Source organism: Paenibacillus jiangxiensis (assembly GCF_046098255.1).
Taxonomy (GTDB): domain Bacteria; phylum Bacillota; class Bacilli; order Paenibacillales; family Paenibacillaceae; genus Paenibacillus; species Paenibacillus jiagnxiensis.
In genome coordinates, this window is sequence record NZ_JBJURI010000028.1 from 1 (window position 1) to 57,671 (window position 57,671).

43 protein-coding genes and 1 pseudogene (1 of these 44 running past the window's edge) are annotated in these 57,671 nt (G+C 48.7%); 24 read left to right on the forward strand and 20 right to left on the reverse strand.

Translation table 11 applies throughout. The features are described from left to right. Window positions 1-88: 88 nt before the first annotated feature. Entirely contained in the window at window positions 89-4,819 is a 4,731-nt protein-coding gene (gene avs4, locus ACI1P2_RS23445; RefSeq protein WP_355323261.1) for an AVAST type 4 anti-phage nuclease Avs4, read from the forward strand. Window positions 4,820-5,121: 302 nt separating this feature from the next. Here the strand turns inward: avs4 and ACI1P2_RS23450 are convergent, their stop codons facing one another. Genes ACI1P2_RS23450 through ACI1P2_RS23460 form a run of 3 tightly spaced genes read right to left on the reverse strand, consistent with a single transcriptional unit; the run spans window position 5,122 to window position 6,421 of the window. After that, entirely contained in the window at window positions 5,122-5,556 is a 435-nt protein-coding gene (locus ACI1P2_RS23450) for an SRPBCC family protein (protein WP_355323264.1), read from the reverse strand. Then, window positions 5,553-6,095 carry an SRPBCC domain-containing protein gene (locus ACI1P2_RS23455; protein ID WP_355323267.1) on the reverse strand — a complete coding sequence of 181 codons (543 nt, stop codon included), beginning with the start codon at window positions 6,093-6,095 and terminating at the stop codon, window positions 5,553-5,555. Before ACI1P2_RS23455 ends, ACI1P2_RS23450 begins: the two co-directional genes overlap by 4 nt. After that, the gene (locus ACI1P2_RS23460) at window positions 6,092-6,421 is read right to left on the reverse strand and encodes an ArsR/SmtB family transcription factor (protein WP_355323269.1); all 330 of its coding nucleotides are present in this window, start codon (window positions 6,419-6,421) and stop codon (window positions 6,092-6,094) included. Before ACI1P2_RS23460 ends, ACI1P2_RS23455 begins: the two co-directional genes overlap by 4 nt. A gap of 333 nt (window positions 6,422-6,754) precedes the next feature. Between ACI1P2_RS23460 and ACI1P2_RS23465 the strand changes: the two genes are divergently transcribed. From ACI1P2_RS23465 to ACI1P2_RS23475, 3 genes are all read left to right on the forward strand, one after another. Next, window positions 6,755-8,242 (forward strand): sulfatase-like hydrolase/transferase, encoded by a 1,488-nt coding sequence (locus ACI1P2_RS23465; RefSeq protein ID WP_355323272.1) that lies wholly within the window; start codon window positions 6,755-6,757, stop codon window positions 8,240-8,242. Between the two features lie 39 nt (window positions 8,243-8,281). Further along, window positions 8,282-9,595, forward strand: a complete 1,314-nt coding sequence (locus ACI1P2_RS23470; protein ID WP_355323275.1) for an MFS transporter — start codon at window positions 8,282-8,284, stop codon at window positions 9,593-9,595. Window positions 9,596-9,708: 113 nt separating this feature from the next. Further along, window positions 9,709-10,413, forward strand: coding sequence for a FadR/GntR family transcriptional regulator (locus tag ACI1P2_RS23475; protein ID WP_355323278.1), 705 nt, complete (start codon window positions 9,709-9,711; stop codon window positions 10,411-10,413). A gap of 122 nt (window positions 10,414-10,535) precedes the next feature. On the opposite strand, the gene ACI1P2_RS23480 is transcribed toward ACI1P2_RS23475, so the two are convergent. Then, window positions 10,536-11,522 (reverse strand): NADP-dependent oxidoreductase, encoded by a 987-nt coding sequence (locus ACI1P2_RS23480; RefSeq protein ID WP_355323281.1) that lies wholly within the window; start codon window positions 11,520-11,522, stop codon window positions 10,536-10,538. Window positions 11,523-11,691: 169 nt separating this feature from the next. Here ACI1P2_RS23480 and ACI1P2_RS23485 point away from each other — a divergent pair, with 169 nt between their 5' ends. Continuing rightward, a complete protein-coding gene (locus ACI1P2_RS23485) occupies window positions 11,692-12,276 on the forward strand; it encodes a TetR/AcrR family transcriptional regulator (RefSeq protein WP_355323284.1) in 585 nt (194 codons plus the stop codon). Between the two features lie 188 nt (window positions 12,277-12,464). Here ACI1P2_RS23485 and ACI1P2_RS23490 read toward each other — a convergent pair whose 3' ends face one another. Continuing rightward, entirely contained in the window at window positions 12,465-13,760 is a 1,296-nt protein-coding gene (locus tag ACI1P2_RS23490; protein ID WP_355323287.1) for an Nramp family divalent metal transporter, read from the reverse strand. A gap of 285 nt (window positions 13,761-14,045) precedes the next feature. Here ACI1P2_RS23490 and ACI1P2_RS23495 point away from each other — a divergent pair, with 285 nt between their 5' ends. Then, the gene (locus tag ACI1P2_RS23495) at window positions 14,046-15,200 is read left to right on the forward strand and encodes a copper amine oxidase N-terminal domain-containing protein (protein WP_408976321.1); all 1,155 of its coding nucleotides are present in this window, start codon (window positions 14,046-14,048) and stop codon (window positions 15,198-15,200) included. 159 nt (window positions 15,201-15,359) lie between these two features. Here ACI1P2_RS23495 and ACI1P2_RS23500 read toward each other — a convergent pair whose 3' ends face one another. Together ACI1P2_RS23500 and ACI1P2_RS23505 are read right to left on the reverse strand one after the other, a co-directional pair. Next, on the reverse strand, window positions 15,360-16,289 hold the full coding sequence (locus ACI1P2_RS23500; RefSeq protein WP_355323293.1) for a hypothetical protein: 930 nt from the start codon (window positions 16,287-16,289) through the stop codon (window positions 15,360-15,362). Next, window positions 16,286-16,435 carry a hypothetical protein gene (locus ACI1P2_RS23505; RefSeq protein ID WP_355323296.1) on the reverse strand — a complete coding sequence of 50 codons (150 nt, stop codon included), beginning with the start codon at window positions 16,433-16,435 and terminating at the stop codon, window positions 16,286-16,288. The genes ACI1P2_RS23500 and ACI1P2_RS23505 overlap by 4 nt, the downstream gene beginning before the upstream one ends. Window positions 16,436-16,656: 221 nt before the next feature. Between ACI1P2_RS23505 and ACI1P2_RS23510 the strand changes: the two genes are divergently transcribed. The 7 genes from ACI1P2_RS23510 to ACI1P2_RS23540 all read left to right on the forward strand — a co-directional run bounded on the left by ACI1P2_RS23510 (window position 16,657) and on the right by ACI1P2_RS23540 (window position 30,536). After that, on the forward strand, window positions 16,657-18,447 hold the full coding sequence (locus ACI1P2_RS23510; RefSeq protein WP_408976322.1) for a vWA domain-containing protein: 1,791 nt from the start codon (window positions 16,657-16,659) through the stop codon (window positions 18,445-18,447). A 70-nt stretch (window positions 18,448-18,517) separates the two neighbouring features. Further along, entirely contained in the window at window positions 18,518-21,907 is a 3,390-nt protein-coding gene (locus ACI1P2_RS23515; protein ID WP_355323299.1) for a tubulin-like doman-containing protein, read from the forward strand. Between the two features lie 3 nt (window positions 21,908-21,910). Then, window positions 21,911-24,265 (forward strand): transcription initiation factor TFIID, encoded by a 2,355-nt coding sequence (locus tag ACI1P2_RS23520; protein WP_355323302.1) that lies wholly within the window; start codon window positions 21,911-21,913, stop codon window positions 24,263-24,265. Window positions 24,266-24,306: 41 nt separating this feature from the next. Continuing rightward, window positions 24,307-25,596 (forward strand): vWA domain-containing protein, encoded by a 1,290-nt coding sequence (locus ACI1P2_RS23525; protein ID WP_355323305.1) that lies wholly within the window; start codon window positions 24,307-24,309, stop codon window positions 25,594-25,596. 23 nt (window positions 25,597-25,619) lie between these two features. Beyond that, a complete protein-coding gene (locus ACI1P2_RS23530; RefSeq protein ID WP_355323308.1) occupies window positions 25,620-26,258 on the forward strand; it encodes a beta-mannanase in 639 nt (212 codons plus the stop codon). A 13-nt stretch (window positions 26,259-26,271) separates the two neighbouring features. Then, window positions 26,272-27,537: a TRAFAC clade GTPase domain-containing protein gene (locus ACI1P2_RS23535; protein WP_355323311.1), complete on the forward strand. Its 1,266-nt coding sequence runs from the start codon at window positions 26,272-26,274 to the stop codon at window positions 27,535-27,537. Further along, entirely contained in the window at window positions 27,534-30,536 is a 3,003-nt protein-coding gene (locus ACI1P2_RS23540) for a GAP1-N2 domain-containing protein (RefSeq protein WP_355323313.1), read from the forward strand. The genes ACI1P2_RS23535 and ACI1P2_RS23540 overlap by 4 nt, the downstream gene beginning before the upstream one ends. A gap of 76 nt (window positions 30,537-30,612) precedes the next feature. Here the strand turns inward: ACI1P2_RS23540 and ACI1P2_RS23545 are convergent, their stop codons facing one another. After that, window positions 30,613-31,848, reverse strand: coding sequence for an NAD-dependent epimerase/dehydratase family protein (locus ACI1P2_RS23545; protein ID WP_355323316.1), 1,236 nt, complete (start codon window positions 31,846-31,848; stop codon window positions 30,613-30,615). Window positions 31,849-32,056: 208 nt separating this feature from the next. On the opposite strand from ACI1P2_RS23545, the gene ACI1P2_RS23550 reads away from it, so the two are divergent. The 3 genes from ACI1P2_RS23550 (at window position 32,057) to ACI1P2_RS23560 (ending at window position 34,474) form a co-directional block, all read left to right on the forward strand. Continuing rightward, window positions 32,057-33,259, forward strand: coding sequence for an MFS transporter (locus ACI1P2_RS23550; protein ID WP_355323319.1), 1,203 nt, complete (start codon window positions 32,057-32,059; stop codon window positions 33,257-33,259). A gap of 132 nt (window positions 33,260-33,391) precedes the next feature. Then, window positions 33,392-33,799, forward strand: coding sequence for a flagellar basal body rod protein FlgB (gene flgB, locus ACI1P2_RS23555; protein ID WP_355323322.1), 408 nt, complete (start codon window positions 33,392-33,394; stop codon window positions 33,797-33,799). 147 nt (window positions 33,800-33,946) lie between these two features. Continuing rightward, complete coding sequence (locus ACI1P2_RS23560; protein ID WP_355323325.1) at window positions 33,947-34,474, forward strand: hypothetical protein; 528 nt, start codon at window positions 33,947-33,949, stop codon at window positions 34,472-34,474. 79 nt (window positions 34,475-34,553) lie between these two features. Here ACI1P2_RS23560 and ACI1P2_RS23565 read toward each other — a convergent pair whose 3' ends face one another. Continuing rightward, on the reverse strand, window positions 34,554-35,624 hold the full coding sequence (locus ACI1P2_RS23565) for a permease (RefSeq protein ID WP_355323329.1): 1,071 nt from the start codon (window positions 35,622-35,624) through the stop codon (window positions 34,554-34,556). A 378-nt stretch (window positions 35,625-36,002) separates the two neighbouring features. Between ACI1P2_RS23565 and selD the strand changes: the two genes are divergently transcribed. The 4 genes from selD (at window position 36,003) to ACI1P2_RS23585 (ending at window position 43,215) form a co-directional block, all read left to right on the forward strand. Then, window positions 36,003-37,061, forward strand: coding sequence for a selenide, water dikinase SelD (selD, locus tag ACI1P2_RS23570; protein WP_355323332.1), 1,059 nt, complete (start codon window positions 36,003-36,005; stop codon window positions 37,059-37,061). Window positions 37,062-37,087: 26 nt separating this feature from the next. Next, window positions 37,088-38,125, forward strand: coding sequence for a tRNA 2-selenouridine(34) synthase MnmH (gene mnmH, locus ACI1P2_RS23575; protein ID WP_355323335.1), 1,038 nt, complete (start codon window positions 37,088-37,090; stop codon window positions 38,123-38,125). Window positions 38,126-38,381: 256 nt separating this feature from the next. Further along, on the forward strand, window positions 38,382-39,167 hold the full coding sequence (locus tag ACI1P2_RS23580; protein WP_355323338.1) for a DeoR/GlpR family DNA-binding transcription regulator: 786 nt from the start codon (window positions 38,382-38,384) through the stop codon (window positions 39,165-39,167). A 103-nt stretch (window positions 39,168-39,270) separates the two neighbouring features. Then, window positions 39,271-43,215, forward strand: coding sequence for an endonuclease/exonuclease/phosphatase family protein (locus ACI1P2_RS23585; protein ID WP_408976323.1), 3,945 nt, complete (start codon window positions 39,271-39,273; stop codon window positions 43,213-43,215). A gap of 144 nt (window positions 43,216-43,359) precedes the next feature. Here ACI1P2_RS23585 and kduD read toward each other — a convergent pair whose 3' ends face one another. The 5 genes from kduD to ACI1P2_RS23610 form a co-directional block, all read right to left on the reverse strand. Continuing rightward, window positions 43,360-44,112: a 2-dehydro-3-deoxy-D-gluconate 5-dehydrogenase KduD gene (gene kduD, locus ACI1P2_RS23590; protein ID WP_355323344.1), complete on the reverse strand. Its 753-nt coding sequence runs from the start codon at window positions 44,110-44,112 to the stop codon at window positions 43,360-43,362. Between the two features lie 42 nt (window positions 44,113-44,154). Further along, window positions 44,155-44,913 carry a DeoR/GlpR family DNA-binding transcription regulator gene (locus ACI1P2_RS23595; RefSeq protein WP_355323347.1) on the reverse strand — a complete coding sequence of 253 codons (759 nt, stop codon included), beginning with the start codon at window positions 44,911-44,913 and terminating at the stop codon, window positions 44,155-44,157. Between the two features lie 136 nt (window positions 44,914-45,049). Beyond that, window positions 45,050-45,883, reverse strand: a complete 834-nt coding sequence (gene kduI, locus ACI1P2_RS23600; protein WP_355323350.1) for a 5-dehydro-4-deoxy-D-glucuronate isomerase — start codon at window positions 45,881-45,883, stop codon at window positions 45,050-45,052. A gap of 303 nt (window positions 45,884-46,186) precedes the next feature. Next, window positions 46,187-47,140: an aldo/keto reductase gene (locus ACI1P2_RS23605; RefSeq protein WP_355323353.1), complete on the reverse strand. Its 954-nt coding sequence runs from the start codon at window positions 47,138-47,140 to the stop codon at window positions 46,187-46,189. 223 nt (window positions 47,141-47,363) lie between these two features. After that, window positions 47,364-47,852, reverse strand: coding sequence for a C40 family peptidase (locus tag ACI1P2_RS23610; RefSeq protein WP_355323356.1), 489 nt, complete (start codon window positions 47,850-47,852; stop codon window positions 47,364-47,366). A 291-nt stretch (window positions 47,853-48,143) separates the two neighbouring features. On the opposite strand from ACI1P2_RS23610, the gene ACI1P2_RS23615 reads away from it, so the two are divergent. After that, complete coding sequence (locus ACI1P2_RS23615; protein WP_408976324.1) at window positions 48,144-48,368, forward strand: hypothetical protein; 225 nt, start codon at window positions 48,144-48,146, stop codon at window positions 48,366-48,368. A gap of 98 nt (window positions 48,369-48,466) precedes the next feature. On the opposite strand, the gene ACI1P2_RS23620 is transcribed toward ACI1P2_RS23615, so the two are convergent. Further along, window positions 48,467-49,303, reverse strand: a complete 837-nt coding sequence (locus ACI1P2_RS23620; RefSeq protein ID WP_355323362.1) for a carbonic anhydrase — start codon at window positions 49,301-49,303, stop codon at window positions 48,467-48,469. Between the two features lie 188 nt (window positions 49,304-49,491). Next, the gene (gene fabF / locus ACI1P2_RS23625) at window positions 49,492-50,736 is read right to left on the reverse strand and encodes a beta-ketoacyl-ACP synthase II (RefSeq protein WP_355323365.1); all 1,245 of its coding nucleotides are present in this window, start codon (window positions 50,734-50,736) and stop codon (window positions 49,492-49,494) included. A gap of 144 nt (window positions 50,737-50,880) precedes the next feature. Here fabF and ACI1P2_RS23630 point away from each other — a divergent pair, with 144 nt between their 5' ends. Continuing rightward, window positions 50,881-51,723, forward strand: coding sequence for a helix-turn-helix transcriptional regulator (locus tag ACI1P2_RS23630; RefSeq protein ID WP_355323368.1), 843 nt, complete (start codon window positions 50,881-50,883; stop codon window positions 51,721-51,723). Between the two features lie 97 nt (window positions 51,724-51,820). Here the strand turns inward: ACI1P2_RS23630 and ACI1P2_RS23635 are convergent, their stop codons facing one another. Both ACI1P2_RS23635 and ACI1P2_RS23640 read right to left on the reverse strand, forming a co-directional pair. Further along, entirely contained in the window at window positions 51,821-52,186 is a 366-nt protein-coding gene (locus ACI1P2_RS23635; protein WP_355323371.1) for a hypothetical protein, read from the reverse strand. Window positions 52,187-52,257: 71 nt separating this feature from the next. Beyond that, complete coding sequence (locus tag ACI1P2_RS23640) at window positions 52,258-52,695, reverse strand: hypothetical protein (protein WP_355323374.1); 438 nt, start codon at window positions 52,693-52,695, stop codon at window positions 52,258-52,260. A 288-nt stretch (window positions 52,696-52,983) separates the two neighbouring features. Here ACI1P2_RS23640 and ACI1P2_RS23645 point away from each other — a divergent pair. Together ACI1P2_RS23645 and ACI1P2_RS23650 are read left to right on the forward strand one after the other, a co-directional pair. Beyond that, window positions 52,984-53,493 (forward strand): annotated as a pseudogene (locus ACI1P2_RS23645) (MmyB family transcriptional regulator); the annotation flags it as partial. Window positions 53,494-53,705: 212 nt separating this feature from the next. Further along, window positions 53,706-55,079 (forward strand): MFS transporter, encoded by a 1,374-nt coding sequence (locus tag ACI1P2_RS23650; RefSeq protein WP_355323377.1) that lies wholly within the window; start codon window positions 53,706-53,708, stop codon window positions 55,077-55,079. 103 nt (window positions 55,080-55,182) lie between these two features. Here ACI1P2_RS23650 and ACI1P2_RS23655 read toward each other — a convergent pair whose 3' ends face one another. Both ACI1P2_RS23655 and ACI1P2_RS23660 read right to left on the reverse strand, forming a co-directional pair. Then, entirely contained in the window at window positions 55,183-57,144 is a 1,962-nt protein-coding gene (locus ACI1P2_RS23655) for a glycoside hydrolase family 127 protein (RefSeq protein ID WP_355323380.1), read from the reverse strand. 29 nt (window positions 57,145-57,173) lie between these two features. Continuing rightward, window positions 57,174-57,671: the 3' portion of a carbohydrate ABC transporter permease gene (locus ACI1P2_RS23660; protein ID WP_355323383.1), read on the reverse strand. It continues 330 nt past the right edge of the window; the window shows 498 of its 828 coding nt (coding positions 331-828); the start codon falls outside the window, past its right edge — the gene reads right to left on this strand; its stop codon occupies window positions 57,174-57,176.

Sequence of the window (57,671 nt, forward strand, 5' to 3'; positions counted from 1 at the left end):
ATTTCAACTTATTCATTTTTCAAAGAGCAAAAGGAAAAGAGCAACCCCAAATCAGGAGATGCTCTTAACATACAAGGAGGAGAACGTAGTGATAACTAAACCAGATTGGAATATATTCAAAGCAAAGTTTAGTGAGAACCCGCAGAAAAACTTTGAATGGATGTGTTATTTACTTTTTTGTGTTGAATTTAATTTATCTACAGGTATCTTTCGTTACAAAAATCAATCAGGAATAGAAACTAACCCGATAACAAAAGAAAACGAAGTAATAGGATGGCAGGCAAAGTTCTACGAGACCACATTATCGGAACATAAGAGCGATTTTATTGAAATGTTGAAAAAAAGTAACCGAGACTATCCTAATTTAACAAAAATAATTTTTTTTACTAATCAGGAATGGGGACAAGGGAAAAATCAAAACGATCCTCAAGTTAAGATTGATGTTGAAAATGAAGCTAACAAATTCAATCTTCAAATAGAGTGGAGAACCGCTAGTTTTTTCGAAACACCTTTTGTAACATTAGATAATTCACTTATAGCTCAATACTTTTTCAGCCTAGAAAAGACTGTTATTGATTCAATAAAGTATATGAAAAAGCATACTGAGTCTTTATTATCAGAAATTCAAACCTCTATTGTTTTCAATGAACACCAACTAGAGTTGGAAAGAAGTAAACTTCTTCAAAATTTGAATACTGAGATTGGAAAAAAATCAATAGTGGTACTAAGTGGTGAAGGAGGAGTAGGTAAAACAGCAGTCATAAAAAAATTATACAATGAATTAAATGATACCGTTCCTTTTTACATACTGAAGGCCAATGAATTTGAAATCACCAACGTTAATCGTTTATTTGGGAATTCTAACTTGAGTGATTTTATTACAATTCACAAAGGCGAAAGCAAAAAGATATTTGTAATTGATTCTACGGAAAAGCTTATTGATATAAATAATACAGATCCATTTAAAGAATTTCTCTCAGCATTACTAAAAAATGATTGGAAAGTTGTGTTTACTGCGAGGAGTCAATATTTATTAGATCTTGAAATTCACTTTATTGATAATTATCGGTTAAAACCATTGAATTTTCATATTAGCAAATTAACTTTAGAAGAGATTAGGAGTATAGCAGAGAGTTACAATTTTGATCTTCCAAATGATTTTAAGTTGTTGGATCTTATTACAAATCCATTTTATTTAAATGAGTACCTGAAGTTCTATACGGAAGAAGAGCATGTAGGATATGTAAAATTTAAAGATTTATTGTGGAATAAAATAATTAAAAAAGCAAAACCCTCCAGGGAACAATCTTTTTTGCATATTGCTTTTAAAAGAGCGAATGAAAACCATTTTTATGTGACAGTAGATCCTAATGATCCAAATTTAGACTCTCTTGTTGAGGATGGTATTCTTGGTTATGAAACAGCAGGTTACTTTATCTCTCATGATATTTACGAAGAATGGGCATTAGAAAAGATTATCGAATCCGAATTTATTAGGGGAGATAACAATTTTGAATTTTTCAAAAGAATTGGAGATACACTTCCAATTCGAAGAAGCTTTAGAAATTGGATATCTGAGAAACTTTTGCTTGAAGTTGAGTCTATTAAAGAATTCATTGAAGAACTAATTGAAGATGAGCAGGTGTCAAGTTTCTGGAAGGACGAAGTAATGATTTCGGTATTGCTTTGCGATTACTCCGAATATTTTTTCGATGCATTTAAAAGTGTATTTTTGAATAAAGACCAAAAGCTATTACAAAGGATATCTTTCTTGTTAAGAATTTCTTGTAAAGAAGTGGACGATGATATTTTTCAGCAATTAGGAATGAAGAATATCGATCTCTTATCTATTAAATATATTTTTACGAGACCAAAGGGGAGTGGATGGAAAAGCTTAATAGAATTTGTTTTTAAACACTTGGATGAAATTGGGCTGAATAATATAAGTTTTATTTTGCCAGTAGTCCATGATTGGAATATGAAATTCAAGAAAGGTGAAACTACAAAATTATCGGGCTTGATTGCTCTGAAATACTATCAGTGGATTATACAAGAAAATGGTCATTTATCCCGTTATGATGACAATAAAGATAAAATTCTTGAGACTATTCTATACGGTGGTTTCGAATTAAAGACGGAATTAGCTGAAATATTTGATGGGATATTAACAAATAAATCAAAAGATCATGGGTCACCTTACTATCATTTAGTAGAATTGATTTTAAGTAAGAATTTTGAGGTTATTAGGGTATTACCGGAATATGTTTTAAAACTAGGAGATTTATTTTGGTTTCAATCAAATGAAAGAAGAAATTTTTTTCACTCGAGATTAGGTGTTGAAGACTACTTTTGCATTGATGAAAGAATAAATAAATATTATCCTGCGAGCGCTTATCAGACCCCAATTTATTGGTTATTAAAAGTTTCATTTGCTCAGACAATTAAATTCATTTTGGATTTTACGAATAAGACGGTCGAAAGCTTTGCAAAATCTGATTTCGCACGAGACGAAGTTACAACAATCGAACTTCAAATTGAAAATAAAAGTTATAAACAATATATTTGCAATAGGATATGGAACATTTACAGGGGAACACAAGTTGCACCAAATGTTTTAGAATCAATGCATATGGCTTTGGAGAAAGTACTTTTTGAGGAAGCAAAAAATACAGATGCTGAAATACTAGAGGGGTGTCTACTGTATTTACTAAAAAACTCAAAATCAGCATCGGTAACTGCAATTGTAGTTAGTATTGTACTGGCATACCCGGAAAAAACATTTAATGTTGCAATCGTTTTATTTAAGTCAAAAGAGCTGTTCTTCTATGATACTCATAGAATGGTACTTGATCAATCTGCAAAATTAAATTACTCCATTGGATATGGGCTAAATTATAGTTCTAAACTTTATCAAGATGAACGAATCAAAACCTGTAGTGATAAGCATAGAACTAAGAGCCTTGAGCACATTGCGCTTGAATATCAATTTTTTAGCAATAAAGAAGTCAGTGAAGAGGACGCAGTGCAAAGACAAAAAGCCGTCTGGAGTGTTCTTGACACATTTCACAATGAATTGTCAGAATTATACATTGAAAATGAGAGTACAAAAACGTGGAAGCTTTACTTAGCGAGAATGGACAGACGAAAAATGAGCCCGATTATAGAAGAAAAAGATGGAGAAATTCTTATAAGTTTTAATCCCGAGTTGGAACCAGAGGTTCGTGAATATAGCGAAAGTTCATTGAGACAAAGTTCTGCAAAGATGAAGTACACTTCGTTAAAATTATGGGCAATTTATAGAATGAAAAAAGAAGAACAATATAAGCAGTACTCCAATTATGAGGATAATTCAAAACTTGCACTTAAAGAAACACAGGATATTATCGCAGAATTTGAAAGACTTGCTGAAATGGATACGGTTAATAATCAGCAACAATATGATTATGAAGATTTTTTCCTATTTAATCATTCAATTCCTGCTGAGGTGTGCTCTGTTTTGATCAGGGATTTTTATAACTTACTTAATGAAGAGGACAAGGTTTTTTGTAAAGATATTATATTGGATGCAGCAGCTTCCTCATTTACTCCGAACTATCAGTACCAAATATCGGATGGGGTAGAGTCTGCAATTTCTGTATTGCCAATATTAATAAGAGAATTCCCTGACGAGAGGGATGTGATAAAATTTATTTTATTGATGATACTTTTTGATCCTCATAGTATTGGTCATTATGCTGATTTTGCAGACTTCTCTATCAATGCAATAATTAAGGATTTATGGAAATTGAATTTTGAAGATGCCCATTCTATTTTGATTGGCTATCTAACTTTAATTCCAAAATATGAATCAGTTCGTAAAAAGCTTTGGAAAGAAAAGTATCGACATAGTATTTATGAATTAAATGAAAATGAAGTGTTGGAGGCATTTTTTCAGGAAAATGAGAATGATATACAAAAAATAATAGATAATGAAATTAGTATCCGCGATGTGGAGAAAATAGACAAATTAAGTTTGGAATCCTTGATAACTGCCTTCCAATTGATACCTTTGGGAACTGAAAGTCTCGAACATATACAATTAGCGCAAGAAATTATATTTAAATTTGCAAATGACCTAACATCAGATGAAAGGGAAGATGAAGTTAATTATTCTTTAAAACACGATTTTTTAGTTAAATTATCAAACTTGGTTTTAAGTTCTGCTGAAAGTTATGCACTTTTATATTTGAAGCCGTTTGTAGATAATTTTAATAGCTCAAAGTTTTTTGCAGAATTTTTTGAGCAATTTATTCTTGCTGAAGATAGTCTTAAAACTAAAGATAAATTTTGGAAAGTGTGGGATACCTTTTTTGAAAAAATTGTTGAACTCACTAAAGAGGGAGAAAGGGATTGGTATGTAGCTGACATAATAAAAAGTTACCTATTTGCAAGTATTCCGTGGAAAGAAGCAGCAACTGAATGGCAAACTTTCCGAGAGAAAGACAAAAGTTTTTTTAAAGAAGTTTCAAGGAAAATAGGTCACTGCCCATCTACATTATATTCGCTTTCTAAGCTATTAAATAGTATTGGCAGCAACTACTTATATGCTGGAATAGTTTGGATTTCAGAAATGTTAAATAAGAATGAGGTGTTGTGGGACTCAAAATTAGATTCAAACACTGTATATTATATGGAAAATATTGTTAAAAAACATATTTACCAAAAGCGAGAAGATATAAGAAAATGGAAAAAACAAAAGCTGGACGTTTTAGTGATATTAGATTATTTAGTTGAAAAGGGTTCCGTCGTTGGCTATATGTTGAGAGAGAATATTTTATAGATATTTTTTTATTTTTTTACTTCTAGTGTTGGGGTTCACTCAAACTCAGAGCAACAAGTTAAAAATGCCCTTCAATGAATGACTAAGACGACTGATACAATACGTACATTAACCGTTAACTAAGAGTAAGCGGATTAACAGTTCAGCATTGTTTGTAAATCAAGACATTGAAGGCTGTCCTATAAAATACAAGCAAATTTAAAAAAGGGCATTCCCAATCTATTTTCAATGACTATGGGAATGCCCCTTCCACTGAAAAGGAGCATGGAACGAGCCGATCCAAATGTCGCTATGGGGAGGCCCTATTTCACTAAAGCTGCTCTCAATGTCGTGATACCGAATTCCATATAAGCCTTCAGGCAAGTAAGCATGTACACCCAGCCTTCTTTGTTGCCGATCAGCAGCTCGATCCATCCTTCGCCGCTGTCCTTGAAACCTTCCTCGACGATCTCCACGACGGTGCTTCCGGCCTCCGGCTCGGTCAGCGTGATCGTGACCGTATGCACGTCTTCGCCATAGTTCCACTCGAACACGATCTTTTCATTATTGACGATTTCGGTGACGGTAATTTCGCCCTCTGCATCGTATTCCTCGTAACGCAGTTTAATCGTCTTGCCAGGCTCCCATCTGGCGGAGCTCGACGAGAACCAAAAGTTGCCGATCTTGGCTGGATCTACGAAAGCCTCAAACACTTCATGAGCGGGTTTGTGGATTTTCATTTTCGAAACGTTGTTCATGAATTATTTCCTCCTTGGGAGTCCAGCTCAATTCCAAGCTGTTTTGCGTACTGTGCATACAACTCATTGTACCCATAATTGTAAGCGTTATGGCCCGCCATGGATGGCATTTTCTTGCCGCCCAATAGCCCGATAAGCCCATCCAGGCATAGATGCCAGCCCGCCGCATAAGATGGAGCCTGTTTGTGGTCCGCAAAACGATGATACAAGACGAGAACAGTATGCTCTCCATCGTCACTCAACTCCCAGCGCAGGATGTCGTCACCCCAGCGGAAAACGAGCAATTGCGGCGCGTTCACCTCCAATACGGCTCCTTGCATAATGTTTTCTTCCGGCATGTCGATATGCTCCAGCCGTACTGTACCGACTGTAGTTAAATCCCTGTCTGTTTTAAACGGACCCCAAGCCGGAAGCTGCTCAGCTGCGGTTAGGGCCGTCCAGACTTCGTTGATTGAATGCTTCAATGTGCGCGTGAGCACTAGAACCCAATCGTTGCCGTCCTTGTCTAGCCGCGGATTTCCCGAATCGCTAATATTCATGTAACATCGTCCTCCCGTTTTTGTTTCTTTTGTTTAAGATACCTATCCAGTGCGTCCACATGCCTGTTCCACTCAGCCCGATAAGCGCTGAGCCAGCTGTCGACCTCCGCGAGCGGGCCGGCGTCGAGCGAATAGATGCGGCGCTGGGCAACGACCCTTACTCTTACCAGGCCGCTGTCCCGAAGTGTCCGCAGATGCTTGGAGACAAGCGGTTGCGACATGCCAAGGGCGTCGACAAGTTCTGTAACACTGGAATCGCCTTGCAGCAGTTGGTCCATGATGCGCCGACGTGAGGGTTCGGCGATCACGGCATACGTGTCGAGCATAGCAACTTCACCTCTATTTTCTTCAACCCATTATAAATAATCGGTTATATAACTGCAAGTTCATATAATGAATCCAACTCTCATTCGTTATCCGCTTATCATCGTAATGATTTTTCAACGACTCCGGCATCACGGCAAATTTTTTGCTTTCAGGAATTGCAGAAATTTTTAAATAATGATTGAAGTCTCTTAAAGGATATTTTATAATCATATTCATCATATGTATTTATTAATTTGTCATACCAATTTAAAAGGAGGTTGTTCATGGTTGATTAAATTTTGGAAATTGTTCGTGGATGGAGAGATACTACCATAGAGCCAGGAGGAAATCATGTGAGTGACAGTAACAGAAATAAAAAGAAAAATGTTTTATTTATTACAGCGGATCAGTGGCCAGCCAGTTTATTGGGGAGAAAGGGCAGGGAGGATTTTTTTTCACCCACACTTGATGAGCTGGCAAAAGTAGGTGTCAGTTTTGACAACGCTTACAGCCCAACGCCGGTTTGCATTCCGGCTAGAAGAGAGATCATGACGGGAACAAGCTCAAGAACGCATGGTGACAGGACGTTTAATGAATTTCTTGAAATGCCGGATGTTCCTACACTTCCCGAAGTATTTAAAACCAATGGTTATCAAACTTATGCAGTTGGCAAACTGCATGTGTATCCGCAGCGAGCACGGATTGGATTCGATGATGTCATTTTAAATGAAGAAGGGCGGAAGGTTAACTTTCCCCATGAGATGAGGGAGGATGATTATACCCGATTTATCAACAGGGCGGGTTATGCAGGATTAGACTTTGCACATGGCATGTCAAACAATAATTATATTACGAGACCATGGCACTTGCCGGATGAGCTTCATCAGACGAGCTGGACAACAAGGCAAATGTGTGAACAAATTATTCGCAGAGATCCGACTAAACCAGCTTTTTGGTACTGCGGTTTCACCGCGCCACATCCGCCTGTTGTTCCTCCGCAAGTTTTCCTGGATATGTACGATGATGTGGATATTGAAAGCCCTTACGTCGCGGATTGGGCCGAGGATGCTGGTTCAACACCATATTCCGCTAAATACTACAGCAGTCTGTATGACATTAAAACGGAGAATTTGCTTCGAAAGGCCAGAAAAGGTTTTTATGCAGCCTGTACTCATATTGATTATTCCATAAGGTCGATCATAGGGACGCTTCGGGATGAAAAAGTCCTCGATAACACGATTATTGTCATTACATCTGATCATGGCGAGATGTTGGGAAATCATAATTTATGGGGGAAAAATCTCTTTTATGAAGATGCAGCTAAAATCCCTTTAATCATTGTGCCTGCGAAAGATCATGCAGACTGGGGATTCAATGTAACTGATGACCGTCTGGCGGAACTGAAGGATATCATGCCTACACTGCTGGATATGTGCAATCTCCCGATCCCGGAAACCGTGGAAGGAATATCTTTGTTTAATAAAAATAACAAGAGAGATTACATTTACGGAGAACTATGGGAAGATGACAGAGCTACCAGGATGATCCGGACCGAGCGGTTTAAACTCATTTACTACGCGGTTGGAAATCAATTTCAATTATTTGATCTGGTTCATGATCCGAAGGAAATGGTGGACCTGTCCGACAACGTTGAGTATAAAAGCGTAAAGGAAAAGCTGACTGATACATTAACATCCCGTTTATATGGCAGTGATCTTGAATGGTTAGAGGATGGGAAGCTTATAGGGAAACCATCCAAATCATTTGAATATAAGCCTATTCAAGAAAACTGCGGTATTTTAAGCAACAGGGATTTACTGCTGCAGCGCGGGATTCGTTAATAAGTGACAGCAAAGAGCATGAACAAGGAGGCTTAAATGATGAATCTTTCACAAGTCAAAAAAAGTAATGTTCGATGGACTATAATAATGATGCTGTTCGTCATTTCATCCCTGAATTACGCTGATCGGGCGGCCATCTCCATCGGTGCTCCATCGATGCAAAATGAGCTTGGAATAGATGCGGTCTCGCTGGGTTATATATTTTCAGCATTTTCATGGGCATATGTCGGTGCACAAATTCCGGGTGGTTGGCTGCTTGACCGTTTTGGATCTAAGAAAATTTATTTCCTCAGTATTTTCTTTTGGTCCCTTTTTACACTTTTTCAAGGCTTCGTTGGTTTTCTTGCAGGCGCTGCACTTATCGCGGCATTGTTTATTTTAAGATTTTTTACAGGCTTGGCGGAAGCGCCAGCCTATCCTGCGAATAGCCGCATTACGGCTTCCTGGTTCCCTGCTAAAGAAAGGGGAACGGCAGCAGCCATCTTCTCTTCAGCTCAATATGGAGCAACGGTTATCTTTTCGCCAATTATGGCCTATGTTACACAAACCTATGGCTGGAAAAGCAATTTTATCTTTATGGGTGGACTTGGGGTTATCTTAAGTATTGTTTGGCTGAAAACGATCTATAGTCCGAAAGAGCATCCTCGCATCAATGCGGCAGAACTGGAGTATATCGAGCAAGGGGGAGCCATGGTTGATTTGGATGCCAAAGCGACCCTGGAAAATAAAGAATCGAAATGGCCATATATTAAAAAGCTGCTGAAAAATCGTATGTTAATGGGCATTTTTATCGGACAATATTGCATTAATGTGATGACTTACTTTTTTCTGACCTGGTTTCCGGTATACTTGGTCAAAGAGCGTGGCATGTCCATTCTGCAGGCGGGTTTTGTCGCTTCTTTACCGGCGCTTTGTGGGTTTACAGCGAGTATATTAAGTGGAATTTTCTCGGATTACTTGATTAAAAGAGGTTTTTCTTTAACCGCAGCGAGGAAAATTCCTATAGTAGCAGGCATGCTGATGTCCATAACGATGATTGGCTGCAATTACGTCAGCTCGGAAGGACTTGTTATTTTCCTAATGTCTTTATCGTTTTTTGGAAAAGGATTTGGCGCTCTTGGCTGGTGTGTCGTTTCTGATGTTGCACCAAAAGAGGCTCTCGGTATTAGCGGTGGCCTGTTAAATACTTTCGGAAATATAGCTGGCATTATCACGCCAATTGTAATCGGTTACATTATACAAGGGACAGGATCATTTAATTTGGCGCTTGTCTATGTTGGTATTCATGCTCTGGCTGCAATTTTATGTTATTTGTTAATTGTAGGAAAAATTGAGCGCTTTAAATTGCAGTGAAGTCACTCCTATTTCCTCATTAATATTAAGATGTTATACTTAATTAATTAAGTGTACATTATTTCATAGTAGTGAGCATTCACTTATGAAAATATGATTAATGGGAGAAAAAAATGGTCGACAGTTCTTCTAATTCAGAAAAAGTTCCGTTTTCAAAAACTTTATACAATTTTATTTTACAAAAAGGTTATAAAAGCGGGGATAAGCTTCCTACAGAACGGGAATTGTCAGAACTCTTTGGAGTGGGGAGAAGTTCAGTTCGTGAGGCGTTAAGCGGATTGAAAGCACTGGGTATCATAGAGGTTCGACAAGGATCAGGTTGTTATGTGAAGGAGGTTAATCTGGCATCTCTGCTTCTTCCTATACAGGGACAAATTCACAATAAAAGAATCCTTGTCGAAGAAATCATGGAAACCAGAGTGGCTATAGAGTTAGAGATTATCCGGCTTGCTATACAAAGGGCGACTCCAATCATGCTGGATAAAATTGAATCTTACTTAACTTCGGTTGAGGAAGATGCAGCAGATGAAAAAAAATCAACAAAGTACAATCAACATTTTGCCTTTGAACAATTGCTGGCCGAAATGGCGGGAAATCGCATTTTAATTATGATGCAAAATTTAATCCATGACCTTTGGGACGATATAACAAGCAAGGGCTGGCGTCGTAGAAGCTTGGAAATTAGTCATCAGGAGCACATGGATATTTTCCAAAGTATAAAAAATAAAGACTTACCCTCTGCACTCACTAAGATGGAGAATCATCTGTTGTGGGGCGTAAAAAACTATGATGAGATGAGTGAGAACACACAAGGCTGATTTTTTGGTTCAACCTCGAGCCTGTTCTCTGCTCAAAGCCTATTGTACCAAGAACATCCGGGCCGGATAAGGTTAAGACCCTTGTCCGGCCCGGATTTAATTTTTGAATTCACTGACGATGCTTACCGCATGTTTTTCGATATTATGACTTTCCCCCGTTTTTGTTGCGCTTCGCTTTTACGGTACGCCTGAAGCAGGCCTTGAGCAGTGAAGGGGAAGGTATCCTCGATGTGTATTTTCAGCTTGCCCTCTTGCATGCTGCGCACAATGGCTTCAAAATCGGCCCGGTTGGGTACTGCCTGGAAGAAACGTGCATCAATGCCGCGGACCTGCGGATGTTGATTAATCGCAAATGCCACCACTGAAACATAGGTGCCGCCATCCTTGATGACCGAGTAGTTCTTCTCTCCGATTTCTCCCGGCAGCCCGGTACCGAAAGTGGATGTATCCTTGGCGGAATCCAGCACGATATCGACAGGCTCGGTTATGTGGGTGGCAAAGTCGATTTTCGTGTAGTCGATCACCTCGTCCGCACCGAGTCCTTTGACGAAATCATGATTATAGTCCCTCGCGGTTGCGATAACATACGCTCCATGCTGCTTGGCCAATTGGACCGCCGCATGACCCACGCCTCCGGCACCGGCTTGCACAAGGATGCGTTGTCCCGATTGAAGGCGGCCATGCTCGAACAACGCTTGCCATGCTGTCAGGGCAACCGTCGGCGTGGCTCCGGCCTCTTCGAAGGAAAGACTTTCCGGGATGACGGCCAGATGATCTTCCTCCACCGCAACATAGTCCATGTAGGACCCCATCGCCATCGGAACCATACCCATAACACGATCCCCCGGCTTGAAATGACTCACCTTAGCGCCAACTTCTTTTACGACACCGGCCACATCAACACCAAGAACGAGCGGCAATTGTGCCGAAAATTTATCAGCCATCGAACTCTTGAGAATCGCGCCGCTGCGCAATTGAATATCTGCCGGGTTGATGGAAGAGGCGCGCATTTCGACGAGAACCTGTGTATCGGTGAGTGCGGGAATCGGCATTTCCAGTTCCTCCAGCGTTCCGGGGATTCCAAAGCTTGTCAAGGCTATAGCTTTCATGATGATGCCTCCTATTAAATTGATCATATGTTGTTTTTTCAACATATGTTTTATATAGTGACTGTATCAGGGAAATTGATGGTGCTCAATGGTTAAAACAGGCGCGGATGTTGATTTTTCAACAGCGGGCTTCGAAATGTTCATTTTTTGGATAAAAGGGGAGAATGATATGGACAGGCGTATTCAAAAATCGAGGCAAGCGATTATGGACGCTTTTATGAAGCTGATGTCGGAAAAGGATTTTGAAAGTATTACGATCAATCAAATTGCGGAAGAAGCAAATGTAAATCGTGGGACGGTTTACTTGCATTTCACGGACAAATACGATCTGCGCGATCAATGCATGGAAGTTCAATTGAATCAGCTGATGCAAAGCTGTATGCCGGAAGAGAGGAAGGTTTTTACTTCTAAAGCCGCGCTGCTGCGTACATTTGAATATTTGGAGCAGCATGCTTCTTTTTATAATGTGATGCTGACGAGCAAGGGAAACATGGTGTTCCGCAACCGAATGGAGACGGTGCTTCAACAAAGCTTGAACGAGCATCTGGATTCGATCGGTTTTGATCGGGAATTGAACAGGGAAATTACGGTACAATTTTTAGTTTCAGCGGGGTCGGGGCTATTGGAATGGTGGATTACCCGTTCGATTCCTTATCCGGCGTCGGTCATGGTGGAACAATTTTGGAAGTTGCTGGAACGACTTCAACTGCAGTCTGCGGATTCACATGAGCTGCCCGAATCGGCAGATCAATAAGGAACGAGCTTCCAATCCGCGAAAAATCCCCATGGTACCCGCAGATATGAAGGACAAAAAGGTTGAGAACAGGGGGAAATTGAATCCCGTTCTCAACCTTATCAAAATTAATGATCAGAAATTTGAGGTCAGCAGCGTTTCGAGAAATGGTTCGTTCGTGGAGTGTCTCATTCTCACGAAATGCGAAATTAACCGAAAAACGTCTGATACAGCAGAAACAAGTTCAACGCGATGATCAATACGGCCACGCACCAGCCAATAATGGTTGTGATGCGCCGGTTCACCAGACTGCCCATCAATTGACGATTGCTTGTAAACATAATCAAAGGAATTAGTGCGAATGCAATCCCGAATGACAGTACAACCTGGCTCATAACCAGTGCATAGGTTGGGTTGATGCCAAACGCAATGATGACCAGCGGCGGGATCATCGTAATGAAGCGTCTCAGGTACAGAGGAATACGTCTTTTAATAAACCCCTGCATAATAATATCACCTGACATGGTACCTACCGATGAACTGGATAAACCGGAAATCAGCAAACTTACCCCGAAAAGTATTGCTGATACAGGTCCCACCAAATGATTGAACCCTTGGAATGCAACATCAAGATCCTCGACGTTTAACCCATTTTTGAAGAACAATGCGGCAGACACAATGAGCATGCTGGCATTAATGGCTCCCGCAATAAACATGGCGATCAGGATATCAATAAATTCAAAACGGAAAATTTTACGCCGGTCCGCTTCCGTTTTGCCCACGATTCTGCGCTGAGTCAGCGCGGAGTGCAGATAGATCGCGTGTGGCATTACAGTTGCACCAAGAATACCTGCTGCAAGCAGGATGCTGTCCACCCCCTGAAATTGAGGAACGAACAAACCATGCAGGACTGGAGCAATTTCCGGTTTGGCAAAAAAGATTTGGGCAACGAAGCCCAGCACAACAATGAACAGCATGCCGGTGATGCCTGCTTCAAGCGAACGGAATCCCCGCCGCTGCAGCTCAAGGATGGCAAAGGAGCCAACAGCAGCAATTAATGCTGCAGGAAGCATGGGAATGCCGAACAGTAAGTATAAGCCCAGAGACGCACCGATAAACTCTGCAAGGTCTGTAGCCATAACGACCAGCTCAGCCTGGATCCAGAGTCCAAATGAAACTGGCTTCGAAAACCGTTCACTAGCGACCTCAGGCAGATTTTTTCCGGTTGCAATCCCTAATTTGGCCGACATGGATTGAATTAAAATCGCCATCAAATTGGAAAGCAGCACGACCCACAAGAGCAAATAACCGTATTTTGAACCGCCGGCGATATTGGTTGCGAAGTTTCCCGGATCAATGTATGCAATGGCCGCAATAAAGGCAGGTCCGAGGAACGGCAGTAATCTTTTAAATCCCTGAGTTTTGCCGCTTAAAGCAGCATGTGCAGATTGAACAGTTGCATGATTGGCAGAAGACTGCTGTTGTACAGCGGCATTCTCACTCATAGTTTATCCCACCTTTGAAGATCAGAATCTGATTTTAATTATTTTTACCTTAAGCATAGATGTTTCCTTAGGGCAAATTTCACTTTAAAAAAATGCGCCGCTCAAATAATTTTTCCTCTGTGCAAATTATATTCCTTAATCCACCTTTAGGCAATACCTATTTTATTTTTAAAACATTTCTCCTGATCAGTCATTCGTTTTAAGTAACTTTTTCCATATCACATCGTCTAAAGCTTTGTGAAGAGCAGTCTTATTGGCATGTTAAATGAAAGGAAGAGGGGAATTATGATAAAAAGGCAAATTTTGATGGCTGCAATATTGTTAACTGGTTTGATTTCTCCATTATTGTCCGTGGATGAAGCTTATGCACAGGCGGCTGCCGCGGATACGAGCATATTCCAAACCGTCAATCTGCTGAGAACGAGTGCAAGCCATGCGGATCTCACGTACCAGCCATTGTTTGCGGCAAGACCGGAGGACCGTGAAAAATTGGCTAAAGTTAGCCGGATCATGAGTACCGTGTGGAGCAAAGGCAAGACAGAAGTAAAAGAGGAATTGGATCCCTTTGAATCCTTTTTCGAAACAGATATGCTGGTGGAATTGACGAACGGTCAATCGGTGGGACTTTATCCGGAGGGTGAAAAGAGTGTCGGCATGGTTTACGGGGGAGTGTACAAAACCCTTGAAAATCAGGAGATTCACGACCTGCTGCAAAGTCTTCTTGTCACCGGAGAGAGCATGTTCATTGGTCCGGAAAACATAAAAATTGGTGAGAAGGTTCATGTAAGAGGAGCGGATGGATGGGCTGAATACGGACAGGTGTATGTTTTCTGGTCGCCAGCTGGAGGTGGATTTTCATCCCTGGAATCTACAGATGGCTTATACTATCCAAGCCGGACGTCCTTATTAATCCATCAGGATGAGTTGCGCTTCGGGCGCTATAACTTTGAATTTATGCTTCCTGCCTACGGTAAGGCGGTGGATGGAACGATCAAGCCTGTCCTATCCGGTGCAGGGGAGTTGACGGTTAATCTAGGAGGCTCGTGGCCTGGCAGCATGATTACTGTTTCTTCCGAGCGTCCTTTATTAATTACCCTTGATGGATCTGTGCTGACGAAGCCTGATGCCCAGCCGCTGATCCGCAATAATACGACCTATCTGCCGGTCAGAGCTGTTGCAGAGCTGGTTGGGCAGGAACTGCAATGGGACGGGGCAACCAGAAGTGTTCTTATTCGCACAAGTTCAGCCGCAGTGGCGAAGAGAGCGGATGGACAAACTACTCTATGGATAGACGGCAACCCATCGGATGCAAAACCTATAAATATAAAAAATACTACCTATGTTCCACTTAGAGCAGCAGCTGAGGCGTTCGGCTTGCAGATCAGCTGGAACGCAGCAACCCGGACTGTTGAAATCCATACCGATGGTGAAGCAGGATAGTGTTTATTCAAGATAAAAACCGTTACTTGCACATAAGGCAGCTCGTAACGGTTTTTTCGTTCTGATTTTTTGAAAAAAATTTAATTTTATTTGCAGGGGAAACCTTTTCCCGCTGCGTCTAGAGTTAGAAGGCCGCAGGCCTTCGATGCGGGTCTTCGTTCAGGAAATTCCGTTCCTGTGCTCATAACGCAGACGGTAAATGTCCTTTACTTCATCGGCAAGATCGCCAAATGGCTCGTACGGGTTGGCCGTAACCATCTTGTGCAGCCGCAGAAAGCGATCTTCAGGCAACTTGCGGGCATATCTGTAAATAAAATTGGCATGTCCCACTACATATTTCTTCAAGCGTACGGCTGCACTGGCGACGGAGATCAGGATCTGCTCACCGCCGGACATGTCCAAAATCCGGTTCTCGTAGAAGGTGACGTAGCGGAGCGTTTTCTCCTTGATCAGCTCGCGCTTGATTTTGGCGATCTCGCCAATATATTCGGCTAGCAGCGGCTCAAAGCTCTTCAGCAGCAGGGCATCCAGGATCAGATCCATATCACGCCGCAACACAAAGGATTGCAGCAGCGCGATCTGCTGCAGCTTCATCCGGTCATCCCTGAGCAATACGCCGACCTCGCGCAGCATTTCGTAGCAGAGCAGCTCATCTGTCTGCCTGCGGGCAACCGCTTCGGCCCGGTTGCGGGTCAAGCATTCTTCAAGATCCTCGAAATGGTATTTGAAGAGCCGCCGCAGCTGCCGTCTCTGCTCGAAAGGCTTGATCCCGCGCTGCACTGCCCAGAGAAGTAACAGCAGCGCCAGAGAGCCTGCTGCTACGAGCAGCGTCTGCTCTGTAGAGGTGCTGAAATAAATGGCCGCTCCTGCGATCACCATGCCGATGAACAGATCTTTGCCGAAATAGCGGGAGGTTTTGCGGTTAGCCATCTCCTGTACGGGGATGAGCGTGCTTCTTTCGCAGGAGGAGCATTGATCCTCCCATAAAGCGGTGAAGCTGCCGCAGTGTTTGCAAATCCGCAGCTTTTGAAAGGCGTAACGTGTTCTGACGAACGGACGGAAGCGGACAGGCTGCTTCTGGGTCTTCATGAGTGCTCACTCCTGCGGTTCAAAGCGGCCAGCAGCTCGGTGTCGATTTGTTCGAGCGAAGGCGCCTTTTTTCTATGAAAATAGTAGTTTAGCAGCTTGATCATGACAAAAAGAAACAAAACGGCAAGACATCCGTAAGAGATCATATGCATTCCTTTCCATGAAATGGTGTCAGTTTTTTCATAATTTGCAGCATTGATTGCGCTATAATTATATCATTGCTGCTGTTTAATGGTAAAATGTCGGCTGTTTACAGAAGGCTGTCCGACAGAGGGAGGGTACTTTTCAGCTAATTTTCATCTTCATTTCATCAAAATTTAAGAGAAGCATAGTACAACTATAGAACTATGGGTAAAGGGGTACAGAGATGAGAAGTCGATTCAGGCATATAACATGCAGAATATTGTCGCTGCTGATGCTCGCAGCGGCTGTGGCAGGAGTGCTGCCTTTGAAGGCTGACGCGGCAAGCTCCGCTTCACAGGTGGATGCGGTGCTCGTGGTTGATGTCAGCAATTCCATGAATACGAGCGATCCCGACAAAATCGGCAATGAAGCCATGAAAATGTTCATAGACATGCTGTCCCAACAGGACAATAAGGTAGGAATTGTAGCCTATACGGACGTCATCCAGCGGGAGAAGGCTTTGCTGACCGTAAAATCCCAGGAAGACAAGGCCGGGCTGAAGGAATTTATTGACGGCTTGAACCGCGGCGCATATACGGATACCTCCGTCGGGATCAAAGAAGCGGTAAATCTGCTGCAGGACGGGGCGGAAGCCGGGCATGCTCCCATGATTGTGATGCTGGCTGACGGTAACAACGATTTGAATGAAAGCACAGGACGCACCGAAGCGGATTCACAGCAGGATATGCAGCAGGCGGTTGCAGAGGCGAAGAAGAGCGGCGTCCCAATCTATACGATCGGCCTGAACGCCGACGGCAAGCTCAACAAGGAGTCGCTGGCGAGCATCGCCAAAGAGACGGGCGGCAAGTCCTTCATCACCAGCAATGCGGACGATTTGCCCGGAATATTGAGCGAGATTTTCGCCAGCAATCTGGATCTGAATGTCGTTCCCCTGCAGTCCATGACCGGGAACGGACAGTACCAGGACGTAACCGTGAACGTGCCGAATGAAAATGTGCTGGAAGCCAATATTTCCATCATGTCCTCGAAGCCTGTCGATGCGCGGCTTGTAGATCCCGAGGGCAAGACAAGACAAATTCCTGCAAATGATATTTTGCTCTCGAAGTCCAAAAGCTACTCGCTCATCAAGATGCTGAAGCCGCAGGCCGGGGATTGGAAGCTGCAGGTTAAGGGTGTCAGCCAGGATAAGATCGATATTAATCTGGTATTCAACTACGATCTGGGCCTTTCCATGAACCAGATTCCCGATCAGGACTACGGGAAGGGCGACAGCATCAACATCAATGCCTACCTGACAAGCGGAGGGCAGCAGTTGCAGGACAGCTCGCTCTATGAAGGCATGAATGCGGTGCTGAACATTACGGATCTGGACACTGGCAAGACGGACAAAATGGAGCTGGACAATCAGAATGGCTCCTTCAGCGGCACCTTCAAAATTCCGGAGGACCACAATTATGAATTAAAGGTAAGGGCAGAGGACGCAAGCTTCTTCCGCGAAACCGATCCGGTGAACATCCGGGCGGGGGCGGCAGCATCAGGCAGCTCGTCTGCATCGGCCGGAGCGGGTAACAGCAGGGCTGGGTTGTGGCTTCCGGCGGTCCTGATGGGGGTTATTGTTCTTATCCTGTTAGCTGCGGCCTTTTTCATCTGGAAGTATTTCAAGAAAGCGACCAGGGGTTTTGTGGGACAAATGGTCGTGGAGGTAAGGGATGAAAATACGGGCGAGAAATCGTATCCGCAGTACAGGAAGCTGAACGGCTTCCGCGGCAAATTCAATCTGCATCAGCTGCTGCAGCTGGCTCCCGAATTCACCGGGACGGAGAAAATTGTGTTTACTCCAGGCAGCGGCGACCGTCTGACGGTACGCAGCACGGGCGATCTGACGGTGGAGAAATCCGGCAGAGCCATTGATGCAGCGCGCGGAGTCGAGCTGAAGAACGGTGACAGACTGACGATTCCCCTCGGCAGCGCAGGCAAAACGATTTTGCTTGAGTATTTGTCAGTCAACAGCTGATAAATCCATCTTTATTAAAAAAAATTTATCCAAGCAATTTATTCCATAAATATGTTCAGGGGGTAGAAGGATGAAACCAGTAGTTAGAGAGCATATCCAGCAGCTGGACGTATCGCTCGGCGGCGGTATCGTCAGCGAGAAGATCAGGGTGGACACGATCGACAATCCGATTTTGATCATCGGTCTGGGCGGCACGGGCATTGATGCCCTGCTGCGCCTGAAATACCAGATCAACCGCCGCTTTAAGCTGCCGGAAGATCCGGTATCCAAGAAAAAGTCCGACAAGCCGGACAATGTCGAATTTCTCGCTTTTGAAACCAATGAGCAGGACCGGAACAAAAAGTACAAGGGCATCGGCCTCGATCCGATTAACGAGTTCGTGCTGCTGTCCAATGCGGAGATCGGCGGTCTGCTGCAAAACCGCAGCATTCTCGAGCCGTACATAACGGAGTGGCTGTCGCCGGAGCTGAGCATTACCGACGGCATGAACGGCGCTGCCGGTGTGCGCCAGGCCGGACGGCTGCTGCTGTTCACCAAGATCAACCAGGTCGTGCAGAGCATTGACAAGAAGATTAAAACACTGTCCGTTGGCACGAACAAAAAGCTGATGGTGTTTCTGCTTTCCGGCCTGTCCGGGGGGACGGGCAGCGGCTCGTTCCTGGATATTTCATACATCGTAAGAGGCATTATCGAACGGGATCACGGCTCCGCGGGCATCGACCGGGTGAATATTCTCGGTTATCTGTTTACACCTGACGTCAATCTGGCGAACAAGAGCCTGAGCGAGCATACCCGCGAGTATATCAAGAAGAACGGGTACGCCGCACTGAAAGAGCTGGACTACTGGATGAACGTGGACAGCCGCAGCGAACGGTTCAGGCAGCAGTACGGAAATATTTTGACAGTAAACTCGCCGTTGCCGCCGTTTAATCTCTGTCACCTGATCTCGGCCACAAATACGGAAGGCAAGCTGTTGGAGAACGCCTATGATTACTGCATGAACGTGACGGCGGAAAATATTACGAACTTTATGGCCAGCGAGGAAAAGCAGTCCGGCGAGGAGTTCGCCATCCATGACTATATCAGCAATATCCGCACCAACATCGCGCAGATGAACCGGGCGTATCCTGCCAACTATGAATACAACATCATCGGCGCTTCGTCCGCTGTCCTGCCGGTGGAGGAAATGACGACATATCTCGCTTACCGTCTGTTCGGCAAGATGGAGAAAATGTTCGAGAAGGCTCCCGGCCAGGAGGAAGTGGAGAAATTTGCGCGCAAGCTGGGCGTGGATCTCGACAGCATGATCAAAAACTTCGAGTCCCGTGTTCCCGAGCCGCTTCCGGGCTATGAGAACAGCGAGCGGCTCAGCTATAGCAATGTGATCAAAATGCAGGTCGTCAACATGGACACCGAGCTGGAGCAAACCTTCCTGACCCGCGCCCGCGAGGAATACATCAAGGCGAAGAAGCAGCTGCCCGGCGAAATTGTCGGCCAGTTCACGGATCAAATCCGGCGTATGTTCCTGCATCCGGAGCAAGGGCCGTTTTATGTGTCGCGGCTTATTTATACCGAGAAAGGCTTCTGCCTGCTGAAAATGCTGCTGTCTTACATCGAGACGTTGCGTGAGAGCCTGCACCGGATTCCGCGTGATATTGAGGCCGCGCGTGAGCAGGCTGAAGACAAAATGGGCGACGCGAAAAGCGCCTTTGTCTCCAAGGACAAGAAGAAAAACGCTTATATTGAAGCCAAAATCAATGAATATTGGCTGCGCGCCGATGTGGAGCGCACGGAGCAACTGATCGAATTTTACGAGGATTTGTACGATCTGCTGAACCAGGAGAACAGCCGCATTTATAATGTTTATTCCGAGATTCTGAATGCTCTGAGCGGGATCTTCTCCAAGAACGGCGACATCCTCATTAATGGAGAGGAGCAGTCCGACCATAAGGGCAATAAAACCTACTACTGGAATTTGGTCAGCGTGCCGGATATCGCGGCGGTAGTATCCAATATGATGGAAAAACGCGACGGGGACGACCTGATCCGCGATTTCACCCAGGAGCTTCTTACACACTCCAATCAGTGGGTCAAGGAGCAGGAAATCGATATTGTCAGCTCCATCTCCGACTTTTTGACCGAAAAATTCGGCGACCTCATCACCCGTTCCATGGAAGACTTCCTGATGATGAAATACGGCCAGGACGAAGCGGTGGAGAAGTTTGTGGAGCGCCATATCGCCAGCCGTCTTGATGAAGATGCCGTTCCGGTCTTCCATCTGAGCAACAGCTCCGGCAATCTGTACTTCCCTTCCTGGGGTTTTGTGTCCGTGCCGGTGCAGGCGCCGGGCATCCTGAAGGGCATCCGCAATTATCAGAATAACGCGGTCGGCAAGTCCCATTTTACGATCAAGGAGAGCGAGGTCAAAAACCGCATCTTCTGGCTGAATACACGCAACGGGGTGCCACTGTTTGTGTACACTCCGCTTAAGGTGTATGAAGAAAGCTACGAAAAAACGATTCTCGACCGCGAGGGCATCGGACGCCATCTCGTGCAGACGGCACAGAACAACTGGACATTCCTGCCGTCGCCGATTCCGGAAAAATCGTGGGGGGACATTTACGTCAACCCGCGTGTTCAGCAGTACAATGCGCGCGTGCGGGAGGAGTTTGCCCGTGCAACCGCGGCAGGTATCATCCGTTTGAAAGGGGATGACAAGAACACAAGCAGCCGCTATGAAGTAGCGAAGACACGCCCGCTGGACCTGAACGCCATGCTTGCCCCTTACGATATGCGCCTTCAGGAAGCGAAGCCGAATCTTGGCGAAGTGAAACGTGCGTTTGATTCTCTAAAAAGGCTGCTGTCCGAGGGGCTGGAGACCGAATACGTGAAGGATATCTTTGGCAGCATCAATGAAGAGCTGGCACAGGAGAATCTGATTCGTTCCCCTGAGCTGTCGCGTGTTGTGCGCGACGAATTGGCGAAGCGCGAAAGCATTCAGGCGAAAGCAGTGGAACTGGGCGCAGTGCTGGACAAATTCCAGGACGAGGAGAAGTGGCTGGACCAGTTCATCGAAGCGCTGTATACGGGCACCATCACCAAAAAAGGAGCGCTGTATGTGTATGACCGCGATCCGGAGGAGGATGCCTGGGAGCCGTTTGCCAATGTGCTGAAAAGCCGCAGCTATGTGGAGTATGAGGTGTTCAGCAATTTCCGCGCACTGGATGAAAAACACCGTGCCGTGCTGCTGCGCAAAGCATCACGCCGTGATGCCGATATGACTTCCTCGGAGGATATAACGCCTCTCTTGGCAAAGCTCGACGAATTGGCTGCTGCATTTACAGAAGGGCGCGACCAGCTGCAGTATGAGCGGGTAGAACTCGCGAACGGCGAGGAGCTGTACGCCTTCTATAAAGAAATGGCGGGCAAGCTGAACGATATCCGCAGAAGGCTGAAGTAGGCCATGAGGGAGAAGCTGAACCAGTTTGCCGAGGCTTATGCCCGTGCGGAAGAGCAGTTTATCGGCAGTGGGGATGGGCGCAGCAGTATCCATTACCCCGCTGTGTTTCTCTTTGTCGGGGACCGCTGCGGCCCGGCCCTGAAAACGGTGATGGAAATTAACAGTCGCAAATGGGATAACAGTGCCGGGGTTGCCTACATCCATGTTGCTGCGCAGACTGATGCGCTGCATTCCACCGACGGGGTACTCGGACATGTGATTCCGCCGCTTGACGGGCTGGATGACAAGTCGGTGAGAAGCGGATTGTACCGTGCCTTTTACAGCAATGAGGAACAGCTTATACGGCTGAATGCCGTGCTGCGGCAGGCCGCCCGTCAGCTGGCGGAATACGGGAAGCTTTATTCTTCCTTTGAACGGGTGCACCTGTCCGTCATCACCTGTGCCGATGATCCGCTGAACACCGTAGTTGCCGAAGTCACGCTGCTGGCGGATTATATTCTGGGCCAATCCTTCAAGTCAGTGCAGACGGATTTATACGCCCTGGTGAAGGAAAGCCCTGAAGAGCAGTTCGGTTACAGCAGCGCCGTCAATGTGGCGTTCCTGCGTGAGCTGGAATGGATGCAGAGTCCCGGGTTTACGTTCTCCGCTCCCCTGCACTTGACGGAGGAGCGGCTCGCGATTCAGGTGCAGCATGCTTCGGCTCCGCTGTTCGATCTGGTCTACCTGCTTGCGGACAAAAACGAACGCGGCATGATCGTTCCCGATGAGCTGCGCCAGAATTGCGAAATGATTTGCCACATCCAGCTGCTCAAGAACCGCAGCAGGACAGCGGAGGAGTACAGACCGCAGGATGGCGGGTATAACAATACATCGTTCAAGAACAATATCATGACCGCCTCAGGCCGGGCCGGATATGTGTCGGCAGGCTTTTCGCGGGTGAAGAGGCCCAATGAATCCATTGCTCTGACGGTTTTGTATCATTTCTACATGCTGCTGCTGGAGCGCATGAAGAGCGGCCGGGACTGGAGCATCCGCGACAAGCTGGCGTATTTCGGCCTTGATGCCCCGGACCGGGAGGAGCTGCTCGACAGCCTGGTGCCGGAGCCGTCGGCGATCAGGGATATGACGGGCCTGATGACTTCCGGCATCGGGTACGGTGCTCTGAAGAGAATGACGCTGCAGGAGGCGGAGGAAGCGCTGTTTGGCGAGGGCTGCCGCATGTTCTTCAGGCAAAATTTTGAGGAGGCCGCAGCCGCACGGCTCCATGCTTCCGATGCGGAGGAGTGGCTGCGCAGCCGTACGTCTCTTTCCGCGGCAGGCGCGGAGGCGGGCATTTACGAGCTGCTGGAATGGACGGATGAGCAGGCTGCGGGCAGTGTGCTCGGCGCGGTGAGGAATCTGGTCCGCGATACGGCGAATGACCTCGCCGTCAGCAGTGCGGAGCTGGAAGCTCTGTATGCGGCCTCCGTCGAGGATCAGCCTTTTCAGCGGTTGCCGCTGATGGATAAGCATAATACGCGGAACCTGATCCGTTATTTAACGGAGACAGTCTACAGCCACAAGCTGCATATGCTGCGGCTTCATACAGAGCTGGAAGCCCTCCGCCGCTGCGAGGCTGCGCTGGAGCGGCTGCACAGGCAGACGAAAGCGCTGGCCGCACAGCTGGAGCAGGTGAAGGTGGAGCTGCGGACGGCTGCTGAGGACAGCATCCGGCTGGCAGATCAATATACCGGCCAGAATCTGTTCGAGTATTATGAACATGTGACTGCAGAGATCATGACAGAGATCGAGAATAAGCGGGGCAAGCAGGTGTTTTTCGAGGAGCGGTTTATGGGTTCGTCCGCGGAGCTGCTGGGCAGAGGACCGGATGGGCTGGTGGACAGACTTATCCTGACCTGTCGCAGCCTGATCCTGAGCGCGGAGCCTTTCAAACAGACGTTCGAGGAAGAGCTGCTGCGGCGCGCCAACGTCGTCTCGGATTACGAGAATCGTCAAATTGTGCCTCAGGATGAGCTGTTTAAACGCTTATACCGTACGCTTGAAGAGAATGCGGTGATCAGTGTGAGGCTGCTTGACTACACGCATGAGCACAGATACGAAGAAAGGTATTTTTTCGGTGATTATGAAGGTGAATTTCTGCCTTACGCCCTGGGTGCGGATGACTCATCCCGCCTCTACAAGACAGGCTTCGTGCATGAAAAGCGCAGCAGCGGAGTGGAGAAGCTGCAGTTGATGGGCGGTTTTCATATGGAGGATTTGATGGTGTACAGGAACGGAAAGACGTATTACGAGACGTACTCCGCGAATGGATACGAGCTGCACGGGATCACCGCGGAGCTGCTGCCTGAATTACGCTGAGCAAATACGAAGCTTGATCTAATTGAAAAGGGGTTAGGGGTATGATGCAGAGAAAAATAAATCTTCTTTTGCTGCTGTTCAGTCTGATCGGGGGAGCGGCAGGGTTTCTGATCGGTGAAATCCTTCTGCTGCGTTTTCTTGACGAGTGGCCGCATTGGCTGGTCATCGGTGTCTATTTCGGAATCATGGCATTTTGTATCGGTTTGTTCTGTCTGATCGCCGAGCTGATCAGTCCTAAGCTGAACGGGATGTCCTGGAAGCAGCGTTATGCGGGGCTGTCGTGGAAATTGCTGGTGCCTGCCACGCTCGTTCTGCTTTTTGCGGCAGGATCACTACTGGAATTAGGGTATCAAATCAATCCTGCGGGAGCCAAAAAGGTGAACGATCTGGTGCTGGTCATCGACAACTCTGGCAGCATGGCACAAAACGATCCAAACAATGATCGGATTGCCGCGGCCAAAAACATGATCGGCCAAATGGACAAGGACAAACGGGTGTCAATCATCCTGTTCGGCGACGAGCCGCAGGTGCTGCAGCCGTTCACACCGGTCGGGACGGATACCGAAAAGCAGGCCGTCTATAACAAGCTGGATCAGATTCCAAACACGGATTCGGGGACTAATATCGATCTGGCCTTGAGTGAAACGCTGCGCCAGATCGAAGCCCAGGGGGAAAACGACAATGGCGCCATGGTCATTCTGCTATCCGATGGCTACAGCGAGCTGAATACGGGCAACGCTCTTGCACCTTATATGGAGCGGAATATCGCAGTCAATACCGTGGGCCTCAGCATGACAGATGCCGGCGGGGTCGGGCTGCTGCGGACGATTGCGCAGATGACCGGCGGCACCTACTATGATGTAACGGATGCAGGCCAGCTTTCGCTCGTATTCGGTGAGATTTACAACAGTCTTGGAGACCGGACATTGCTAACGGAGCGTACCGGCATGTACGCGGACAGCACCTACCTGGCCATCTACCGTACAGTGGCTTTGGTCATGATCGGAGCGCTGATCGGGCTTGCTCTCGGACTCATGTTCGACAACCGTTATTTGGCGAGGAATTTTGCCATTGGCGGCATCCCGGCAGGACTGCTGGCAGGCCTGCTTCTGGAGAATGGGCTTCATGGCTCCATCTGGCTGGACCCTATCGTCAGGTTGCTGGCGGCACTGCTGCTGGCAGGCATTATCGCCCTCTTTTCCTTTGTGCTGCCGATTCGCGATCATGGCAAATCATCCGGCGGCACCGGCCGCGGAGTGTCAACTCGTCCGGGCAGAGGCGGGGAAGGGTTCGACCATGAGCGCCGCAACAGCAGCAGCAAAGGATTTTAAGGACGGAAACGGGGGCATAAACAATGCACTATAGAGAAGCTCAGCCAGGCATGCCCGCCATATCCGAGCTGTCCTGCAGGCTGGTTGACAACCAGGTGGTGCTCCGCTGGCGCTGGCCTGAAGGCGTGCAGGCGGTATACATTGAAAAGCGGGACGCGGAGACGGCGGAAGGCTCTCCTCCTTCGGCGGAAGGGGGGCTGAGGCTGTTTACCCGTGAAGAATATAAAGCGGCGGGCAGCTACCGGGATCGGATTGAAGGCATCGGCCGTCTTCGCTATACGGTATACGCCAGCATGACAGAAGACGGGCAGATGGTGCTTGTTCGGCAGGGCGACGGCCGCAACAGTGCGGAAATCAGTACAGGCAAAGCCAGGATCCGCTACACGGTGGATCACAAGAAAGGCCTGTTCACCCGCCGTAAGACGGTCCGGATCACTGTCACTGCCGAAATTCCGGTTCCCCAGGAGGCGCTCTGCTACGTGAAGAAGGAGGGCGGTTATCCGCTAGACAAGGAGGACGGAACCGTTTATCCATTCACGAGACCGTTTGCGGCCGGCAGAAACGTGCTGCCACCCATTGAGGTGGGGGCCAGCGAATATGTACGTGTTTTTTTCACTGACGGCCGCAAGTATGGGAGCACGTTCGAGCTGATTCCTGAATGAGAGGAGAGGAAGTATGGGCTTTTTTCAGCAATTTTTCAAAAAGAAACCGCAGCCTGAACCGAGGCCGCTGTTCTATGATATCGTCTGTCCGTATTGCTTCAGCAAATTTTCTCCGGAGGATGTAGTCTTCCGGGCTGCGCATTACCGTGAGGATGACGAGGATTTTGCGCTTGGCGAGGATGAGCTGCTAAATAAATACCGGGAGCGGTTTGGGCTCGACCAGGTGTACGAGATGGAGGCAGTTATTCATCCGCATGATGTGCCGGAGGAGCACCACATGTATTCCGATCATGTGCTGATCGGCCTGACGGACCGTTATGGGGAACTGACCCGTCGCCGTTTGTGCCCGCACTGCCATAACGAGCTGCCGGTAACGGCGGGCAAGGTGCCGAGCAACATCATTTCCATAATCGGGGCTTCACAGGCGGGCAAGTCGGTCTACATGACCTCGCTGATTCATACGCTGCAGCATTATACCGCCGATCATTTCGGCGCCGCATGCATGCCGCTGAACGCGGAGATCAGCCGCAAATTCCGCACCCTGTACGAGGAGCCGCTGTTCGAGCGGGGCGATCTGCTCTCCTCCACGCAAAAGGAGAAGATGCAGGAGCCTTTCATTTTCCAGTTTGTGTTCAAGGATGAGGAGAAGGCGCCGCTGACCTTGGTCTTTTTTGACGTGGCCGGTGAAGGCATGGTGGATCAGGACTATCTCGGCCTGCACGGCCAGCATATCAAAAATTCGGCAGGCATTCTGTTCATGGTCGATCCGCTGCAGATCCGTTCCATTCGTGAGCGCATCAAGCTGAATCTGGGCGGTCAGCCGAGGGAATTTGTGGCCCAATATGACGAACCGCGCGATGTTGTGCTGACCCTGTTTGGTGATTTTATCGCCTATCAGGACAAAACGAAAACAGACATTCCAACTGCAGTGGTACTGACCAAGAGCGATATGCTGACGGCGCTTGCCGATGAGGAAGGCACTTACATCAAGAGCAACAGCAATGTTTTTAACCCGATGGAGCACCGCAATTATCTGGATCTGACCGAGGTTGCCAATATTGACGGTGAAATCCGGCGTTTTATCGAGAAGGTGGACAGGCCGTTCAAGGGCACGATGGATGTTTACTTTTCCAACACCGCTTATTTTGCCGTATCTGCGCTTGGCAGCAATCCGGTGAACCAGAAGCTGCAGGGGCTGGTCAGCCCGATCCGGGTGGACGAGCCTTTCATCTGGCTGTTGTACAAGCTGAAGTACATTGAGGGGAGAGAATTGCATTGAGCAGTTTGAAGCCCATCCAGCAGCAGATGTACACCCGTGAAAGGCAGGGCATTTTCCGGGCCGCTGAAGGCTTCGATACGATTGCCAAATCGCAGGGGCTGGAGAACAACTGGATCAAAAAAGTGCTGCATCCCTTATGTGTGTACGATGCGCCTGCCGAACTGGCTTCGCGCGGGGAGAAGGACGAGAAGGCTTATCCGGATGCTGTTCATCTCGTACGGACAGAGAACGGAGATATCGTACTGGGGCGCAGCCTTTATAAGGCTGCCGATTTTACGGGACTAAGAAGCGCATTCTTTACGCATAATTTTGTCATTCCTGCCGGTCACGGGGAGGGGACGGCAGATTACAAGCAGTGGCTGAATACGACCTTTGCGGACTCGTATGACATCGAACAAGGAATGGAGCTGCCCGAGCTGGACACTCTGCCTGCGGAAAAGATATATCCAGCCGTTGCACCGGCATCCGTGCTTACCGAGCTGAATATCGATGAGCAGACCTTCAAAAGATTGCTGTATGCGGTCATGACGTCGCTGTCCGGCCGCAAAAAGGTATATGTCTCGCTGAATGTCCCGGCCGGGGATACGTCAACCGCTGCCAAAAAGCTGCTGTTCGTTTTATACGGCTATATGCCATATGACTTCAGAAAGAAGCTTGGTTTTCTGACCTATGCCGCGGAGCCTGCCAGCAGGAAAGGCATGCATTTGACGTTTGTGCCGCAGGGTAGTTTGCGGCCGGGCGACCGGAATATGGAGAAGGAATTTGTGTTTGACCTTCCTCAGGGACGCATCTTGAATGCAGAGGCCGAGGAAGGCGAAAGGCCGTTTGTGGAGTTTATGTGGGAACATGTAAAAAACGGAGAATCCCCTGAAGCCTTCTTCAAGTTCGCGGATCAGATGCTGAGAGGAATGGAATTTGGGCGGGAGCTCAGCCTGCAGGGCTACGATGAGCTGAGCGTCTTTTACCGGATGGAGCGGGGCGAGAACGAGTGGTATCAACGGAATAAAGCGTCCGTACTGCAGGGGCTGAATGAATACTTGACCAGCCCGGAAGCGATGCGGCGGCGGATGAGGCTGAATGACCTGTTTCTGGCCTCGTTCGACCGTGAATTTGACGCCGTCAGACAAGGCGCGTTGCCTGACCCGGACGTGATCAAGTGCTTCAAGGATTACTACAATGCCGATTCCTCATATCTCGGTAACAAGCTGATCGAGTATCTGATCCGTTCATTGAATAATCTGCATGCCGCCAAAAGAACGGACCTAGCGGCACGGATCTGCCAAATTATTGACAGCAGCCCGGCGCTCTGCGCTGTATTTTTACATAAGGTGCTCAGCACAGGCGCCTTGACGAACGCGCTGTTCCTTCCTTACGCCCAGGAAAAGCTTGCGAGAGCTGCGGACGTACAGGATATGCTTGACCTGTTCCGGGATTGGGGCAGGGTTCAGCCGGAGCTGCTGAATCGTCCGGAGTTCCAGAAGCTGGCGGAAGCGGCGGTCATGGACCGGCTGCGTTCCATGCCGCAGCGGCACGAAGCAACGGTGCATTTTCAGCAGAGCGTATTGAACATGATGCATGAAAGGTTGGGCACGCCTGCAGAAGAAGCGATGCTGGACAAGCTGTACGAAGCGGGGGAATGTTTCCTGCTGACGGAAGTCAAGCTGCAGGAGATCACGCCAGCCCAGTTGAAGCAGTTGGGCTTCTGTACCCGTGCGGATCTTGGACCATGGGTAGCCCAGCTCCCGCCGAGGCTGCAGTCGCTGGCTGTCGAATTTGTGGCGGCCTATGATTGGTTCACAACGGAGAAGCCGGAGCCTTCGTTGCTTTTGGAGCTTTCTGAGCAGGAACGGGAGCATGTGCAGGGCTGGGCCAAGCGCTGGCTACCGGCCGAACTGCAAAACGGAAATTATGCCCGGCTGCTTCCTGCCTACAGCGAGCTGTCGGAGAAAGGAAGCAGGGTATTGAATTACGACGCTCTGCTGAGGGATGTGCGGAGCTGGGCAGGAGACGTTGAACTTGTCTTTCGCTTTATCCGCTGGAGCGAGGAATTGGGCGACCCGCGTAAAGGTTTCCATCCGGATTACCAGAAGAGCCTGATGGCGTTCTTCAAGGAGGAAGGAAAGGAGGGCCTGCACAAGAAAGCGCTGTGGCGGCGTCATTTCGAGCAGGCGCAAGGCCCTTACCTGGCATTCTACAATAAGGCGAAACGGGCAACCGATCCGCCGCTGCTGCAAACGCTGCGTAAGCTGCGCAAGGGCAGAGCACTGCTGGTATTGCTTGCTACGGCCGCTTTGGTTGCAGTGGTGGTCGTGTTCGCCTCCGGTCTGTTAAGCCAGGAACCGGAAGGCACTTCTCTGCAGACGGCCCAGACGAATAATACGTTGTCCCCCGCAACTACGGAAGCAGAGCCGATTTCACCGCAGCAGGAGACTCCAGCAGTACAAGTGACATTGCCAGCGGAAGAGGGAGGCTCAACAGTGAAAGGGTTAAAGCTTTTGTTTGCTTTCACGGACTTCGTGCGGCAGGAGACATTTGAGCCCGAGTCGATCAACATCACGGACTCTGAGGGAGAGCGGCATGAATTTAAAGACTTTACGCTTGAGCCGGTGACGTCGGATGCTTCGACCGGGGACGGAGAAGGCACCCTATCAGTAAGCGGAACCGGGTCTGCAAATGCACAGGGGGATACTCAATCTACCGGGTCTGAGAATGGAGTACAGGGGGGGACCCAGTCTGCTGGGTCTGAGAATGGCACACAGGGGAATAACGAACCTGCCGGAGCTGAAAATGGCAGCGGAAACCCGTCTGGCAGCACAGCAGGATCGTCGACAACGGGCGCTCCGGCTGTAACGAAGCGGCCTTCTTATCCTTACAAGGTATTGGTTACGATTAATGAAGATTACTCCATTCAGGAAGGTAGCACGGTTGAAGTGGACGGGGAAGAGTATCCGATAACTCCAGCGGCTGATTCTGAAGAAGGAACTGCCGGAGAACATTAGGGGGATTCGTTAAGAACGCAAAAAGAAAAGGCGGGGACAGCCCAGGACTTCATAAGTCCATAAGCTGCCCCCGCCTTTATTTACTGAACGCATCATAAACACCGGGCTGCTTCTCTTTGGTCCACGTACTGGTTGCCGGAATTCTCGCGTGATCCACACGGTGCCCATATTTTCTGGCGATCATAGTTACTTCCTGCAAGAGACCGTGATCGAGAGTGATGGGATTGAGCCCTTTGGACAGCAGGTGATCATTGGAAATGTTCAGCTCATTCTCGGCCGGCTCGTTGCGGGGATTAGGCACGTACTGAATGGGAGCACCCGTAAGATTACTGATTAGCTCTGCAAGTTCACGGATTCGATACGTTTCGGTGACCTGATTAAAAATCATCACCCTCTCTTCAGGCAGCGGGGGATTCTCGATAGCAAGCTGAATACAGCGGACAGTATCCTGAACATGAATAAAAGCTCGTGTCTGCCCGCCGGTTCCATGAACGGTAATCGGGTGGCCAACAGCCGCCTGCATTAAAAAACGGTTCAAAACGGTGCCGTAGTCCCCGTCATAGTCAAACCGGTTCACAAGTCTTTCGTCCAGCCTCGTTTCGTTTGTATTCGTCCCCCATACAATTCCTTGATGCAGATCGGTAATTCTGACCTGGTCGTTTTTATTGTAATAAAAGAACAGGAGCTGATCCTGCGACTTTGTCAAATGATAGATGGATTCAGGGTTGGTCGGGTACAGAATTTGCTTTTTCAAACGCTCTCCTGATTCGGTCTGTACTTCAACGTCCAGATAACCCTCGGGGATTTTGATTCCGGCCGTTCCATATCCATATATCCCGACAGAACCCAAATGGACAAGATGAATATCCAAGCCTGATTCTACGATGACGCTTAATAGATTATGTGTGGCGTTCAGATTGTTGTTGATGGTGTAGCGCTTGTGCGCCGGGGATTTCATGGAGTAGGGGGCAGAACGCTGTTCCGCAAAATGAACGATAACATCAGGCTTCTTCTCCTTGACGATCTGCAGCAGCTTTTCATACTCAACTGCAATGTCTACTCTGTGGAAGTCGATAAGCTGTCCGCTTATTTCCTCCCAAGCCTGGAGTCTTGTACCCATGGGATAAATGGGAGTAAGGGAATTGCTCTCAAGTTCATTATCAATGTTGCGCCTGGAGAAATTATCGATAATCGTTACTCCGTGGCCTAATTCGGAAAGATGCAGGCTGGTAGGCCAGCCGCAAAACCCGTCACCGCCTAATACCATAATTTTTTTGCCGGGTTTGAAATAATTTGCACTTTCAAAGTTCAAAATTCCCCACCCTCTATTCATCTATGATGGAAGACTCCATATTACTTTTCGTCAAAAGAAGTTGAACTCCTGCCAGTAGTCATTTTTCCGTTCCATTCAATTAATTATATACTAATTGATCCAGAAGTCATTGACAAGAGAAGAGAGCTAGTTTAGTATTTGTGGAGTGATCGTTCCAGAAATAATTTAACCCAAGGAGGAGCATATTGTGTCAAGATATTCATCATCACCGGAGGGCAAAGTGCAATCCACAAGTATTCCGGAGCGCCTTCCCTGGCTGGCGCTGCTCGCGCTTGCCATGACCGGTTTTACCTGTATTCTTACAGAAACCATTCCCGCCGGTCTGCTGCCACAGATTGAAGAAGGGCTGCAGATTACTAAGGCGATGGCGGGGCAGCTCGTAACGCTGTATGCGCTCGGCTCGCTGGTGGCGGCCATTCCATTCGCCATGTTTACAGGAGGGATCCGTCGGCGTCCGTTATTACTCGCCGTAATCATCGGCTTTTTGGTATTCAACACGATTACCGCTTTATCATCCAGCTACGCTTTGACGTTAACCGCGCGATTTTTTGCCGGTGTGGCCGCCGGGGCTGCGTGGGGAATGATTGCGGGCTACGCACGGCGCATGGTGCCTGATGCTCTAAGAGGGCGTGCCTTGGCTGTTGCTATGGTAGGAACACCAATCGCTCTTACATTCGGGGTGCCTGCCGGGACTCTGCTTGGTGACCTGATCGGCTGGCGCTGGGTATTCGGGCTCATGTCTCTTTTAACACTGATACTGCTTGTGTGGGTGCTGTGGAAGGTGCCGGATTATCCGGGTCAGCCGACAGGTCAAAGGCTGTCGGTCAGTCGGGTGTTCATGCTGCCGGGCATACGTCCCATCTTGTTCGTCGTATTAACCTGGATGCTGGCTCACAATATTTTGTATACGTATATTGCTCCGTTTCTTGAGCGTTCAGGGCTTGCAGGCCGAACGGATCTTGTCCTGCTGGTCTTTGGGGCAGCGGCGCTTATCTCCATCTGGATCGTGGGCATGTATATTGACCGCAGGCTCCGCCTGTTGGCAGTACTCAGTTTGCTAGGCTTCGCACTTGTGTCCGTTGCGCTGTGGGTCGGCGGCACATCCGCTCCGGTAGTTTTTGTCTCAGTGGCGTTATGGGGGCTTACCTTCGGCGGAGCAGCCACTTTGCTGCAGACTGCGCTTGCCGAAGCAAGCGGGGAAGAGGCGGTGGATATCGTGATGCCAATCAATACGACGGTATGGAACCTGGCTATTGCCGGCGGCGGAATTGTGGGTGGTATTTTGGTAGAGCTTGTTGGGGTGCAGGCTTTTCCAGGGGTGCTGCTGCTTCTGCTGGTGTTTGCATTGATTACGGTATGGAGTGCGAGAAGGTACGGTTTTCCACGATAATTTTATAAGACCTGAAAAAATCAAAAAAATCCTCCGGATCACAGATGTTTGCTATTCATTTTTGCGATGAAACTGCCGATAAAGAACTTGTATTTGTCTCTTTGGACCCAGAAAGAAGAGGAGAATGTCACCATGATTCATTCCAATAATAATGAACTGAACGCATCCCTGCTGGTCGCGCTGAATGCCAAAAACCGCGTGATCGCGAACAATATCGCCAATGCCGATACACCGTATTACAAGGCCCAGTCTGTTGAATTTGAGGAAGAGCTGAAGCGCAAGCTGGAAAGCGGCTCAAGTGGCCAGCTTCCCCTGAAGCGTACCGATCCGCGGCATTTGCCAATGCCGAGCGCCTCCAACCAGGTGGAATTTAAGGTTGTTGAAGATCAGAACACATCGATGAACAACAACCAGAACAATGTGGATATCGACAAGGAGATGTCTGGACTGGCGGAAAACCAGCTGCTGTACAACTACACCGTTGACCGGGTAAGCGGCTATTATTCTAAAATGAAAAATCTGCTTTCCGACTTGAAATAGTTAAATCGAATATTTTAAGCTAGAAGATCCGCGCCTCGCGCGGATTTTTTGTTCATCGATAGATGTTTTTGTTACAGTAGAGTTGAAAAAGGACACTATATAGATAGCTGGTTATTTCGCAAGAACTGCTGCAGAGGAGGAGAAGGGATGGCAAGACAAAACATTAGGGTTCCTTACGGATATGAACCGCCTGAAGAGAGCCGAAAAGGAACACTCATTTTTTATGATTCTTTTGAAGAAATAACGGATGCTGAACTGGAGCAGGCTTTCGCTGCGTTTGAGCAGCGTGCTTTTGCCAAGCTGGTGCTGTACCCGCTGCATGAAGAGACGGTCCGGCGAATGTGGAAGGAGCCGGTCAGCGCTTTTCATAAACGGCAAAAACGTCTCGAAGAATGGAAGCTCGATTCCGGTCATGCCACGGTCAGCATTCAGAATTGGGACGGCAAGCGCAAAAAATACACACCGATCGATACCGCTTTGCGTTATCTGACTGAGACGTATCCGTCCCCGTATTTTCTCTACATGACCCCGGATATGGCCAATTTATTCGCTTCCTTTTCCACGTTCGAGGAGTGGATTGTACAGCTGAGGCTGCTTTTATCCGCTGAGCCGGAAAGCGCCCATCCGCGGCTGGAAAAATATCGGCACAGGTGGGATGTATTTTCCGGGGAATAAGAAAAACATCTATCGACATACATTCAAAGAAGACAGGGTCCCCCCACAAAGGTGGACCCTGTTTCTGAACCGCTATACGTTACAGAAATGCCCAGCCGACAAGCCCGGCCAGAATGCCGATAACCACAACCGATGAAGCGGTGAATACCAGCACTTTCGCCGGAAAATGCTTCGCAATCATCAGGAGGGAAGGCAGGCTGATCGCCGGAAGTGTCAGCAGCAGCGCCGCGGCAGGGCCGCCGCCCATGCCCATGGACATAAAGGTTTGAATAATGGGAATTTCAGCCGCCGTCGGAATGACGAACAGCATGCCTGCGATCGCGAAGCCGATAATGGCCAGCAGGCTGTTGGCGCCTGTGTCGCTTAATACCGGGAACATCCAGGCCCGGAAAGCGCCGAGCAGCAGAACTGCGATCACGTAGGCAGGCACGACCGAAATAAACATGCTCCAAATGGCTTTGCCCCAACGTACATAAACCGGCTGCTCCGGTTTGTTATCTTCAGGAAGCGCAGCTTCGACCTCCTGTGGCACTTGTTCATTTGGCGCGAAGCGGTTGGCCAGATAGCTTACCCCGAACGTAAGCAGCAGCCCGAATACAAGCCGCAGCAGGGTGAATTTCCATGAGAGAACAAATGTCATGAAAATCAGCGTCGCCGGGTTAATGGTCGGATTGCCGATCCAGAAAGCCAGGCTCGCTCCGACCGAGGCGTTCTTCTTGCGCAGGCCGACGGCAAGCGGTGCCGCACAGCAGGTGCACATCATGCCTGGCAGCGAGGCCAGACCGCCGATGGCGGTGCTTTTAAAGGTGGCTTTGCCGAGCATGTTCAACAGCCACTTGGAAGGCAGCAGCACCTGCACGAGCGAACCAAGCAGGATGCCGAGCACAGCCGCTTTCCAGACAGCTTTGAAATAGGCTAAAGCATATTCCCAGGCCGTGCTCCACGAAGGGGCCGGGATAGCTTCATTCGCACCATTCAGAATGGAAGAGCCGATGGAATGGGTGGTCGCTGATGTGATGGCTTTGCCATAGTACGGCCACCATTTTACATACAATAAGCCGGCCGCGGCGATCACAATGAAGAGCACTGCCAGCAGCAATGCTCTCCGGTTGAAGTGACCGGACGGCCGGGCGGAACCTGAAGAATTCATTTCTTGCTTTCCCTCCGATAAAAGAAATTAGCCGATACATTATGAAAAATGCGGACGGGAGATATTATATCACATGCAGGAGAAGTTTTTACTAATATTTCTTTGGGGAGTATAATAGAGGTTGTTCAAAAAGTCATCTTTTGATCACGAAGTAAATCAGGAAGCGGACTCGACATCGAATCTTGAATTCAGCCGGGCCTAAGCAGATGCTTTCGAAGCATGTTTCCTCCGGAAACATTTCAGGTGCTCACGTACCCCAAGTACGCTCCGCTCCTCAGTCCCTGGCTTCATTCAACCTTCCCGGTGCTGAAAACCTGACTTTTTGAACTCGCACTAATAGTTATTTGGATTAGTTTCATATGAAAGGAAGTTGTGTTCATGTCACTTCAAGATAAAATAAACGGTATCAAGCTGACATCACTCTCGTCCAAAGGAGGCTGCGGCTGCAAAATCGGCCCGGCCGACCTTGCGCAGGTCATCCGCAGCCTTCCGCCTGCCGAACCGAACCCGAACCTGCTGGTCGGTCTGGATACAAGCGATGATGCAGGCGTCTACAAGCTGACGGACGAGCTGGCGATGGTGCAGACGGTTGACTTTTTTACGCCAATCGTCGATGACCCGTATTCGTTTGGGCAGGTTGCCGCAGCCAATGCCATCAGCGATATTTATGCCATGGGCGGCACTCCGCTGACCGCCTTGAACATCGTTGCTTTCCCGATTCATACCCTGGATAAAAGCATTCTGTCCGAAATTCTGCGGGGCGCCGGCGACAAGCTGAAGGAAGCGGGGGTTACACTTGTGGGCGGCCATTCCATTGATGACAAGGAGCCGAAATTCGGCCTGGCGGTTACCGGGCTTGTGCATCCGGACAAGGTGCGGACCAACGCGGGAGCGCGGCCGGGAGATCAGCTGATCCTGACCAAGCCCATCGGTGTCGGCATTCTGACGACCTCCATCAAGAAGGACCAGCTCAGCGAAGAAGAAGTGAACCGTGTTACCAAAGTCATGTCTACATTAAATAAAACGGCGGCAGAAACGATGGCTTCCTATGATGTGCATGCCTGCACCGATGTAACAGGATTTGGTCTGCTCGGACATGCCTCGGAAATGGCCAAAGGCAGCGGCAACGGAGTCGTGATCGAGAAAGCGCTCGTACCGCTTCTTCCGCGTGTGCGCGAACTGGCGGAAGCCGGATTTGTGCCTGGAGGAACGAAAAACAACTTTGCCCATCTGGAAGGCTCGGTGACCTTCCCGGCGGACATGGATCAGCTTGACCAATACATTTTGTGCGATGCGGTGACCTCCGGCGGTCTGCTGATTTCCGTGGAGGGCAGCCAGACGGAGGCCCTGCTCGCAGATTTGCTCAAGGCGGGTGTTGAAGCGGCGCGCATCGGTGAAATTACAGCAGAGCATCCGGGCCACATCGTTGTCCGCTAGGGACAGAAAGAGGAGCGATAGGGAAATTGATTCAGGACATCACAGTTGAAGAATTGCTAAAGCTGCAGAAAAATAAAAATTTGCTTCCGATCGACGTCAGATCGCCTTCCGAGTTTGCGGCGGCGACCATACCGGGCAGCATCAATATTCCGATTTTTAATGATGAAGAACGGGCCGAGATCGGTACTCTGTACAAGCAGGTAAATGTGCAGGCAGCCAAAGAGAGAGGGCTTGAGATTGTGTCCGCCAAGCTGCCTGCATTTATCCGCGAATTTGCAGCCATTCCGGAGCAGAAGGCCGTGTTCTGCTGGCGGGGAGGCATGCGCAGCAAAACGTCGGCGACCGTCCTTTCCTTAATGGGCATTAAGGCTTACCGCCTGTCAGGCGGAATACGCGCATACCGGAAATGGGTTGTCGAGCAGTTAGAGGACTTTGAGGTCAAGGCTCCTGCCATCGTTATTAACGGGCATACAGGGTCCGGTAAAACGAAGATTTTGCGTTTACTCCAGCAGGAGGCCTATCAGGTGCTGGATCTGGAAGGAATGGCGGGACACCGCGGATCGGTGTTTGGCCATATCGGATATGCCTCCCGCAATCAGAAAACGTTCGACTCCCTGCTGCTGCAGGGACTGCTTCAGCATCAGGAAGCTCCCTATATTCTATTTGAAGCGGAGAGCCAGCGGATCGGTAAGGTGGCCTTGCCTGAATTTCTGCTGAACAAGAAGGAAGAGGGCGTTCACCTTTGGATCGAAATCCCGGTCGCAGAGCGTGTCCGCCAGATCATGGAGGATTACGAGCCGGAAAAGCATGCGGAAGCGTGCTTGGAGGCGTTTCTGCGGATCAAGGAACGGATTCATACGCCTGTGGCGGCGGAGATTGAAGCGAATCTGCGTGCGGGGCAGTATGAGCATGCAATCCGCCTTCTGCTGGAATTTTACTACGATCCGCGCTATGAGCATACTGCGGGCCATTATGACAGTGAGAAGCGCGTAATGGTTCAAGCGGACTCTGTTGAGGAAGCAGCCGAGCGGGTAAAGGAATATCTGGCAAATTTCAAGGGGTAAAGCAGCCGAGCCGGCCGGCGAGGTAAAACCGGAATAGAACGGAGGCCTGTCGGGCGGCAGCCAAAAAGCCAGCGAACACGAATCTTGTGTTGGCTGGCTTTTTTTTACGTAAAGTCAAAATAAACGGAACAATTAACAATTTATTTACTTGTATTTTATATTGATTTGGATATTCGGCTTTAAGCTTAAAATAGCTGTCCAGGAATCGAGGTGGATGTCATTAGCCCATGCTCAATAAAATGATGGAGATGGTTATATGTCGTTAATAGGTGAAGAGCGCAAGAAAATTATACTCGATATTTTGAATTTGGAAGGCAAAGTTCGCTCAGCCGACTTGGCGAAAAAGTTGAAGGTATCAAACGAAATGATTCGACGTTACCTGGAGGATTTGGAATCCGAGAAGAAGTTGCGGAGAATTTATGGAGGAGCCGTCAAGATCGAATTAGAGCGCGAAGAACAAACGTATCTCAAGCGGGAAGTTGTGCAGGTTGAAGAGAAGAAAAGAATCGGACGGGCTGCCGCTGAATTGCTGGAAGACAATGATGTGATATTTATCGACGACGGTTCGACGACCATGCAAATTATTCACTATTTGCAAAACAAGCAAAACATAACGATCATCGTCTTTTCTTTTGATATCTTGAACCTGCTGATGAACTATCAAAAAGAAGGTCTCTTCACCGGTCAAATTTATCTCCTTGGCGGAAAAGTCACGTCCAAGTATTCGCGTGTCAGCGGTGGTTTAGCGGAAAGTATGGCGGAAAACTTCCGAGTTGACAAAGCTTTTATTTCAGTTGACGGTTTCATCGTTGACGGCGGCATTACCGGCTTCGATATCGAGAGGGGATATTTAATCCGCAAAATCGTAAGTCTTGCCCAGTTGACCGTCATCATGACCGATCACACCAAATTTGGCGGGATACACCCGTATAAAGTGATCGGGTTGGAGGACATTGACATCATCATAAGTGATGTTGAAACGCCTTCGCAGTGGGCTCCCGCATTAAGCAGGAGCAATGTAATCTGGATTCATGCCAACTAACAAAAAGCTTCCTAAACATTAAGAGAATATGACAACGACCTGAATGGGAGGGAAATATACTGTGTCTCAAGTAAAATCATTATTTAGTCGTCTACTTTGTGTCTTGCTTGCAGTCGTCCTCAGCATACCAACGTTAGGTTTATTTGCACAAAAAGCTTATGCGGCCGATTATACAATGGCTGCGAACAAGTCGGTTTACTGGCAGGGTGAAAGTGTTAAGGTAACCTATTCAGGGGCGGAGAATGCAAAAGATTGGATCGCTTTATATGAAGCTTCCAATGATAATCTGAAAAACTACCTGGAGTGGCATTACACGGGGACCGGAGAAGGTACCTTAACATTCAATACTTCCTCCTTGAAACCGGGGGACTATACCCTTCATTTTTTGGTTAACGACGGGTATCAAGTTGAGGCAAGCGCCTCGTTTACCATTAAAGCGCTGCCGGCGCCTTCCGGTCTGTCTCTGGACGCAGTGATCGGCAGCGATAAAACCATTACCGGTGATGTCACGATTACTCCGCCTGCAAATAATAAGATCATTCAAAATTATAAATTGTATTGGGGCGGAACGAGCGGTATGCTCTCTGGCGTACCTGAAGTGACCACGGTAACATACGCTGCTTATCAGGAGGATGTCATGTTCACGTTTCAACCGGGCACCGTCGTGCCAGATGGAGCTACTTCACTCCTGGCCTATTCCGAATATGAAGGACTGCAATCGCAATCCTTCGCCAGAGCGCTGCTTCCCGGATATGTGACCCCGGACGAGGTGGATTTGACCGTGATGAGCTTTAATATATGGCAAGGACCGGTCAAATCCAAATACGGCGTTGACGGTGCCGCGCAGCATATCGCAAACGCCATCCGTGAAAGCGGAGCTGATGTGGCGGGCATTCAGGAAACGGACAGAGATATCGTCGTCAAAGCAGCGCAGTTGCTCGGGTTTCATGCGGCTGTCAAAGCGGGCAGCGATCTCAGTCTGATCAGCAAATATCCAATCATTGAGGTTGACGAAGCGAATGACTATTACCTGATCGAAGTCGTGCCGGACAAGGCGGTGGCCATCGGCAATATTCATTTGTCTTCTTCTCCTTATGGTCCATACGATATCCAGGAGGGCAAAACGGTCGAAGCCGTTTTGCAGAACGAGAATATGTATCATATGACAGAAATGAAGAGTATGTTCAACAAGCTTCCGGCTTTGGCCGCGCAAGGAATGCCCGTATTCCTCACTGGCGATTTCAACGTTCCGTCACACTTGGATTGGGTTGAAGGCAATAAAAATCGCCATAATGGACAAGTCGTCGAATGGCCGGTATCCAAGAAGCTGGAGGAGCTTGGTTTCCAGGATTCCTATCGTGTCGTTCATCCCGATTCTGTAGCGGAGCCTACCATTAGTTGGGCTGCCGAAGGAACGGAATGGAAGAACCCGGAAATGTATGACCGGATCGATTATGTATACAGTCACGGCCCCGCTGTTGTAAAGGACAGCCAGATCTATGGCGAGAAGCAGGTGGTCGGAGGAAACTCCAATTCCTTTACCAAATCCGATGTAGAATTGGATACTTGGGTATCGGACCACAGAGCCGTGGTTTCGACTTTCACCGTAACTCCGCGCAGTTACAATGACTTGGAGCTGCCGAAAGATCCGGAAATCGAAAAATCGACGATTCGTCTGGAAAAAACCGTTTTTGCTCATGGCGAACCGATTACAGTCAGCTATAAAGGTGCTCTAAGTCTGACGGATTGGATCGGGATCTATAAGAAGGATGAAAGTCCAGGCGGTCCTGCTTCACAAAAATGGGACTATGTGCCGAGCCTTCCTGACGGAAAGTTGACATTGGATGACAATAGCGAGGGCAAAGTAGCCACCATGGCGGATATTGCGCCAGGCGAATATTTTGTGACCTTGCTGCTCAATGGCGGTTATCAGGAAAATGCCGAGCGGATTTACTTTACGATAACGGACGAGCCTTACACGCAGCCAAGTGATAAAGTTGAACTTAAGGTGATGAGCTTTAATATTTGGCAAGGACCGGTCAAGTCCAAATACGGTGTTGACGGTGCCGCGCAGCATATCGCAAACGCCATCCGTGAAAGCGGAGCTGATGTGACGGGCATTCAAGAAACGGATGCACAAATCGTAACCAAAGCCGCGGAATTGCTCGGTTACCATGCTGTCGTTAAAGGGAACAGCGATCTTAGTCTGATAAGCAAGTATCCCATTATCGAAGTGGATCCGGAAAATGAATACTATCTCATTGAAGTCGCACCGGGCAAAGCGGCGGCCATGGCCAACGTCCACTTATACTATGAACCGTATGGTCCTTACTTAATTCAAGATGGTAAAACAGCGCAGGAAACGATTGATGAAGAGAATGCCATTCATATGAAAGAAATGGAAAGCTTGTTCATCAAGCTGCCCGCGTTGGCAGAACAAGGCATGCCGGTATTTTTAACAGGCGATTTCAACGTCCCGTCGCATTTGGATTGGGTGGAAGCAAACAAAAATATCCACTCTAATACGGTTGTTGAATGGCCAGTATCCAAGAAATTAGATGAACTCGGCTTAAGAGACTCCTATCGGGAAATCTATCCGGATCCCGTTAAGAACCCGGGTATCACTTGGGCTGTCGAAGGAACGGAATGGAGAACGCCCGAAGCGTATGACAGGATTGACTTCGTATACAATACGGGCCCGGCTGCTGTCAAAGACAGTGTTGTCATTGGCGAGAAGTTTGTAGGCGGAGGCAACTCGGCGTCCTATGCTCCGGCGGATAAGGTGTTGGAGCCTTGGGTATCGGACCACAGAGCCGTTATGTCAACCTTTACCGTAACTCCGCGCAGTTATGCCGATTTGGAGCTGCCGGAAGGACCAGTACATGAAAAAGCAGCCATTAGCTTGGAAAAGACCTCTTTTGTTCAAGGCGAATCTATTACGGTCGGCTATAAAGCAGCTCAACGTAAGACAGATTGGATAGGAGTGTACAAGAAAGATGAAGTGCCGGGAGGTCCCGGTGCAACCAAATGGGCGTATGTGCCGAATCTTCCTGACGGTGCAGTGACCTTAAATGACGACAGCCCGGGGGCGGCGGGCAAAATGGCCGATATGGAACCGGGAGAATATTTCGTTGCTTTGATGAGCAATGGCGGTTATGAGGAAATTGCCGAACGAATTTACTTTAAAGTTACCGCCAAGACAACGCCAGAAACACCGGGAACACCGGGAACACCGGAGACTCCAGAAACACCAGGAACACCGGAAACGCCTGGAACACCGGAAACACCAGGAACTCCAGGAACGCCGACAACGCCGAAACCGCATGATTCGGATGATGATGATGATTCGGATCATTCATCCTCGGGCGGCGGTTCGAACAATGGTTCAGTTTCGAAACCGGGACAGGAACAACCAAAGCCTGGCACCGAGCCAGAAACCAAGCCGGAAACTACACCGGCGGATGACGATGAGCAGCCAGCAAAACCAAGCACACCGGTTGAATCGGTCTTTACTGACATCGACTCTTCATTCAAAGCGATCGACGCGCTTCAATCCATGTTTGACAAAGGTGTCATCAAAGGTATAGGTGGAAACAAGTTTAACGGCGGCACCAAATTAAACCGCGCGGATTCCGTCATCATGTTGAACCGGTTGTTTAACATTGCCGGCCAATCCGGGACCAGCTTTGCCGATGTGAAGCCGAACAGCTACTATGCCAACGATATTGCCGCGGCAAATCAGCTTGGTCTGGTCAACGGAACGGACAGCGGCAAGTTTAACCCTGCGGGCAAAATTCGCAAACTGGATTCTTTGGTGATGTTCTATAAATACTTGAATCATCAAGGACGGATATCCAACCCGCAAGAGATGAACCCGGTGAATACCGCTGCATTGAACAATGTACCGGCATATGCTCAGCAAGCCATCCATTACTTCCTGAATGCCGGATTCCTTACACCTGATTCATTGAATCTGTATGATGAGCTTACCCGCACGGATGCGGTTGTATTGCTTAACCAACTGGATGAACAGTTTTTGGCTGAATAAGTCGGCAAAATAAAGAATGCATCGAAGGCGATCCCCACGCTTATGGAGTGCGGGGATCGCCTTTAATGCTGGGAATAGAAAAAAGGTTTCCGCCAGCCAAGGCAAGCGGAAACCTTTTTATTCTAAAGCTGGTGATTCGGAGAATTAGCGTGCCATCCAGCCACCGTCAACGCACAGGACATGCCCGTTCATATAGTCGGAGGCAGCGGAAGCGAGGAATACGGCTGGGCCCTTGAGATCCTCCGGCGTGCCCCAGCGTCCTGCCGGAATGCGCTCGGTAATGGAACGCGTTCGATCAGGGTCTTTCAGAATCGGTGCCGTATTGTTCGTATCGATGTAGCCCGGCGCGATGGCGTTGACCTGGATGCCCTTTTGCGCCCATTCGTTGGCCAGCGCTTTCGTCAAACCGGCAATGCCATGTTTGCTCGCCGTATATCCGGGAACATTGATGCCACCCTGGAAGGAGAGCATGGAGGCGATATTGATGATTTTGCCGCTGCCGCGGCTGATCATATGCCGCCCGGCGAGCTGCGAAAGGATGAAAATGGAGTTTAGGTTCAAATTGATGACATCGTTCCAATCCTGCAGGCTGTGCTCTGCCGCCGGATTTCTGCGGATCGTACCTGCGTTATTGACGAGAATATCAATGTTTCCCGTCAAGCCCAGGGCGTCAGTGAACACCTGCTCAATACCGTCGGTTTTGCCGAGATCGGCCTTGATATCAAGAGCCTGTCTTCCCAGATTACGAATGGCAGAGACTGCTGGATCGCTGCCTGATCTGGATACGGTAACGACGTTGGCCCCCGCCTCAGCAAGGCCAATCGCAATGCTTTCCCCGATTCCGCCGGAGCTGCCTGTGACGAGCGCCGTTTTTCCTTCAAGCTGAAACCATTGCATATACTAATGACACTCCTTTATTGAGATTGTGAGTAGGTAGAATCAGGGATAATTGATTAAACGGACGCCTGTTTCCCTGATACGCTGGCCCTGCTCGCTATCCGGAATCCGGTCCGTAATAATCGCTGTCAAATCCGACAGAGGGGCAAAGGTACGCAGGGCGGTCTGTCCGAATTTGTGATGATCCACAACGGCGTACACCTCTTTGGAGACCGCGATCAGCGCCCGCTTGAAATCAATCAGATCGCTTGTATACACAGATAAACCGTTCTCCGGGTGAATAGCGGTAGAAGAGATGAATGCTTTCCGGATATTCAGGCCGTGTATGAAGGCCACTGCTTCCGGTCCCGCAAGCACATTGCGGACACGGTATCCGCCTGGCACGACAAGGCGGATATGATCCTTTGGAGCCAGCTCGCTGATGATATATACATCATTGGTAATGACCGTGATCGGCTCCGGCCCCAGCTGCTTCGCAATTTCCAGCGTTGTGCTGCCGCCGTCCAGGGCAATAATATCGTTCTCGACGATGAGTGACGAGGCTGCAGCGGCGATTTGCTTTTTTTCGGACAGGTGCTTGATTTGCGATTCCTGCTCGGGCAGAATCCCGTACTGCTCGCGGCTGGCCAGCATGGCTCCGCCATGCACACGCACGACCAAGCCCTGCTCCTCCAGTTTGGTAAGGTCTTCGCGGATTGTTTTGCCGGTCACATTCAGGTGCTCGCTGAGCTCATTGACCGTCACTTCCTTGTCGCGCAGCAGGACCTCCATAATAATTTCATATCGTCTAAGAGGGTTCATAAAGCTGTCATCCGTTCTGTTTTTGCTTAAGATTCTAGAATGTATAAACTTCTTGGTATAAGCTTCCTGGAATCGCAAGAAAAACTTCCGCTAAACGCGGTCTGTCTTCTGTGAATTACGTCGATAGACGTTTTTCTTATCTTAACTCTTCCATGGATATGCCGTCCATATCCTCGAAAATCTGATTTTCCCCGGCCATTCCCCATATGAATGTGTAATTATGAGTGCCTACGCCGCTGTGAATGGACCAGCTGGGGGAGATGACCGCCTGTTCATTGCGCATAACGACATGGCGTGTCTGCTGCGGTTCTCCCATGAGATGAAATACCACGGCATCGTCCGGAAGATTGAAGTACAGGTAGACCTCGGAACGGCGGTTATGAGTATGAGCCGGCATCGTATTCCACATATTCCCTGGCTCCAGTACAGTCATGCCCATCACGAGCTGGCAGCTTTGAATGCCTTTATCATGGATATAGCGGTAAATCGTCCGTTCATTGGAGTGTTCAATGGAACCAAGATGAACGTTAAAGGCATCGGAAGGACCTGTTTTCACTGTCGGGTAGTTTTTGTGTGCAGGTGTCGAATTCAAATAAAATTTGGCGGGATTGGCGGCATCACTGCTCTTGAACAGCACATCCTTGGCTCCCAGCCCCACGTACAGGCACTCCCGCGTGTCCAATTCGAAATCGCTGCCGTCTACCGTTACCGTGCCGGTGCCGCCAATGTTGATAATCCCCACTTCACGGCGTTCCAGAAAGGTGTCAGCGCCAATAGTTTTAGAATCCGCTTTCAATTCAATCGTTTCCTGAACGGGAACGGCCGCCCCGATGATGTAGCGGTCTACATGGGAATAGACGAGCTTAAGTTCACTGGGAACAAATAAAGACTCGATCACAAACTCTTGACGAAGGCGCTCCGTGTCGAAGGCTTTTACTTCATTGGGATGAGAGGCATGGCGATTTTCCATAATAATATCCGTCTCCTTCACTGTTCGTTTTGGTTAAAAATAGGTTTATATAAGTTTAAATTAATCCATATTGGTTCATTTGGCAAGTGGATGAATGAAATTTTATGTATGTAGTGGAAAGAGAAGAAATAAAATAGCCCCCTCGCGAAAGCAGAATCTCAGGAAAAAAACGATTTGGCCTGAGGCTGCGGATGCAGTCATGTTTCTGCTCGGGCGAGGAGGCTTGCGGTCATTTACGGCCGGGGTATCCCGGTCTCTGAGGGAAATCTGTCTTTAAACGTTCTGGTCAATAAGCTATTCCTGTCAGTCCAGGCTGGCGGAGATATTGTCCTGGCGCAGATCGAGCCACTCGAGCTCTTCACGGGACAGCTTAATCCCGGCGCCTTCAGCACAGGAATCCAGCTCCGCGGGGTTGCGGGCGCCAATGACCGCACTGGTTGGGAACGGCTGATTCAACACATACGCAAGGGCGATTTGAATGGTGCTGGCATTCTTCTGCTCTGCAAGCTGTTCCGCGCGCCGGAGGCGCTCCCAGTTATCGTCACTGTAAAATACGCGCACCAGATCCGCGTTATCCCGCCGCTCTGGGGTGAATTGCCCGGTGAAAAAGCCTCTGGCCTGTGAGGACCAGGATAACAGCGGCAGCTGCTGCTGTTCATGCCAGCCGCAGGTAGCTTCGTCCGCAGAGACACAGCCGGGCCAGAAAGGCTCATTGGCTTTGGCCAGGCTGAGATTGGGACTGCTGAAGGAGAAGCCCTGCAATCCGTTAGCCGCTGCGTATTCATTCGCTTCCTGCAGCCGCTGCCATGTCCAGTTGGAGGCGCCGATCGCTTCAATCGTTCCGGCCTCGATATGACGATTCAGCGCCTCGAGAATCTCGCCGACAGGGACGGAGGGGTCATCCCGGTGAAGGGCGTAGAGCTCTACCGAGGATGTCTGCAGCCTCTCCAGACTGCGGGCCAGATCCGAATCAATGGCTGCGCGGTTTACACGCGGTCCGTTTTGGTCATGATGCGCCCCTTTGGTCAGAATCACCCACTGATCGCGGTTTCCCTTTTCCTGCATATATCTGCCGATGACCTCTTCACTTTGGCCTCCGGTATAGATATAAGCCGTATCGATTGTATTGCCGCCGGCCGCCAGAAAAGCATCCAGATTGCGCACGGCCGTATCATAGACTTCATGGGTAAAATAATCGGAGCCTTTAATCAGCCGTGACACCGGTTTACGAGTTCCTTCAATCAAAATATAGTCCATAACGCTGTCGCCTCCCTGATCACTTTAATTGCTTCTTTAGAGCCTGATGGCTGCTGCCGTCAGGGTTATATTAGCACTTGAAAGAAAACGGTTCCATATAAGAAATACGAAGCGGGAGCGCAGAAAATGACTTCTTTTTTGTTATATCAGGAGCCTTACAGCATACGAAAGGGGTGTCCCAGGTCAATGGACCCTTTGGAACACCCCAGACATTCGGATATGATTAAAGGTGCCGACCCATGATAAAGCGGCCGCCCCAGTATCCTTTATTAATACTTTCGATGACAACACCTTTTTTCGGCATGTTGCTGATAAATCTACCGTTTCCGACGTAAATGCCGACATGGTCGATCCGACCGGGCTTGTTCACGCTGAACATAACAAGATCACCGATCGCCAGCTTGCTCTTGCTGTAAACCGCTTTCCCCCGTTTCGCCTGTGCTTTGGAGCCCCAAGGTATATTTTTACCGTTCTTTTTAAACACAAACTGGGTAAAGGAGGAGCAGTCGAAGATCAGCTTGGAAGGATTGCGAGCACCAAACTTGTATGTAACTTTGCCCTGATAGGACTTGGCAGTATTGACGATTTTGCTTCCACTGGTTGCAGAGAATTCCTGTGTAGAATCGGAGGCAGAAGCGGAGCTTGGAATTATGGTGCTTGCAGCAGAGAAAAGCATAGAGAGAGCTAGAGCGGCAGTAGCTAGTTTTTTCATGAGTCATCTCACTTTCTTGATTGGTAGATATACAGTTACAGGAGTACATTAGCATAGTCGCTAACAAAAAATCCTTAGTGGATGTTTGGGCATGGAGGAAATTTCGGCCAAAGCCACATGAAAATCGACACGCATGCCGATAAGAAAAACATCTATCGTTGTACATTCAAAGAAGCCAGACCGCGTTTAGCAGTAGTTTTTCTTGCGATTCCAGGAAGCTTATACCAAGAAGTTTATACTTTCTGGAATCTAAAAAAAAAATAGAGCATCGGGAAGGTCGGGTGAAGGTGAATGAAAGTTAACGGACGCAGAAAAGGCGGCAGATTATGGATAAATATGTCCAGCGGATTTCACAAATTGGGAGATTACAGAGAGGAGTTCGACGTCAGTACTGGGGACAGGCTTATGTCCAGTCTGACACGACGGGTGTATTCCATCGTGCGGATTCAAATCGGGGAGGAGAGCTTTGCCGAGATTGAGCTATTCGCGAAGGGGGAAGCCAGCCCTGGCGCATAAAACCTCAAATAATCGGCTTCGAACTGAGGCCAGTCATTTGAGGTTCATTCTTACGATTCTATCCATCCAGTGCTGCCGGTTTAATCAACGTTCCATCGTTACTTTATACTCACTACTTTACGCTCTCCCAGGGGCTGCACCGGACGATGATTGTCAGGAAAAATGGCTGCAAATTGATCAATTTGCGCTTGCGACATCTCAATCGGGTTGTCCAGCACAGTCCAGCTTACCTCCTCGGTGCACGGTGGGGTCGTGAGCGAGCCGCTGTAACGAATGGAATGCAAGTTTGCCGGAAGCATGGAGACGAGATCAATGCTGCTTTGCAGTTCAACCGCTTCTTCTGTTTCCTCGGCAGGTATGCTGCTCCATACGCTCTTGAACGCCTGGTTTTCAGCTCCATTTTTGATTAGAACGCCGAGCACCGCGGTTTTACCGTCCTCCCTTTTATGGACAAAGTGCAGCTCCATGTCCGCATTTTGCCCGTTAATCTGATGCTCGCTCGGATGATGGAAATGGAACTGGGAAAGCGTAAACTTGCTTCCGTCCAGCATGATATAATTTTTGCTATTCTTCAGATTGACCAGGATCGTATGTCCGTTGTTCTGTATATTGGCTTCCGCATTGCCGTAATGAACCTCTATTGGCTGAATGGTGTCGGAGGCTGTCAGTTGGGAATGTTTAATATCGATGGGGGACTGCTGTGTTCCGTTTTTGCATACAAGGTAATCTTCATCCAACTCGCCCCAGTGCTCCGGTCCGGTATCGCCTTCATAGGTCCAATGCGCTGGAGAGGGTTGGGGAGCACTGGCCATTTGAGCGCCGGAAGAATTGCCGCCCGTATTGGCTTCTAGGGTCTGGTTAGGCTGCTGCTCGCATCCGGCCATAAAAACAAGAACAAGCACTGTCATACAAGCGATTTGTAACCTGTTTTTCATTTCCTGTTCCTTCCTTCTCCTGTTTATATATAACTTGTAACATTGTATTTTTTTTCATATAGACACTCAAGGGCATTTGGACCTTGTTATATGAGAAGATACAGGCCAGAAATTAGGAAAAGAGGATGAAAAAAGGAGGAAGGCCATCCCAGATTTTGACGGAGCGGGACGGCCATGAAGAAGATATATTACGGCATAAACTTTCTGACAATAATAGCGGAATTATGCCCGCCAAAGCCGAAGGAATTGGACATGCCAATCACCAGCTCGTCCTTCCTTGCTTGATTCGGCACATAATCGAGGTCGCATTCCGGATCAGGCGTCTCCAGGTTGATGGTCGGCGGGACGATGCCATCCTGCAGGTATTTCACCAATGCAACCGCTTCGACGGCGCCTGATGCCCCCAGCATATGACCGGTCATGGACTTGTTCGCTGTGACGGGCATCCTGTAAGCATGGTCTCCGAATACTTGCTTGAGCGCGGCGGTCTCCGAGCGGTCCCCGATCATCGTGCTCGTGGCATGGGCGCTGATGACGTCCACCTGTTCCGGAGAGAGTCCGGCTTCGGACAATGCAACAGTCATCGCTCGAGCAGCTCCGTGTCCGTCCGGTGGGGTGGCTACCATATGGTAGGCGTCCGAGCTCGCCCCGTAACCGATCACCTCTGCCAGAATGGTGGCGCCTCTGCGCCGCGCATGGGAGAGGGATTCCAGAACGAGGATGCCGGCCCCCTCCGCCATAACGAATCCGTCCCGCTCCGCATCAAACGGGCGGCTTGCCCGCTCAGGCTCGTCATTGCGGGTGGAGAGGGCGGTTGCATTGGCAAAGCTGGCCAGGGCAATATCCGTCAGGGCCGCTTCCGTGCCGCCCGCAATCATGATGTCCGAGCGTCCTGCCTGAATGCTGAAAAAAGCTTCTCCAATGGCGGTGTTCCCGATGGAGCAGGCCGTCACCGGCGACATGGAAGGGCCAAGCGCACCATACCTGATGCTGATCATGGCGGCTGCCATATTGGAAATCATCATAGGCACCAGTACAGGACTGATCCGTTCCGGTCCGCGCGCGGCGAGCACGGCGCTTTGGTTCAACAGGCTTTGAATACCTCCTGTACCGGAGCCGACATACACCCCGAACCGCTCCCTATTGATCTCTTCAAGCTTGAGCGCGGCGTGCTGTATGGCTTCGTCTGCAGCGGCCAGAGCGAACTGGCAAAAGCGGTCCATTTTACGGGCTTCTTTAGTGCCAAAAAGCGCATTTGCATCGAAATCATGTACAATCCCCGCCATTTTCACCTTTTGCTTTGATGTATCCAGCGAATCTATTTGCGAAATTCCGGATTTCCCGCCTACAAGGCCGGACCAGAACGTCTCCACATTGTTGCCCAGCGGCGTAATGACGCCCATGCCTGTAATTACGACTCTTTCTGTTTCCATAACAGGAACCCTCCCATGAACTGAATAAATTCTGTGGTCAAGTATAGAATGTCATGAAATTTATCCTATTACAAGATATAGTTTATGCTAGTATAATTACTACCATAATAACTTGATGATTCGTTGTGAAAAGAGGAGAGACGAATGAATTCCCAAACAAGGCTGCAGGCTTTATCCGCTTTTTTAAAGGCTCAGCGAGCCAAGCTTTCTCCTGAAGCGGCCGGGTTTCCGGCAGGAGCGAGAAGGAGAACACCAGGGCTGCGCAGGGAGGAGGTGGCGCAGCTGGCAGGGGTGAGCACCACTTGGTATACATGGCTGGAGCAGGGACGCGACATCAAGGTGTCCCCGTCTGTACTGGATTGCGTAGCCACAGCGCTCCAGCTGACAGCCGATGAGCGAAAATACTTGTTTTCGCTGGCTTTGGATACAGGGATGTCAACATCTTATCCGACAAAACAGGAAACGCCGCACATGACTGCCTCTCTGGAAAAAATCATTACCGAGCTGCGCTATTGCCCGGCAATTATTTCAGACCGGACCTGTCATATTGTAGGCTGGAACCTTGCGGCTGCCTATGTATTTCTTGACTTTGGGCTGATTCCTCAGGAAGAACGCAATATGATCGCCTTGCTGTTTTCACGCAGAGAGTTCAAACGGCTGGCGGTGAACTGGGAGCATTTTGCAAGCGGCTATCTGGCGATGTTCCGTTCGTATTATGGCCAGTATGTGGAAGATGAATGGTATGATCATTTTCTGGAGGAGATGAAGAAGCGTTATCCGGATTTTGAGCAGATGTGGGAGCAGAGCCGGGTGAGCTACGCACCGGAGGTGCATTTGGAGTTCAGGCATGCCAAGGCGGGCAAGATGGTATTTGAGCTTACGTCTCTGCAAGTCTATGGCGAGCATGACCTGCGCTGCAGCATCTATACACCGGATGCAGGGACGGAAGAGAAGCTGAAAAAATTGATGAATGAGCAGGGAGCATGAGTGCGGATGAAAACAAAAATAAATAAAAAAAGCGGGAGGATAATATATCCAATAACCGCTATTTATTGCTGATTTAACTGTGAATTAAGTTCGGCTATTAGGTATTCATAAGGTTTAAATATTGGTTTAATCTTTTATATGCTGGCATTTTTATAGCATTCCTAAGTAGTTCTTTTATCAAATTATCGTCTACATCCTTAATGGTGATTGATAAAATAGTGCCTAACTGAGACGTTAAATTAGTAAGTTCAGGTACATTTTTATTATCTTCCGCGTCAATTAAACTCCTAACATGAAACTTCAAAGTGTCTTTTATTTTACTGCATTGTTCGCGGTTCAATTTTTTAGATATCATCCAATCCCATAATGCATATTCTTCGTGGTTCACAGCTATGTCGCGTAAAAACGAAATATATAACTCTAATCGATCAATTCTTTCTTCAATAGTTTCTTTTGTGTTCATTTAATTGAGTCCTTTCTTATATGTGGTAACAGGGCATCTTATCAGATGCCCTTTCCTTATTGTCTAATTAATTAAAGGAATACCAAGACGAGAATATTAGCGATTGTTTTAGCTGTGGATGTCGGTGCACCGGTAACATTCATAATAGTTTGTTGAATAAAATCTCTAATATATTCTTCTCCCTGTTCACCTTTTTTTGCAAGATGATATAAAGCGTCGGAAACTTCATCTACGGCTTCTTCAAATACCTTTTTGTATGTACCATCAGGAAGTTCATTGAGTACTTTTTTAATAAATTTGCCGTTACTTAAGTTGTCAGCCAGTTTTTCGATGGCTTCTCTAGCTACTTTTGTTTTCCACTGAGGCTGAATGTCTTGTCCGTTAATTGTCACAATTTCCGAAGGGTTAGTATAAGTTACGTTCGAAGCTGCCATTGCTGAAAGTGGTGACAAAGCTGCGAGTGCCAAAGAAATGGATAATGCAGAGACCAATAACTTTTTCTTGAACATTAATCATTCTCCTCCTCGAACATTTGTTTGATTGATAATTTCATTTATCAACCTAGTAAATATACTACTTCATTTGGATAAATAATACATGGTTTATTTTTCCTATTTTTTTAAAACAAGAAGTTAGGAAGAAAGGCTCATTTTAATCTCGCAAAATTTTGGTATTATATTTTATTTAATGTAAAACTTATATGATTTGTCGATAAGATTTGAGACTAGCAATATCTTTGAAAGATCATACATTAATTTTAGAGCCATAAATGAGCAAAAGCGGATACAAAAATGGTGTCTCCGACGGAAAAAATCATTACCGAGCTGCGCTACTGTCCGGCGATTATTTCAGACCGGACCTGTCATATTGTGGGCTGGAACCTTGCGGCTGCTTACGAGTTTCTTGATTTTGAGCTGATTCCGCAGGAAGAGCGCAATATGATCGAGCTGCTCTTTTCGCGTAGGGAATTCAAGCGGCTGGCGGTGAACTGGGAGCATTTTGCCAGCGGTTATCTTGCGATGTTCCGTTCGTATTATGGCCAGTATGTGGAAGATGAGTGGTATGATCATTTTCTGGAGGAGATGAAGAAACGTTATCCGGATTTTGAGCAGATGTGGGAGCAGAGCCGGGTGAGCTACGCACCGGAGGTGCATTTGGAGTTCAGGCATGCCAAGGCGGGCAAGATGGTATTCGAGCTTACGTCGCTGCAGGTTTATGGCGAGCATGATCTGCGCTGCAGTATTTATACCCCGGATGCTGCAACGGAAGAGAAGCTGAAAAAGTTGATGAATGAGCAGGGCGCGTAAGCGTGCCGACATGATGCCGAAATGATACCGAGACAAAGTCGAGTGAAATAACCAGCTATTTTGTGATATTATTTTTCTGCAACGGATTATTTCTGTTATGGAGGTATTAACATGCGACAAGGAAAGAAAATGAGGGCACAAAGCAAAGGGGATAACGTATCAACGGCCCTATAAACTGCGTAATCCCCTTACATTAAAAGGGGCATTACTTTATGAATAAGCCACTTGGGGGAAGCATCCGGAAATCTCTGGTCTGGCTAAGCATTCTTGCATTTTTCAGTGTACTGAATGAGACGGTATTTAACGTATCCTTACCGGACATTGCGGAACAATTCGGTATTCAGCCATCTGCAGCGAACTGGGTGAATACAAGCTTTATTCTTTCTTTTGCGGCGGGAACCGCTGTGTACGGGAAAATATCGGATATGTATGGGATAAAAAAACTGCTTCTCGCCGGTCTTCTGCTTTATGGAGGAGGATCGCTGATCGGATTGCTCTTTCATGCCTGGTTCCCGGTTTTGCTTGCAGCACGTTTTATTCAAGGAGCTGGGGCTTCTGCTGTCCCTGGACTTATTGTGGTTCTTGTCGCCAGCTGTATCAAACGGAAGCATCAGGGAAGGGCCTTCGGTTTAATCGGCTCGACGGTCGCATTTGGAGAAGGGATTGGCCCGGTTCTCGGGGGTTTGATTACTGACTATGTTCATTGGTCCTATCTTTTTGTCCTGCCGATGATGACACTTTTGACACTCCCGTTTTTCCTTCGCACACTTCCTGACAAGCCATCTCAAAAAGGCCGGATTGATGTGCCCGGAGGTTTACTGCTTGTTTTTGGAATCATAACGTTTGCCTTGTTTACTACCCATTATGAGTGGTGGTATTTAACCATCAGCGTTGTTCTGTTCTTAGGATTTGCGCTGCGAATCCGGTATGCAAAAGAGCCCTTTATCGAGCCTGCCTTGCTCAGGAGAAAAAGGTTTATTGCAGGTGTGCTCCTTGGAGGAGTATTTCTGGGCAGCGTTGCCGGAATGATCTCTATGGTCCCGTATATGATGAGAGAAGTGCATCAGATGCCTGCAAGTCTTATTGGATACGGCATTTTATTTCCGGGAACGGTCAGTGTCATTCTTTTCGGAATGATCGGCGGTTCTTTGGTGGATAAACGGGGAACGGGTTTTGTGATCATTGCCGGAATATTATTGATAAGCGCCGGGTTCTTGAGTGTTTCGCTCTTTGCGGATGAGAGCCCGTGGATGATATCCGGCGCGCTCATTCTCACTTTTGGCGGGCTTTCCTTTGTCAAAACGGTGATTTCAACCATTGTGGCCGGGACACTTCATTCTGAGGAAGCGGGTTCCGGGATGGGAATTTTGAATTTTGTCTGCTTTCTGGCGGAAGGTATCGGGGTTGCTGTCGTGGGAGGACTGCTTACGCAGCACTGGCTGAATACTCCCGTTCTGCCTGTCATTACTGACTCTGCGGCCTATCTGTACAGCAATCTGGGGCTGCTGCTTGCCTTGGTGATTACAGGGGGAGCCATATTCCTGACCGTATTCAAGGGGACGGAGCGCTCCCAGAGAAAATTATAATATCTTTAAAAAGCGGCGGATTCAGACTTTATTTTAAGTCTGCTCCACCGCCTTTTTCATTTGGTGCCCCCCAGAATGCCTGTTTTGAAAAAATCCGTAACTATCAACGGCACCGGAGCCAAACGGTCATTTCTCCCGGTGTGCGGTTGCTCCAGGCATAATACGGAACGGCCGTGATCTGAACCGGAACCCGTGCCGCCGGGCTGGTGGCATATAGCTCATCCGCATCGGCTGCAGAGCTGTCGGAGCGGGTTGCGGTGCCGTTGATGACAACTACGCCTCCAAGCAGGTTCTCATCGAATGCCGCTTCCAGCTTGGCGTCCGCCGCCAGCTCAATATCCTGCAGGTTGGCCCCGTTGTCGGCTTCTTCCAGGCAGAAGAGGACCGGTCCGCGCTGCAGAGCGGCTTTACCCGCATTTTCCCGCAGCGCCGGATGGGCAAATACCAGCTCGACCGGCATGCTCAATTCCAGCGTGATGCGGTCTCCCGGCTGCCAGGTTCTGTGCAGGGAGGTATATCCGCTGTTCGTTGCAGCATCCGTTACTTCCTCGCCGTTGACGGCGATTTTGGCTTCCTTGCACCAGCCCGGAATACGCAGCGAGACGGCAAATTCTGCCTCTGCGTCCATATCCAGCGCCAGCTCGACAGATCCGTCCCAAGGATACTTGGTCGTCTGCACCAGCCGCACCTGCTGACCGGCAAGCTGCACCTCAGCCTTGCTGCCGATATACAGGTGCACGTACAGCTGCTTGCGCTCATCATTTTGCGAGTAGATGTATTGGCCGAGCGAAGCGATCAGGCGCGCGATGTTCGGTGGGCAGCAGGCGCAGCCGAACCATGGCTGGCGGGTGACCTTGACCGTCGACATATCATGGCGGTGGTTGGCGGTATCCGGCCATACTTCCAGCGGGTTGACGTAGAAATAGCTTTTACCGTCCAGCGAAATGCCGCTTAATAGGCCATTGTACAGCGCCCGTTCCATGACGTCCGCATATTCCCGGTCCGCCTCGATCTGCAGCATTCGGTGCGCCCAGAACATCAGGCCGATGGCCGCGCAGGTTTCCGCATAGGCACGGTCGTTGGGCAGGTCATAAGGCACGGTGAATCTTTCTTGGAATTCGGAGGAGCCGATGCCGCCGGTGAGGTACATTTTACGGCGTGTCGTATCCTTCCACAGCTGTTTGCACGCGTCAAGCAGCTGCTGATCCCCGTTCTCCACGGCCAGATCGGCCATGGCGCTGTACAGATACACTGCTCTCACGGAGTGGCCTTCCGCCGTTTGCTGCTCACGCACTGGAGCATGGGCCTGGAAGTAATCATAATCGCGTTTCCGGGAAGTATTCTCCTGCCGCTTCTCTGCTTCCTGGTCAAAGAAATGCGGCTGCTGTCCGCGCTGGTCAACGAAGAAGCTGCTCAGCTCCAGATATTTGGCCTCTCCGGTGGCCTCAAACATTTTCACAAGAGCCAGCTCAATTTCAGGATGCCCGTCGTAGCCCTGGATTTGATCAGGTCCCGGACCGAAGACTGTACCAATGTAGTCGGCATATCTGGACATGATATCGAGGAATTTTCTTTTGCCTGTTGCCTGGTAATACGATACGGCTGCTTCCATCAGATGACCCGCGCAGTACAGCTCGTGATTGTCGCGCAGGTTGGTCCAGCGCTCTCCCTGTTTTTTGACTGTATAGTACGTATTCAGGTAGCCATCCGGCTGCTGGGCTCTTTCCAGCAGCTCAATGACCTCATCGGCCGTTTTTTCCAGCTCGGGGTCCCGTTCCCTGGACAGAATGAAACCGACGGTTTCCAGCCATTTGCCGAGGTCGCTGTCCTGGAACACCATGCCGTAATACTCGCCTTCGGCCTCACCGGCGGCGAGACGGAAATTTTCAATTGTATGGCTGGGCTCCGCGCCGGGGATATTGTCGTTCAGGGCATCCCATTGGTAGGGGACAACCGTCTCGGTTACATTTTGCTCGCGCGAGCTCCAGAAAGGGTCCTGAATCGTCACTTGCTGCAGAGTTAGCGGATTCATCTTTTTCTGTACCTGATTATTCATCGTGCTCATGGACATGCTCCCTTCGGATATGGATTTTTTTATTCACCCTTCAAACCGGACAGCGTAATGCCTTTGATGAAAAAGTCTTGTGCCAGCAGGAACACAACAATGAGCGGAATGATCGTAATGACGGTGCCGGCCATCAGCACGGGCCAATCCGTCGAGTACATGCCCTGCATGGAGGCGAGGCCAAGCGGCAGTGTCATCATTTCCTGCGAATTGATGTACACGAGCGGAGAGAGGAAATCATTCCACATCCCCATGAAGACGAACACGCCGAGCGTGGCCATGGCCGGTTTGGAAAGAGGTATGAAAATGCGCCAGTACACCCCGAAAGGCGTGCATCCGTCGATCTTGGCCGCATCCTCCAGGGAGGCGGGAATGGTGAGGAAAAACTGGCGCAGCAGGAACGTGCCGAAAGCGGATACAAGGGCGGGCAGAATTAGCGCCCAATGCGTATCCACCAGGTTGTAAGAACGCATGATGATAAAGTTGGGAATCAACGTCACCTGGGCGGGAATCATCATCGTAGCCAG

Coding starts and splice junctions, on each gene's coding strand:
- ACI1P2_RS23635 (WP_355323371.1), bottom strand. CDS start 52,186: ATGAACACAAAAGAAACTATTGAAGAAAGAATTGATCGATTAGAGTTA.
- ACI1P2_RS23495 (WP_408976321.1), top strand. CDS start 14,046: ATGATAAAAAGGCAAATTTTGATGGCTGCAATATTGTTAACTGGTTTG.
- fabF (WP_355323365.1), bottom strand. CDS start 50,736: ATGGAAACAGAAAGAGTCGTAATTACAGGCATGGGCGTCATTACGCCG.
- ACI1P2_RS23460 (WP_355323269.1), bottom strand. CDS start 6,421: ATGCTCGACACGTATGCCGTGATCGCCGAACCCTCACGTCGGCGCATC.
- ACI1P2_RS23620 (WP_355323362.1), bottom strand. CDS start 49,303: ATGAAAAACAGGTTACAAATCGCTTGTATGACAGTGCTTGTTCTTGTT.
- ACI1P2_RS23485 (WP_355323284.1), top strand. CDS start 11,692: ATGGACAGGCGTATTCAAAAATCGAGGCAAGCGATTATGGACGCTTTT.
- ACI1P2_RS23615 (WP_408976324.1), top strand. CDS start 48,144: ATGAAAGTTAACGGACGCAGAAAAGGCGGCAGATTATGGATAAATATG.
- ACI1P2_RS23560 (WP_355323325.1), top strand. CDS start 33,947: ATGGCAAGACAAAACATTAGGGTTCCTTACGGATATGAACCGCCTGAA.
- ACI1P2_RS23450 (WP_355323264.1), bottom strand. CDS start 5,556: ATGAACAACGTTTCGAAAATGAAAATCCACAAACCCGCTCATGAAGTG.
- ACI1P2_RS23505 (WP_355323296.1), bottom strand. CDS start 16,435: ATGATCTCTTACGGATGTCTTGCCGTTTTGTTTCTTTTTGTCATGATC.
- selD (WP_355323332.1), top strand. CDS start 36,003: ATGTCACTTCAAGATAAAATAAACGGTATCAAGCTGACATCACTCTCG.
- ACI1P2_RS23510 (WP_408976322.1), top strand. CDS start 16,657: ATGAGAAGTCGATTCAGGCATATAACATGCAGAATATTGTCGCTGCTG.
- ACI1P2_RS23605 (WP_355323353.1), bottom strand. CDS start 47,140: ATGGACTATATTTTGATTGAAGGAACTCGTAAACCGGTGTCACGGCTG.
- ACI1P2_RS23515 (WP_355323299.1), top strand. CDS start 18,518: ATGAAACCAGTAGTTAGAGAGCATATCCAGCAGCTGGACGTATCGCTC.
- ACI1P2_RS23475 (WP_355323278.1), top strand. CDS start 9,709: ATGGTCGACAGTTCTTCTAATTCAGAAAAAGTTCCGTTTTCAAAAACT.
- ACI1P2_RS23610 (WP_355323356.1), bottom strand. CDS start 47,852: ATGAAAAAACTAGCTACTGCCGCTCTAGCTCTCTCTATGCTTTTCTCT.
- ACI1P2_RS23520 (WP_355323302.1), top strand. CDS start 21,911: ATGAGGGAGAAGCTGAACCAGTTTGCCGAGGCTTATGCCCGTGCGGAA.
- kduD (WP_355323344.1), bottom strand. CDS start 44,112: ATGCAATGGTTTCAGCTTGAAGGAAAAACGGCGCTCGTCACAGGCAGC.
- ACI1P2_RS23500 (WP_355323293.1), bottom strand. CDS start 16,289: ATGAAGACCCAGAAGCAGCCTGTCCGCTTCCGTCCGTTCGTCAGAACA.
- ACI1P2_RS23470 (WP_355323275.1), top strand. CDS start 8,282: ATGAATCTTTCACAAGTCAAAAAAAGTAATGTTCGATGGACTATAATA.
- ACI1P2_RS23655 (WP_355323380.1), bottom strand. CDS start 57,144: ATGAGCACGATGAATAATCAGGTACAGAAAAAGATGAATCCGCTAACT.
- ACI1P2_RS23580 (WP_355323338.1), top strand. CDS start 38,382: ATGTCGTTAATAGGTGAAGAGCGCAAGAAAATTATACTCGATATTTTG.
- flgB (WP_355323322.1), top strand. CDS start 33,392: ATGATTCATTCCAATAATAATGAACTGAACGCATCCCTGCTGGTCGCG.
- ACI1P2_RS23490 (WP_355323287.1), bottom strand. CDS start 13,760: ATGAGTGAGAATGCCGCTGTACAACAGCAGTCTTCTGCCAATCATGCA.
- kduI (WP_355323350.1), bottom strand. CDS start 45,883: ATGGAAAATCGCCATGCCTCTCATCCCAATGAAGTAAAAGCCTTCGAC.
- ACI1P2_RS23640 (WP_355323374.1), bottom strand. CDS start 52,695: ATGTTCAAGAAAAAGTTATTGGTCTCTGCATTATCCATTTCTTTGGCA.
- ACI1P2_RS23595 (WP_355323347.1), bottom strand. CDS start 44,913: ATGAACCCTCTTAGACGATATGAAATTATTATGGAGGTCCTGCTGCGC.
- ACI1P2_RS23455 (WP_355323267.1), bottom strand. CDS start 6,095: ATGAATATTAGCGATTCGGGAAATCCGCGGCTAGACAAGGACGGCAAC.
- ACI1P2_RS23565 (WP_355323329.1), bottom strand. CDS start 35,624: ATGAATTCTTCAGGTTCCGCCCGGCCGTCCGGTCACTTCAACCGGAGA.
- ACI1P2_RS23650 (WP_355323377.1), top strand. CDS start 53,706: ATGAATAAGCCACTTGGGGGAAGCATCCGGAAATCTCTGGTCTGGCTA.
- ACI1P2_RS23525 (WP_355323305.1), top strand. CDS start 24,307: ATGATGCAGAGAAAAATAAATCTTCTTTTGCTGCTGTTCAGTCTGATC.
- ACI1P2_RS23480 (WP_355323281.1), bottom strand. CDS start 11,522: ATGAAAGCTATAGCCTTGACAAGCTTTGGAATCCCCGGAACGCTGGAG.
- ACI1P2_RS23530 (WP_355323308.1), top strand. CDS start 25,620: ATGCACTATAGAGAAGCTCAGCCAGGCATGCCCGCCATATCCGAGCTG.
- ACI1P2_RS23630 (WP_355323368.1), top strand. CDS start 50,881: ATGAATTCCCAAACAAGGCTGCAGGCTTTATCCGCTTTTTTAAAGGCT.
- ACI1P2_RS23535 (WP_355323311.1), top strand. CDS start 26,272: ATGGGCTTTTTTCAGCAATTTTTCAAAAAGAAACCGCAGCCTGAACCG.